Below are 55,042 nucleotides of genomic sequence, written 5' to 3'. Positions count from 1 at the left end.
TCGGGCGGCGCGCTGATCGACGTCAACGGCAACCTCGAAGGCATCAACACCGCGATCTATTCCCGCTCCGGCGGCAGCATGGGCATCGGCTTTGCCATTCCGGTCTCGACCGCCAAGCAAGTGCTAGAAGACATCGTGAAGGCAGGCAAGGTCACGCGAGGCTGGATCGGCGTGGAGCCCAACGACCTCTCCCCCGAACTCGCGGAAACCTTCGGCGTCAAGGCCGACGCTGGCGTGATCATCACGGGCGTGCTGCAGAACGGCCCGGCCGCCAAGGCCGGCGTCCGCCCCGGCGACGTGATCACCGGCGTGGGCGAAAAGAGCATCGGCAACGTGCAGGAACTCCTGACCGCCGTGGCCGGACTCAAGCCGGGCAGCGCGGCGCGCTTTGCGCTGCAGCGCGGCAGCGACAAGCTGGAACTCGACGTCACGCCGGGCCTGCGGCCCCGGTCACCGGTTCGGCGCGTGCCCAACCCGACTGAGTAGGCAGCGCCCCCGAGGGGGCGTTCAGGACTGGGCGGAATCCGCGCTTTCTTCCGGCACCTTGGTGTGCTTCGCGAAGTAGCGCGCACCGATAATGCCGACCTCGTACAGCAGGCACATCGGAATCGCCAGCGCGAGCTGCGAAACGACGTCCGGCGGCGTCAGCACCGCCGCCACGACGAATGCGACCACGATGAAATAGCCGCGGAAGGATTTCAGCTTCTCGATGGTGACCATCTCGAAACGCACGAGCAGCATCACCACGATCGGCACCTGGAAGGCCACGCCGAACGCGATGTAGAGCGACAGGATCGCCTCCACGTAGGACGAGATATCAGGCGTGGCATTCACCGACGGAGGTGTGAACTTCTGTATGAAGCCGAACATCTTGTCCAGCACGAAGAACTGCACGAAGGCGATGCCGCCATAGGCCAGCAGGCTACCGAAGAAGATCAACGGCAACGCGAATTTCTTTTCGTGGCTGTAGAGGCCTGGTGCCACGAACATCCAGCATTGGTACATGAGCCAGGGCAGCGCCAGCAGCACGGCCGTCATGCCCAGTACCTTCAGCGGCACGAAGAATGGCGAGAACACGCCGATGGCGATCAGCTTCGCATCGGGCGGCATGTGGGCCCGGATCGGCACCGCGATCATGTCGATCAGACCGGCGGGGCCCGGCCAGATGGCGAGCAGGATGCCGGCCACGACGAGGCCGTAGACGCAGTAGAGCAGGCGATCCCGCAGCTCCATCAGGTGCTGGACGAAAGGCTGCTCGGTACCGGCCAGTTCGTCTTCTTTGTTCTTGTCGGTGGGGTCGGCCATGTGGGGACGCTGCGGGCAGGAAATGGATGCGCGCTGGGCGCAACCGGATCGGCGTTGCGGCTAGTTGATTTTGTGAGGACGGTAACGGGCCACGCGCGCTGCGCCTGAGAGCGCCTTGGTGCGCACGCCGTTGCGCGCCTTGTACCACTGCGGGGTGGCGCCCTGCTTCAGGCGCCAGTTCTTGCGCGGGTGCTTGTATTCAGGATAGGCAGGCGTCGGCTCCGCCAGTTCGGAGAGCGTCTGGCCACTTTCGGAGAACTGCTTTTCGAAGTCGCTGGCGCCCGACTGGATGCTTTGCTCGACATCACGGGCAGCGTCCTGCACGGTGTCCTTCATCTTGCGCAGCTCGTCGAGGTCCATCGAGCGATTGACCTCGGCCTTGACGTCGTTCACGTACCGCTGCGCCTTGCCAAGCAAGGTGCCGACGGTGCGGGCCACGCGCGGCAGCTTTTCCGGCCCGATGACGATCAGCGCAACTGCGCCGATCAGCGCGAGTTTCGAGATGCCGAGGTCGATCACGGATGCCTAGCTCAGGACTTCTGACGCGCCTCGACGTCGATCGTCGATTTGTCAGCGGTGGTGTTGCCCGTGACCTGAGCGTTCGGACCGGCCGGCGTCTCGGGCGCCGCGCCGTCTTTCATGCCGTCCTTGAAACCCTTGACGGCGCCGCCGAGGTCGGAACCCATGTTGCGGAGCTTCTTGGTGCCGAAAATCATCACGACGACGAGCAGCACGATCAGCCAGTGCCAGATGGAAAGTGAACCCATGGATTACTCCTGAAGAATGTGAACGATTTTAGTCGGCGGAATTGACCGGCCGAAAACGATGGCTATCTGTTTTCCCGAACGTCCACAACCTGGGAACACCGTGGATCCGGCTGGGCCGGTCCATCGGTGTTGCCCCCGGCGGGGATCGGCGAAGCCACACGAAGTGCGCGAAGACTGGGGTCACCCCTTCAACCAGGGCCGCGGGCCACCCATGACGTGCACGTGGAGATGGTGGACTTCCTGCCCGCCCTCCGCGCCTGTATTCACGACGATGCGGAAGCCGCCGGCGGGATAGGGCCTGCAACCCTGCTCGACTGCCAGCTTGGGCGCCAGCGTCATGATCCTTCCCAGCAACGCCGCATCATCGGCAGTGACCTGCGCCATCGACGGAATGTGGCGCTTCGGCACGATCATGAAGTGGATCGGGGCCCAAGGCGCGATGTCATGGAACACGAACAGCTCGTCGTCCTCGTATACCTTGCGCGAGGGAATCTTCCCTTCGATGATCTTGCAGAAAACGCAGTTCGGGTCAGATGACATTGGAAGGCTCCATGGACCGGCCCGCATTCATGCGCACCATCCCCTTGACGATGCGGTAGAGGAACCAGAGGGAAATCAGCGCCCAGGCGATCCAGCCCGGCACGAGAAACAGCAACCACAGCCACGAGGTCAGCACGTATAGCACGCCTGCCCACAGCACCGACCGGATGCGCCAGCTGAAATGCGAGGCCTGCCAGGTGCCCGCCGCATCGTCGCGCTTGACCAGGTCGATCACCAGCGCGATCAGCAGCAGCCCGATGGACGCCTGCGCGCCCGGCAGCACGGCGCCCACGGCCACCACCAGATGCAGGATATAGCTGACCCAGCCCCAGGTCTTCAGCGAGTCGTCGGGTTCGACCGTCACGATGTCGTTGGGCATGGCGCGTCCTCTCAGTCGTTGGAAGCTTCGCGATCCTGCGCCTTGCGCAGGGCTTTTTCCTCGATACCGCTGGTGCCTTCGCGGCGCTCGAGTTCCGCCACCACGTCGCGAGGCGAAAAGCCGTAGTGGGCAAGCGCCACCATGCTGTGGAACCACAGATCGGCCACTTCGTTCACCAGCTTCGCGCGGTCGCCGCCGTGATCCGCATCCTTCGCGGCCATCACGACTTCGGTGGCTTCCTCGCCGATCTTCTTGAGAAAGGCATCCGGGCCGCGATGCAGCAGGCGCGCGACGTAACTCTTGTCGGGATCGCCGCCGTGCGCGGGCAGCCGGCTTTCGATCACGGCGGCCAGACGCGCCAGCGCGTCCTCCGCGTTGCGTTCGGGAGTACTCATCTTGGGGACGATGTGTAGATCGATGCGGGGTCTTTCAAGACCGGCTCGGTCACGGTCCATTGGCCGTTCTCGTACTTGCTGAAAAAGCAGCTGTGACGGCCCGTGTGACAGGCAATGCCCGGCTCATGGCCAAGCTGCGTGACCTTGAGAAGCACGACGTCGTTGTCGCAGTCGAGTCGGATTTCGTGCACGGTCTGGACGTGGCCGGACTCCTCGCCCTTGAACCACAGCTTGCCGCGCGACCTGCTGAAATACACGGCGCGGCCGATTTCAGCGGTCTTCGCGAGCGCTTCGCGGTTCATCCAGGCAAACATCAACACGTCGTTGCTGCCCTGTTCCTGCGCGATCACCGGCACCAGGCCGTTCGCGTCCCATTTCACTTCTTCCAGCCAGTTCATCGGGCTATTGTCGGTCACAGACGGACCGGAATGCCGCGGGCGGCCATGCGCTGCTTGGCTTCGCCGACGGTGAACTCGCCATAGTGGAAGATGCTGGCCGCCAGCACGGCATCGGCGCCGCCGGCCTGGATGCCATCCGCCAGATGCTCCAGGCTGCCGACGCCACCCGAGGCGATCACGGGCACGCTGACGGCGTCGCTCACGGCGCGCGTGAGTTCCAGGTCGAAGCCGCTCTTGGTGCCGTCGCGGTCCATGCTGGTCAAAAGGATCTCGCCAGCGCCGCGGCGCGCCATCTCGACGGCCCATTGCACAGCATCGAGGCCTGTGTTCTTTCTACCGCCGTGGCTGTAGACGTCCCAACCCGGGCCGCGCGTGGCCGCGTCCTCGACGCTGCGCCGCTTGGCGTCGATGGCCACCACGATGCACTGCGCGCCGTACTTGCGCGACGCATCCTCGATCACCTGGGGATCGGCGATCGCGGCGGAATTGAAGCTGGTCTTGTCCGCCCCGGCGTTGAGCAGGCGGCGCACGTCTGCGACCGTCCGCACGCCCCCGCCCACGGTCAGGGGAATGAACACCTGCGACGCCACCGCTTCGATGATGGGCAGGATCAGGTCGCGCCCGTCGCTGGTCGCGGTGATGTCCAGGAAGGTCAGTTCGTCGGCGCCTTGCGCGTTGTAGCGCGCCGCGATCTCGACCGGGTCGCCGGCATCGCGCAATTCGACGAAATTGACGCCCTTGACGACGCGGCCGCCGGTGACGTCAAGGCAGGGGATGATGCGTTTGGCAAGCATGGATTCGTTCAGACAGGGATTCAAAGGACGTGAAGTTGCTGCCAGCCTTGCCATTGGGCACCAGGCGCGAGCAGGACAGGCTCGTCGATGCGCGCAGCCTCGACGCAGAGCATTTGGCGCCAGCCGTCATCGGGCAGATCCTCGAGCTTGGCGCTCAGCGCAGGGCCCGGGTTCCACACGACGGTTTCGCTGCAGCTCGCGCTTTGCGAGATTTCGAGCGTGCCCGACGGCTGCACGAGCCGCAGCGGCTTGGCAGGCGCGGCGTAGACGCTGTCGAATTCGGTGCCGAAGCCCAGCGAGGGCGCCAGCTCGACATGGCGGTCGTCGCGCACCGCATCCCACCGGTTGGCTCCTTGCAGGCCTTCGAGTCGGGCTTGCGTGACGTCGTCCACCCGCAAGTAACTGTGCAGGGCGGCGGCGAACGACCAGGGTCCGCTGCCGGAGTTGTCGATCGTCAGGGCAATGCGCAGCATGTGCGGCGCCAGCGTGACGGCCAGCCGGGCATGGAATGCATGCGGCCAGATCGCCCGCGTGGCGTCGTTGGACTGGAGCGAGAGGACCGCGGTCCGGCGCTTGCCGTCGCCCTCCTCCGACTCGGCCTGCCAAGCCAGGTTGCGGACGAAACCGTGCTTGGGCAAGGGTCCGCGCATGTTGAACTGCGGCCAGCAGATCGGCACACCGCCGCGGATGGCGCTTTGGCCATCGAAGCGCGCATCGGGGCTCAGGTAGAGCCGCTCCACGCCGTCGGCCGTGGTCCAGGACAGCACGTGGGCGCCATGCAGGGCCACAGTGCAGCTATCGCCGCCGGGCAGGGCGAGACGCACTGCCGGCTGGCCGCGGTAGGCGAAGGCTTGGAGAGACATGACCCGATTCTAGGTTTGGCCCGCATGCTCCGGATCGGCGTCCGGAGATGCGGGCGCTCGTTGGCATTGCAGCCGGCGCCTATTTGGCTTGAAATCGCATCAGCAGACGGTTGCCGGATGCGGCTGTCGGCCAGAAAGACTCTCTCCAGAACTCACGCGCAAGGAGCTCCCATGAGAAGGAAACTGCCGCCAGCGGCCTGGATTCTGATCGCGATGGTGATCGGGATCATTCTGGGCTACATGGTCTTCGTCAACTTCCCGGACAAGAAATCCGCTGCGGAGATCGCGGGCTACATCTCGATCATGTCGGACGTGTTCCTGCGCCTGATCAAGATGCTGATCGGGCCGCTGGTCTTCTCCACCCTGGTCGTCGGCATCGCCCACATGGGCGACGCCTCCGCGGTCGGGCGGGTGTTCGGCAAGGCGCTGGGGTGGTTCATCACGGCATCGCTGGTCTCTCTCATCCTCGGCCTGATCATGGCCAACCTGCTGCAGCCCGGCCACAACCTGGGGCTGCCGTTGCCGGACATCGGGTCTTCGGCGAACCTCGCGACCTCGAAGTTCACCCTCAAGGATTTCGTCGGCCACGTGGTTCCCAAGTCCTTCGTCGAGGCCATGGCCAACAACGAGATCCTGCAGATCGTGGTGTTCTCGATGTTCTTCGGCGTCGCGCTCGCCTCACTCGGCGAAAAGGGCAAGACGCTGGTCGCTTCCATCGACGAACTCTCGCACGCGATGCTCAAGATCACGGGCTATGTGATGAAGCTCGCTCCGCTGGCGGTGATGGCCGCCATGGCTGCCACGGTGGCAACCAACGGCCTGCAGATCCTGCTCAAGTTCGCAGTCTTCATGGGCGGGTTCTACCTCAGTCTGTTCATCCTCTGGGCTGTGCTCGCATTTGCGGGCTTCGTCTTCCTGGGGCCGCGCATCGTGAAGCTGCTCAAGCTCATCCGGGAGCCCTTCCTGCTGTCCTTTGCCACGGCGAGCTCGGAGGCCGCCTACCCGAAGATCCTGATCGCGCTCGACCGTTTCGGCGTCAAGCGCAAGATTTCCAGCTTCGTGATGCCGATGGGTTATTCCTTCAACCTCGACGGCTCCATGATGTATTGCACCTTCGCCGTGCTGTTCATTGCCCAGGCCTACGACATCCCGCTGTCGATCGGCACCCAGATCACCATGCTGCTGATCCTCATGCTGACGTCGAAGGGCATGGCCGGCGTTCCCCGCGCCTCACTGGTGGTGATTGCCGCCACGCTGAACCAGTTCAACATCCCCGAGGCGGGCCTGCTGCTGATTCTGGGCGTGGACACCTTCCTGGACATGGGCCGCTCGGCGACCAACGCGGTGGGCAATTCCATCGCCACGGCGGTAGTCGCCAAGTGGGAAGGCGAGCTCCTCACCGAAAGCGAGGCCGAGGCGAACGCCCGGTCGATGGACGCCGAACTGGCGGCCACCCTCGCCCATCCTGCACACGCCTGAGGCTGACATGAAGCGCGCGCAGAAGCTGTCGATGGCCGCGGCGCTGCTTGGCGGCCTCCTGTGCCTGTCGCCGGAAGCAATGGCCCAGACAGAGCCGATCCCGGCCGCTCCGGCGGAGCTGACCGGCACGCTGGCCAAGGTGCGTGAGTCGGGGACGGTCACCATCGGCTACCGGGAATCCTCGGTGCCCTTCTCCTACCTGTCCGCACGCAACGAGCCCATCGGCTATTCGATCGAGCTGTGCAAGGCGGTGGTCGAGGCGATGAGCGACGCGGTGCACAAGTCGCTCACGACGAAATGGGTGCCGGTGACCTCCGAGTCGCGCATCGACGCAGTGGCGAACGGTCAGGTCGACCTCGAGTGCGGCTCGACCACGAACAACCTGGAACGCCAGAAGCGCGTCAGCTTCTCGCCGACGATGTTCGTGTCGGGCACGAAGTTGCTGGTCAAGAAGGGCTCGCCGATCCAGTCGTTTACCGATCTGGTGGGCAAGAACGTGGCTGTGACCAGCGGAACCACCAACGAGAAGACGATGCGCGACCTCTCGACCCGCTTCAAGCTTGGCCTGAACCTTCTGGTGTCGCGCGACCACGCCGAGTCATTTGCACTGGTGAAGTCCGGCAAGGCCGACGCCTTCGCGACCGATGACGTGCTGCTGTACGGTCTGATCGCACAGGACCGCGGCACGGCGCAGGGCCCGAGCGACTACTACGTGGTCGGCGACTTTCTTTCGTACGACCCCTACGGCGTGATGTTCCGGAAGAACGATCCGCAGATGGCGACGGTCGTCAACAACACCTTCCACGATCTGGCCGAGGATGGCGAGATCGAGCGCCAGTACAAGCGCTGGTTCTTGCGCAAGCTCCCGTCAGGGACCAGCATCAACCTGCCGATGAGCCCTCAACTGGAGACGATCATCCAGACGATGGCCGTCAAGTCTGAATGACCCCCGTTGCTTGCTCACTTCGTGTAGCCGCCTTCCCCCTGGAGGGGGCGACAACGGCGGCCCGGCAAAGCCGGCTCCGCGGTGTCTCTGGATTTGCGCTGCGGGGCCCGAGGCGTCAGGCGGCGTCGGCCAGTTCGTCGGCGCGGGCCTGTGCTGCGGCGAAGTCCAGGTCGCCCGAGTAGATCGCGCGGCCGCAGATCACGCCTTCCACGCCGTCGGGTTCGACGGCGCACAGCTTGTCGATGTCGGCCATGTTCGAAAGACCGCCCGATGCAATCACCGGAATGGTCAGCGCCTGGGCCAGCCTGACCGTGGCCTCGATATTGATGCCGGACAGCATGCCGTCGCGCCCGATATCGGTGTAGATGATCGACTCGACACCGTAGTCCTCGAACTTCTTGCCGAGGTCGGCGACTTCGTGACCGGTCAGTTTGCTCCAGCCGTCGGTCGCTACCTTGCCGTCCTTGGCATCCAGCCCCACGATGATGTGGCCGCCAAAGGCGCTGCAGGCGTCCTTCAGGAAGCCGGGATTCTTGACCGCGGCGGTGCCGATGATCACGTAGCGCAGGCCGTCATCGATATAGCGCTCGATGGTGTCCAGATCGCGGATGCCGCCGCCGAGCTGCACCGGAATGTCGTCGCCGACCTCCCTCAGGATCGCCTTGATCGCTGCATGGTTCTGCGGCTTCCCGGCGAAAGCGCCGTTGAGGTCGACCAGATGCAGCCGCCGCGCGCCGGCTTCGAGCCACTTGCGCGCCATCGCGGCCGGGTCTTCGCTGAAAGTGGTGGACTGGTCCATGTCGCCTTGCTTGAGGCGAACGCAGTGGCCATCCTTGAGGTCGATCGCAGGAATGAGGAGCATGGTGCGGGATTGCGTGGAACGAACGATGAAATCGCTGGGGGATCGTGCGGACGAGCGGAATTGGTGGCGAAACGCGCGATCGTACTCAGAATCCGGCCGGCGCCGCAGGCACGGGCGCGAGCCGCACGGTCGATGCGTTCAAGGTGTCAGGGATTCCAGTGGAGGAAATTTCGATAGAGCTGCAACCCGTGGTCCGCACTCTTCTCCGGGTGGAACTGGGTAGCAAAAATATTATCGCGTGCGACGGCGGCGGTAAAGCGCTCGCCGTACTCGGCTTCGCCCGCACTGTGGCTGGCGTCGGTCGGCCGGGCGTAGAAGCTATGGACGAAGTAGAAGTAGCTCTGGTCGGGAACGCTCGCCCAGACCGGGTGCGGCCGCACCTGCCGGACCTGGTTCCAGCCCATTTGCGGCACCTTGTAGCGGCTGCCGTCCGGCTGCGTGCGGCCCGCCAGTTCGAACTTGCGCACATTGCCGGGAATCAGGCCCAGGCCGTCGGTCGGCCCCTCGTCGCTGTGGGACAAGAGCATCTGCATGCCCACGCAGACGCCGAACAGGGGTTTGCTCGCAGCCGCCTCGAGCACGGTCTCCAGAAGCCCCGAATCGCGCAGTTCGCGCATGCAGTCGGGCATGGCGCCCTGCCCCGGCAGCACCACGCGGGTGGCCCGGCGCACGACGTCCGGGTCGGAGGTGACGAACACTTCCACCCCGACCTGGTCGGCCGCATGCTGCACGGCCTGCGAGACGGATCGCAGGTTGCCCATGCCGTAGTCGACGACGGCAACAGTATTGCTTGTCAGAGCGAACCCTTCGTGGACGGAATGACGCCCGCCGAGCGCGGATCCAGCTCCAGTGCCGCACGCAGCGCCCGGGCAAAGGCCTTGAAGACCGTCTCGCACTGGTGGTGCGCGTTGACGCCCTTGAGATTGTCGATATGGAGCGTCACGAACGCGTGGTTGACGAAGCCCTGGAAGAACTCATAGGTGAGCTGGCTGTCGAAGGTGCCGATCATGCCGCTCGTGAAGGGCACATCCATCACCAGGCCGGGACGGCCGGAAAAGTCGATCACGACGCGGCTCAGGGCCTCGTCCAGCGGCACGTAGGCATGGCCGTAGCGGCGGATGCCCTTCTTGTCGCCAACGGCCTTGGCGACCGCCTGCCCCAGCGTGATGCCGACGTCTTCCACCGTATGGTGGCCGTCGATGTGCAGGTCGCCCTTGCAATCGATGTCGAGGTCGATCAGCCCGTGGCGGGCGATCTGGTCGAGCATGTGGTCGAAAAAGCCGATGCCGGTCGACAGCTTCGAGCGGCCGGTGCCGTCGAGGTTGACCTCGACCGTGATCTGGGTCTCAGCCGTGTTGCGCGTGACCGCCGCCGTTCGAGCGGAGGCGACGACGACTGCTTCGGGTGCCGTGGGGGTATTCATAGTGAGGCTTCGAGTGCCGCGAGCATCCGCGTGTTCTCGTCGGCGGTTCCGACGGTCAGGCGCAGGCAATTCGCGAGCAGGGAATGCATTTTAGAAACGTTCTTGACCAGCACGCCGGCCGCCTTCATGCCCTCGAAGGTCTTTGTGGCATCGGGAACACGCACCAGGATCATGTTGGCTTCGCTGGGCCAGGCCTTAACGGCGGGCAGGCGCGCCAGCCCTTCGAAGATGCGGGCGCGCTGGCTCCGGATGTCGGCGGCCTGCCGCTCGAACACGTCCGCGTGCTCGAGCGCGAAGAGCGCGCACTCGCAGTTGAGAACGCTGATGTTGTAGGGCGGACGCACCTTGTCGACTTCGGCGATCAAGGCGGCCGGGCCCATCAGGTAGCCCAGCCGGACGCCGGCGAGGCCGAACTTGCTGAGCGTACGCATCAGGAGCACGTGTTCGCGGCGAGCGACGCGGTCGATGTAGCTCCTGCCGGCAAAGGGCTGGTAGGCCTCGTCGATGACGACCAGGCCGCCTTGTGCTCCCTGGGCATCGACGATCTTCTCGATCACGGCGTCGTCCCACAGGTTGGCGGTCGGGTTGTTCGGATAGGCCAGGTAGACGATGGCCGGCTTTTCCTGTGCGATGGCGTCGAGCATGGCGCCTTCGTCGAGCTCGAAGTCGGCCGTCAACGGCACGCCCACGAAGCGGAGGCCTTGCAGTTGCGCACTCATCGCGTACATCACGAAACCGGGGACGGGCGCCAAGATCGCCGCCCCGGGCAGGTCACAGGCCATCGCGAGCAGCGAGATCAGCTCGTCCGAGCCATTGCCAAGCATCAGCGCGAAGCCTTCCGGCATGGCGGCGTGCCGCGCCAGGGCGCGCTGCAGGTCGGCGCCGCGTTCGCCGGGATAGCGGTTCAACGCGAGCGCGCCCAGCCGCTGGCCGAGAACGGCCTGCAGCTCGGGCGGCAAGCCGTAGGGGTTCTCCATGGCGTCGAGCTTGAGCAGGCCGCGCGCATCCTGCACCGCATACGCATGCATGGATTGCACATCGGCGCGGATGCGGCCGAGCGCAACGGGGGTGGCGGTCTTGGAGGTCATTCGGTTCAGGGGTTGCAGCGGTAGCTGTTGCGCAGGGCGGCGGAGAGAACGAGCTGAACCGGCATGTCGGCTTCGTAGCTGTCGGCGTTGCGCGTCAGTTCGGATTGATAGAGGGATCGAGCCATCACCGGCTCGAACTTGCGGCCGTTGATGCAGAAAGGCGGCTTCTGGCCCGCGCGCTGCGCCGCATCGCTGGCTTCGCGCAGGCCTTCCATCACGCCGACCAGGTAGTAGTTGGCGTAGAGCTTGCCGTCTTTTTCATTGGTTTCCAGGGTGCGCAACTCGCGGATTGTCATGGCCTGGGCGCTCGCGGCGCCAGCCAGCGCGGCCAAGGCCAGCAGCCGTCCGAGCCGGTGGAAACGGATTCGCGTCACGGCACCCATCCCGCGCACCCTCAGCGCAATCTCATGCGGGCGGCCTCGGCGTGTGCGGAAAGCCCCTCGCCTTCCGCGAGGGTCACCGCTATGCGGCCGAGCACTTGCGCGCCCGCTTCGCTGACCTCGATGAGGCTCGACCGCTTCTGGAAGTCGTAGACGCCCAGCGGCGAGCTGAAGCGCGCCGTCCCGCTCGTGGGGAGCACGTGATTGGGGCCGGCGCAGTAGTCGCCCAGGCTCTCGCTGGTGTAGGCGCCCAGGAAGATCGCGCCGGCATGCCTCAGCAACGGCTCCCAGCGGCTTGGCTCGCGACTGCTGACTTCCAGATGCTCGGGCGCGATGCGGTTGCTGATCGCGCAGGCCTCTTCCATGCTGCGGGTATGGATGAGCGCGCCGCGTCCGTTGAGCGAGGCCGCGATGATCTCGGCGCGCGGCATCGAAGGCAGGAGCCGATCGATCTCCTGCTGGACACTCTGGATGTAGTCGGCATCAGGGCACAGCAGGATGCTCTGCGCCAGTTCGTCGTGCTCGGCCTGGCTGAACAGGTCCATCGCCACCCACTCCGGCGGCGTCGAGCCGTCGGCCAGCACCAGGATCTCGCTCGGGCCGGCGATCATGTCGATGCCGACGGTGCCGAACACACGGCGCTTGGCAGCGGCCACGTAGGCATTCCCGGGGCCGGTGATCTTGTCGACGGCCGGGATGGTCGCCGTGCCATAGGCCAGCGCCGCCACGGCCTGCGCGCCACCGATGGTGAAGGCGCGCGTGACGCCAGCAACGTGCGCGGCCGCCAGCACCAGCGGATTCTTCTCGCCGCCCGGCGTCGGCACGACCATGATGATTTCACCGACTCCCGCCACGTGCGCGGGGATCGCGTTCATGAGCACGCTGGACGGATAGGCCGCCTTGCCGCCCGGCACGTAGATGCCGACACGGTCGAGCGGCGTGACTTTCTGGCCCAGCAGGGTGCCGTCGTCGTCACGGTAGCTCCAGCTTTCGCCGCTCGCCTTCCTTTGCGCCTCGTGATAGGTGCGCACCCGGCGAGCAGCCGCTTCGAGCGCGTCGCGCTGCGCGGCGGGCAGCGACTCGAAGGCGGCGCGCAGTTCGACAGCCGTGAGTTCGAGCGCCTCCATGCCGGCCACGTCGAGCCGGTCGAAGCGGCGGGTGTACTCCAGCACCGCCTCGTCGCCGCGGCGCTGCACGTCCGCCAGGATGTCGGCCACCACCTGCTCGATCGCCGCATCTGCCTCGGCAGACCAATGCAGGCGCGCCTTGAAATCGGCCTCGAAACTGGCCGAAGTGGTCGAGAGAAGGACGGGAGCAGCTTTCTGTTTCATGGCAATGGCCGGATCACGTGGAAGGAATGGCCGAAGAGAAGGCGTCGACGATGTGCCGAATTGCCTCGCGCTTGAGCTTGAGCGCGGCCTGGTTGACCACCAGGCGCGCGCTGATGTCCATGATGCGTTCGACTTCGACGAGGTGGTTGGCCTTCAGGGTGTTGCCGGTCGAAACCAGGTCGACGATCGCATCCGCCAGGCCCGTGAGCGGCGCAAGTTCCATGCTGCCGTAGAGCTTGATCAAGTCGACGTGCACACCCTTGCTGGCGAAGAAATCGCGCGCCAGCCCGACGTACTTGGTCGCGACCTTGATTCGCGAACCCTGCTTGACAGCCGAGGCGTAGTCGTAGTCGGCACGCACCGCCACGCTGAGGCGGCAGGCCGCGATGCGAAGGTCGAGCGGCTGATAGAGGCCCTGGTTGCCATGCTCGAGCAGAACGTCGAGCCCGGTCACACCCAGGTCGGCACCGCCGTATTGCACGTAGGTGGGCACGTCCGAGGCGCGGACCAGCACCACGCGCACGTCGGGCTTGGTGGTCGCCAGGATCAGCTTGCGGGACTTGTCCGGATCCTCCGTGACCTCGATGCCCGCCGCGGCCAACAGGGGCAGCGTTTCCTCGAAAATGCGCCCCTTCGAGAGCGCCAGCGTGATCATGGCTGCACCTCGGCAGGGCCAGCCACGCGCTCGATGTCGGCGCCGAGGCCGCGCAACTTGGCTTCCATGCGGTCGTAGCCGCGGTCGAGGTGATAGATGCGGTCCACCAGCGTCTCGCCGTCGGCCACGAGGCCGGCGATCACGAGGCTCGCCGAGGCGCGCAGGTCCGTCGCCATCACGGTCGCACCCGAAAGCTGCGAAACGCCTTCGATCACTGCCACCTTGCCGTCGGTCTGGATGCGGGCGCCCAGCCGAAGCATCTCGTCGACATGCATGAAGCGGTTCTCGAAGATGGTCTCGGTCACGGTCGAGGTGCCTTCGGAGATCACGTTGAGCGCCATGAACTGCGCCTGCATATCCGTCGGAAAGCCTGGGTACTCCGTGGTGCGGAAGCCCTGCGCCTTGAGGCGGCCCTCGCTCTGGACACGGATGCCCCCATCCACCGTCGCCACGCTCGCGCCCGCGGCGCGCAGTTTCTCGATGACGGCGTCCAGATGGTCGGCCCGTCCGTGCTTCAGCACGACATCGCCGCCCGTAGCCGCCACGGCGCACAGGAAGGTGCCCGCCTCGATCCGATCGGCCACCACCTGGTGCGTGCAGCCGTTCAGCTTCTCCACGCCCTGGATGCGGATACGGCTGGTGCCGTGCCCCTCGATCTTCGCGCCCATGGCGATCAGCATTTCGGCCAGGTCGGCGATTTCGGGCTCCTGAGCGGCGTTTTCCAGCACCGTCTCGCCTTCTGCCAGCGCGGCGGCCATGAGGAAGTTCTCGGTGCCGGTGACGGTGACCATGTCGGTCGTGATGCGGGCGCCATGCAGCCGTTGGCGCCCCCCGGCAATGCTGGCCACCATGTAGCCGTGCTCGACCACGATATCGGCGCCCATGGCCTGCAGGCCCTTGATGTGCTGGTCGACCGGCCGCGAACCGATGGCACAGCCGCCCGGCAGGGAGACCTTGGCCTTGCCGAAACGGGCCAGCAGCGGGCCCAGCGCCAACACCGAAGCGCGCATCGTCTTGACCAGCTCATAGGGTGCCTCGGGCACCTCCAGCGTGCGCGCATTGATGCGCACGGTGCCGTTATCGTCGCGATCCGCGGTGACGCCCATGTTGTGGACCAGCTTGAGCATGGTTGCCACATCCTTCAGGCGCGGCACGTTGTGCAGCGTGACGGGTTGGTCGGTCAGCAGCGCCGCGCAAAGCTCGGGCAATGCGGCGTTCTTGGCGCCGGAAATGAGTACCTCGCCGCGAAGCTTGCGCCCGCCGCGAATCAGAAGTTTGTCCATGAGAAATCCAGCGGAGGTCTAGCGGGAGGGCGAAGAATTCTGGTCCGCCCATTCGGCGGGCGTGAAGGTTTTCATCGAGAGCGCGTGCACCTCGTCGGTGTGCATTTTGGCACCCAGGGTGGCGTAGACGCGCTGATGTCGCTGGATGGCGCGCTTGCCCTCGAACTCCGCGGAGACGATGGTGGCGTACCAGTGGCGGCCATCGCCCTCGAGTGCGATGTGCTCGCAGGGCATGCCCGCCTCGATGATGGATTTGAGTTCTTCAGCAGTCATAGCAAGGTTTATCCGCGGATTTTGTAGCCGATGCGGAGCAAATGAACCGCGATGGCGCTCACCACCAGCCAGGCGCTGCCGACGATCGCAAAGCTCGTCCACGGCGAGACGTCACTGACGCCGAAGAAGCCGTAACGGAAGCCGTCGATCATGTAGAAGAACGGGTTCAGGTGGCTGACCTTCTGCCAGAAAGGCGGCAGCGAGCCGATGGAATAGAACACGCCCGACAGGAAGGTCATCGGCATGATCAGGAAGTTCTGGAACACCGCCATCTGGTCGAACTTCTCGGCCCAGAGCCCTGCGATGAGCCCCAGCGTGCCAAGGATGGCCGCGCCCAGGAACGCAAAAACGATGATCCACAAGGGCGCCACGAAGCCCGGCATGGCGAACAGCGAGGTGACGACGAACACGCCCAGGCCGACGGCGAGTCCGCGCACGATGGACGAGCCAACATAGGCGAAGAACCAGCCCCAGTGCGACAGGGGCGTCAGCAGCACGAACACCAGGCTGCCCATGATCTTGCTCTGGATGATCGACGACGAGCTGTTGGCGAACGCGTTCTGCAGCACGCTCATCATCACGAGGCCGGGCACGAGGAAAGCGGTATAGCTGACTGTGCCGAAGACCTTGACGTGAGCTTCGAGCACGTGGCCGAACACCATCAGGTAGAGCAAGGCCGTCAGGACGGGAGCGCCCACGGTCTGGAAGCCGACCTTCCAGAAGCGCAGCGTTTCCTTGTAGAGCAGCGCACGCCAGCCCAATGCATTGATCATCATCGGGCAACCTCCAGCGGTGTTTGCTCACCCGCCATCAAGTCGATGAAGACATCCTCCAGATCGGCCTTGCGCATCTCGACGTCCTCGACGTCCAGGCCCGCTTCGCGGATGGCGGCAAGAAGCTGCTCGACCTCGTGCGCGTTCTGCGCGGGCAGTTGCACGATGCGGCCGGTGATGCGCGCATGCTGCGCGATCGCCCAGGGCAGCATGCCATCGGTCTTGAAGCGCAGTACGTTGCTGGCCGCAGAACGGAGCAATTCGCTCGTGCGGTCCAGCGCGATCACGCGCCCCTGCTTGAGCATCGCGATGCGGTGGCACAGCGCCTCGGCTTCTTCCAGGTAGTGCGTGGTCAGCAACACGGTGCTGCCTTGCTTGTTCAGCTTGGCCACGAACTGCCACAAGGTCTGGCGCAACTCGACGTCGACGCCGGCCGTCGGCTCGTCCAGCACGATGACGGGCGGCTTGTGCACCAGCGCCTGCGCGACGAGAACGCGGCGCTTCATGCCGCCGGAGAGCTGGCGCATATTGGCGCCGGCCTTGTCGGCGAGGCCCAGGCTGTGCAGCAATTCGTCGATCCAGGCGTCGTTGTTCTTGATGCCGAAGTAGCCCGACTGGATGCGCAACGCCTCGCGAACGTTGAAGAACGGATCGAAAACAAGCTCCTGGGGCACTACGCCAAGCTGTCTGCGCGCCTTGGCGTACTCTTTTTGAACGTCGAAGCCATGGACGCTGATCGAGCCCGCACTGGGGCGCGACAGGCCCGCAAGCATGCTGATCAGGGTGGTCTTGCCGGCGCCGTTGGGTCCGAGGAGACCGAAGAACTCGCCTTCCTCGATCTGGAAGCTCACCTCGTCGACCGCTCGCAGGCCCGGTTTTCCCTGGGCCCGTTGCTGGCGTGAGGCAGGATAGGTCTTGGAGACCGATTGGAAGGAGATCGCGGGCATGGGAACCCTCGATTTTACGGGGCTGGTGTTTTTGTCAGGGCGCGGCGGGCAAAAGGCCTGCCACGCCGTACAGCGAAGCAAGCTCCCGCAGGCGCGGCGGCAAGCCCTTCACGGCGAATCCTCGGCCCATCGCGCTCGACTCGCGCCGGCACTCGAGCAGCACCGCCAGCGCCGAGGAATCGAACTGAACCAGCGCGCTGGCGTCGACCACTGTGGAAGTGTCCGTCTGCCCGGCAAGCCCCTGCTGGAGCATGTAGACGCAGGCGGGCGCCTCGTCGTGCGTCAACTTCGGCGGCAGCACCAGCATCCGGTCAGCTCTTGCCGTTCGACTTGTTCCGGGCTGCCAGCGCTGCGATCAGGCCGTCGATGCCCTTGCTGTTGATCTGCTGTGCGAACTGCGTGCGGTAGGTGTCGACCAGCCAGACGCCCAGCACATTGATGTTGTAGATCTTCCAGCCGGCTGCTTCGCCCGGCGTTCTTTCGAGCCGGTAGTCGAGTTGCACCGGGTCGCCGCCGCCCCGGACTTCGGTACGGACGAGGACTTCCTTGTCGTCGAGCGAACCGCGGAACGGACGCACACTCACGGTCTGGTCGCTCACCTGGTCCAGCGCGCCCGCATAAGTGCGCACGAGCAAGGTCTTGAACTCTTCCTCCAGGCGCTTCTGTTGCTCGGGCGTGGCCTGGCGCCAGGCCGGGCCCACGGCGGATGCCGTCATGCGCTGGAAGTTCACGTTGGGCATGATCTTGGTGTTGACCAGCACCATGATCTTGTCGACGTCGCCGGCCTTGATCGACTTGTCCGACTTGATGGTTTCCAGCACATCGCTCGAGATGCGCTTGACCAGGGCATCGGGCGTTTCGTCAGCAGCGTGCGCAGGTCGAACGAACGCGACGGCGGCACCGGCGAGCAGGAGCCCGGCGAGCGCAAAGCGGCCCAAGGTGCGGCGTTGAAGAATCTGGTTCATCGAATAATTCCCTTGTATCTGTTCCCGCGTCGGGCAGCTGGAGGGTTGGAGGCTGCCCGATCCACAGGGTTCCACCATACCAAGGTCCGCTGCAACCGAATGCAAAAGCCCCGATGGCTAGTTTCCGTCGTCGGGCAGGTTGCCGTCGTGCACTTCGTTTCGCCTTCTCTGCAGGAAGGCATCGCGCGTGAACGAATATCTGTCGAGGGCGGCATCGTCCAGCAATTGGCTTGCACGCAGGAGGTTCGAGCGGAGGTCCACCAGGCGCAGCGCATACATCGAATTGCGCACCGGAATGTCGTTGACATGGTTCACGAGATCGCCGTTCACGTCCACGATGAGCGCTGCGGCATCGCGCACGGTCGAAGGCCCGAGCAGCGGAAGAACCAGGTACGGCCCGCTCGGCACGCCCCAGCGACCCAGGGTCTGGCCGAAGTCTTCGGAGTGACGGTCAATGCCCGCCTCGGTGGCAATGTCGAGGATGCCGCCGAGCCCGAAGACGGTGTTGACATTCACGCGCATGAAGGTCTGGGCGCTGTCCTGCAGCTTGAGCTGCGCCACGCTGTTGACGAAGCTCCAGACATCCGACAGGTTGCCGAAGAAGTTGTTGACGCCCGCGCGTATCGGCGAAGGCAGCGCACGCTGGTAGACGGTTGCGACCGGCCGCAGGACGGCATCGTCGACGGTGTCGTTGAAGCGTGCCACCTGGCGATTGAGCGGCTCGAAGGGGTCTGCCGGGTTGGCGTTGGGGCCGGTCGCGCACCCGGTCATCAGGATCAGGGTGCTCACGGCCAACGCCCAGCGCAGACCAGCAGCCCTGAACAGCAGGGCGAGAAGAGATCGTGGTTTCATTTCTTGTTGGAGTTACCTGAAGGCGCACTTCCCTCGCCCGCCTTGCTGTAGAGGAACTGACCGATCAGATTCTCCAGCACGACCGCGGACTGCGTTGCCGTGATGACATCGCCGGCCTGGAGGTTCTTGTCGTCGGCGCCCGCCTCGATGCCAATGTACTGCTCGCCGAGCAGGCCGCTGGTCAGGATCTTGAGCGAACTGTCCTTCGGGAAACTGTATCGGCTTTGCAGCGCAAGCGTGACGCTGGCCTGGAAGTTCTTGTCGTCGAATGTGATCGATTCGACACGTCCGACGACCACGCCGGCGCTCTTGACCGCGGTCTGCGGCTTCAACCCACCGATGTTGTCGAAGCGCGCGGTCACCGTGTAGGTCTTCTGGAAGTTCAGGCTCAAGAGGTTGGCCGACTGGAGTGCGAGAAAAAGCAGCGCCGCAGCGCCGATCAGCACGAACAGGCCGACCCAGATGTCATTGTTGGAACGTTGCATGTGTTGCACTCTCCTGATCGAATTTTTCTAGATGCTGAACATCATGGCCGTCAGCAGGAAGTCGAGCCCGAGCACCGCGAGCGAGGCCACGACGACCGTCCGGGTCGTGGCGCGCGACACGCCTTCAGGCGTCGGCTGCGACTCATAGCCTTGCAGCAGCGCGATGAAGGTGACTGTGATGCCGAAGACGATGCTCTTGACGACGCCGTTGCCGACGTCCCGCCAGACATCGACGCCGCCCTGCATTTGCCCCCAGAACGCGCCCGGATCGACGCCCAGCATCAAGACGCCAACCACATAGCCGCCGACCACGCCGACCGCGCTGAACACCGCCGCCAGCAGCGGCATGGTGATCACGCCGGCCCAGAAACGGGGCGCGAGGATGCGTTGTACGGGATCGACCGCCATCATCTCCATGGCGCTCAGCTGCTCGCCAGCCTTCATGAGACCGATCTCCGCCGTCAGCGAAGTGCCGGCACGCCCGGCGAACAGCAGCGCAGCCACCACCGGCCCCAGCTCGCGGACGAGGCTCAGGGCCACCAGCAGGCCGAGCGCTTCGGATGAGCCGTAGCGCTGCAATGTGTAGTAGCCCTGCAGGCCGAGGACGAAGCCCACGAAGAGACCCGACACCGCGATGATCGCGAGCGAGTAGTTGCCGAGGAAATGGATCTGGTCCCGCACCAGCCCGAAACGGCGCAGGCTGTGCGCGCCACGGAATACGAGACGCAGGAAAAGGCGCGCACCCAGGCCGAGATCGGCGAGCTTGCTGCGGACCGCAAAACCGACGTCCGAAGGCTTGTACCAACTCATGCGCGGCCCCCTTCGGCATTGCCGAAGTCGTCCTCGACTCCGACGGCGGGGTAGTGGAAATGCACCGGCCCGTCGGGCAGTGCATTGACAAACTGGTGGACCAGCGGATCCGAACTCTTGCGCACGTCGTCCGGCTTGCCCTGCGCAGCGATGCCGCCATTCGCGAGGATGATCACGTGATCGGCGATCCGGAACGTCTCTTCGAGATCGTGCGAAACGATGATGCTGGTGAGCCCCAGCGTGTCGTTGAGCTGCCGGATCAACCGGGCTGCAGTTCCGAGCGAAATCGGGTCGAGCCCGGCAAAGGGCTCGTCATACATGACGAGATCGGGGTCGAGGGCGATCGCGCGCGCCAGCGCGACGCGGCGCGCCATGCCTCCGGACACCTCGCTCGGCATCAGTTGCCGCGCACCGCGCAGTCCGACCGCATCGAGCTTCATGAGCACGATGTCGCGGATCAGGGCGTCGGGCAGCTGGGTGTGTTCCCGCAACGGGAAGGCGACGTTGTCGAACACGCTCATGTCGGTGAAGAGCGCCCCGAACTGGAACAGCATGCCCATGCGGCGCCTTGCGGCATAGAGCGCATCCGCGCCCAACCGACCGATGTCTTGACCGTCGACGAGCACTTCGCCACGCTGCGCACGCAACTGGCCGCCAATCAGGCGCAGGACCGTGGTCTTCCCGCCGCCTGAAGCCCCCATGAGCGCGGTCACCTTGCCACGCGGCACGGCGAAGGAGACGCCGTCGAGAATCGCGCGCTGGCCATACCCGAAGGTGACATTGCGGAATTCGACGAGGGAAGTGGCGGGAGATGCGTCCATGGAAATGAAAAAGCCGGGGCGCCCTCAGGCATCCCGGCTTGCGGTGACACACAATGATACGGGATGCCCGGCCCCCGCCCGCTTCGGACTGCTCCGAAACGGCGGGCATGCGGGCCGGTGCGCCCTTCCCGGCTTCAACGCGGCAGGTCGCTGAACCCCATCAGGAATTCATCCACCGAGCGCGCCGCCTGGCGTCCTTCGCGGATGGCCCAGACCACCAGCGACTGGCCGCGGCGGATGTCGCCTGCGGCGAACACCTTGGGCACGTTGGTCGCATACCCGCCCACGAATTCGACCGTGGCCTTGGCATTGCCGCGAGCATCCTTCTCGACGCCGAAGGCGTCCAGCACATTGCCGACCGGGCTGACGAAACCCATCGCCAGCAGCACGAGGTCCGCCTTGAGCACTTGCTCGCTGCCCGCGACCTCGACCATCTTGCCGTCCTTCCACTCGACGCGGACGGTCTTCAAGCCGGTGACCTTGCCCTTCTCGCCGATGAATTCCTTGGTCGAGATCGCGAACTCGCGCTCGCAGCCTTCTTCATGGCTGGAACTGGTGCGCAGCTTGTACGGCCAGTAGGGCCAGGTCAGCGGGCGGTTTTCCTCTTCGGGCGGCTGCGGCAGCAGTTCGAATTGCGTGACGCTGGCAGCGCCGTGGCGGTTGCTGGTGCCCACGCAGTCGGAGCCGGTGTCGCCGCCGCCGATCACGATCACGTGCTTGCCGTCGGCGCGCAACTGGCCCTTGACCTTGTCACCCGCGTTGATCTTGTTCTGCTGCGGCAGGAACTCCATCGCGAAATGAATGCCGTCGAGATCCCGGCCAGGAACAGGCAGGTCACGCGACTGCTCGGCGCCGCCGGTCAGCAGCACCGCGTCGAACTCCTTGTCGAGTTGCTCGGGCGTGACGATTTCCTTGGCCCAGTTCGTGACCTTGGAGCCCTTGCCCAGCGGATCCTTGGCCGCGCCGACCATCACGCCGGTGCGGAAGGTCACGCCTTCGGCCTTCATCTGCTCCACGCGGCGATCGATGTGCACCTTCTCCATCTTGAAGTCGGGGATGCCGTAGCGCAGCAGGCCACCGATGCGGTCGTTCTTCTCGAACAGCGTCACGTCGTGGCCGACGCGCGCGAGTTGCTGTGCAGCGGCCATGCCGGCCGGGCCGGAACCGACGACCGCGACCTTCTTGCCGGTCTTGTGCTTGGCCGGACGCGCCGCCACCCAGCCTTCGTCCCATGCGCGGTCGATGATCGCGTGTTCGATCGACTTGATGCCGACCGCATCGTCATTCACGTTTAGCACGCAGGCTGCCTCGCACGGCGCGGGGCAGATGCGGCCGGTGAACTCCGGGAAGTTGTTGGTCGAGTCGAGCACGACGAAGGCGCTCTGCCAGTCGCTGCGATAGACCAGGTCGTTGAAGTCCGGAATGATGTTGTTGACCGGGCAGCCGCTGTTGCAGAACGGCGTGCCGCAGTCCATGCAACGCGCACCCTGCACCTTGGCCTGCGCCTCGTCGAGACCGACGACGAATTCCTTGTAGTGCTTGACCCGCTCCTCGACGGGCTTATAGCCCTCCTCGACGCGCTCATGCTCCATGAAGCCGGTGATTTTTCCCATCGTGCTGTCCTCTGTTCTTTGTCGTTGCGGCTATCAGACGGCTGCCACCGGCTTGGCGGCCGTTGCGGCGTGCGGCTCCATGCCTGCATGTGCGTTGTTCCCGCTGCTGGCGAGCTCGACCTCGCGGTCGTGGATCTCGGCCAGCGCGCGCTTGTATTCGTTCGGGAAGACCTTGACGAACTTCGTGCGGGCCACGGCCCAGGTGTCGAGCAGTTCGCGCGCGCGCTTGCTGCCGGTCCAGCGGTGGTGATCCTCGAGCAACTTCCGGAGTTGCGCCTCGTCGGTCTCGCCGTCGTGCCACACCTTGCGATGCACGCTCGCGGTCTGCTCGGCGGATGTCAGCACCTTGTCGAGCGACACCATCGAGAGATTGCAGCGCGAAGCGAACTGGCCGTCCTCGTCGTAGACGAAGGCGACGCCGCCGCTCATGCCGGCCGCGAAGTTGCGGCCGGTCTTGCCGAGCACCGCCACCGTTCCGCCGGTCATGTATTCGCAGCCGTGGTCACCCGTGCCTTCGACCACTGCGGTGGCGCCCGAGAGACGCACAGCGAAGCGCTCGCCGGCCACGCCGCAAAGGTAGGCCTCGCCGGTGGTCGCACCGTAGAGAGCGGTGTTGCCGACGATGGTGTTGCGAATCGCCTCGCCCCGGAAATCGAGGCTCGGACGCACCACCACGCGGCCACCCGACAGGCCCTTGCCGGTGTAGTCGTTCGCATCGCCGATCAAGTACAGCGTGATGCCGCGCGCCAGGAAGGCGCCGAAGGACTGGCCGCCCGTGCCTTCCAGCTGGATGCGGATCGAGTCGTCAGGCAAGCCTTGCGGATGCACCTTGGTCAACGCGCCCGAGAGCATGGCGCCGACCGAGCGGTTCACATTGCGGGCGACCTCGATGAACTGGACCTTCTCGCCCTTGTCGATGGCCGGACGCGAACGCTCGATCAGCTTGTTGTCCAGGCTCTTCTGCAGGCCGTGGTCCTGGTTCTCGACGTGATAGCGCGGCACGTCGGCCGGAACGTTCGGCTGTGCGAACAGGCGGCTGAAATCAAGGCCGCGCGCCTTCCAGTGCTCGATGCCCTGCTTGGTGTCGAGCAGGTCGGCACGACCGATCAGGTCGTCGAACTTGCGCACGCCCAGCTGGGCCATGATCTGGCGGACTTCCTCGGCAACGAAGAAGAAGTAGTTCACCACGTGCTCGGGCTTGCCCGAGAACTTCTTGCGCAGCACCGGGTCTTGCGTCGCCACGCCCACCGGGCAGGTGTTGAGGTGGCACTTGCGCATCATGATGCAGCCTTCGACCACCAGCGGCGCGGTCGCGAATCCGAACTCGTCGGCGCCGAGCAGCGCGCCGATGGCAACGTCGCGGCCGGTCTTCATCTGGCCATCGGCCTGCACACGGATACGGCCGCGCAGGCGGTTCAGCACCAGGGTCTGCTGGGTTTCGGCCAGGCCGATTTCCCACGGGCTGCCCGCGTGCTTGATCGACGACCAGGGCGAAGCGCCCGTGCCGCCGTCATGGCCGGCGATCACGACGTGGTCGCTCTTGCACTTGGCCACGCCAGCCGCGATCGTGCCGACGCCGACTTCGCTCACCAGCTTCACGCTCACGCTCGCATGCGGCGCGACGTTCTTCAGGTCGTGGATCAGCTGGGCCAGATCCTCGATCGAGTAGATGTCGTGGTGCGGCGGGGGCGAGATCAGGCCCACGCCCGGCACCGAGTAGCGCAACTGGCCGATGTAGTTGGACACCTTGCCGCCGGGCAACTGACCGCCTTCGCCGGGCTTGGCGCCCTGAGCCATCTTGATCTGCAGCTGGTCTGCCGAGGAGAGGTACTCGGCGGTGACGCCGAACCGGCCCGAGGCGACCTGCTTGATCTTCGAGCGCAGCGAATCGCCGTCCTTCAGCGGAAGGTCGACTTCGACGTTGGCTTCGCCGATCACGCTCTTGAGCGTGTCGCCCATCTTGATCGGGATGCCCTTGAGCTCGTTGCGGTAACGGTTCGGATCCTCGCCGCCCTCGCCGGTGTTGCTCTTGCCGCCGATGCGGTTCATGGCGACGGCCAGCGTCGAATGCGCCTCGGTGCTGATGGAGCCGAGCGACATCGCGCCCGTGGCAAAACGCTTGACGATCTCGGTCGCAGGCTCGACCTCGTCCACCGGAATCGCCTTGGCAGGATCGATCTTGAACTCGAACAGGCCGCGCAGCGTGAGATGCCGGCGGTTCTGGTCGTTGATGATCTGCGCGTATTCCTTGTACGTGTTGAAGTTGTTGGCGCGCGTGCTGTGCTGCAGCTTGGCGATCGCATCGGGCGTCCACATGTGCTCTTCGCCACGGGTGCGCCAGGCGTATTCGCCGCCGGCGTCGAGCATGTGCGCGAGCACCGGGTCGTCGCTGAAGGCCGCCTTGTGCATGCGGATCGCTTCCTCGGCGATCTCGAACACGCCGATGCCTTCGACGCGGCTGGCCGTACCGGTGAAGTACTTGCCGACGGTTTCGCTGTTGAGGCCGATGGCCTCGAACAGCTGCGCGCCGCAGTAGCTCATATAAGTACTGACGCCCATCTTCGACATGATCTTGGACAGACCCTTGCCGACCGCCTTGACGTAGTTGTAGATGGCCTTTTCCGCGCTCAGGTCGCCGGACAGGTCCTCGTGCATCGCGGCCAGCGTTTCCATCGCCAGATAAGGATGCACGGCTTCCGCGCCGTAGCCGGCCAGCACGCCGAAGTGGTGGACTTCGCGGGCCGAACCCGTCTCGACGACCAGGCCGGCGGTGGTGCGCAAGCCTTCACGCACCAGGTACTGGTGGATGGCCGAAAGCGCCAGCAGCGCCGGAATCGCCACCTGGGTCGGGCCGACCGCGCGGTCGCTCACGATCAGGATGTTGTGGCCGCCCTTGATGGCATCGACCGCTTCGGCGCACAGCGACGCCAGCTTGGCCTCGACGCCCTCATCGCCCCAGGAGAGCGGATAGGTGATGTCGAGCGTGTAGCTCTTGAACTTGCCTTGCGTGTACTTTCCGATGTCGCGCAGCTTCGCCATGTCGGCGAAGTCGAGGATCGGCTGGCTCACTTCGAGCCGCATCGGCGGGTTGACCTGGTTGATGTCCAGCAGGTTCGGCTTCGGGCCGATGAAGGACACCAGCGACATCACGATCGCTTCGCGGATCGGGTCGATCGGCGGGTTCGTCACCTGCGCGAACAGCTGCTTGAAGTAGTTGTAGAGCGGCTTGTTCTTGTTGGACAGCACGGCCAGCGGGCTGTCGTTGCCCATGGAACCGATGCCCTCTTCGCCGGCGGCAGCCATCGGGCTCATCAGGAACTTGATGTCTTCCTGCGTGTAGCCGAAGGCCTGCTGGCGATCGAGCAGGCTGACCTGGCTCGGCGGCGCCTGCACCGTCTCGGCTTCGACGCTGTCGAGCTTGATGCGCAGGTTTTCGATCCACTGCTTGTAGGGCTTGCTGTTGGCGAGGGTGGCCTTGACCTCCTCGTCGTCGATCATGCGGCCCTGTTCGAGGTCGATCAGGAACATCTTGCCGGGCTGCAGGCGCCACTTGCGCACGATCTTCTGCTCGGGCACGGGCAGCACGCCGGATTCCGAACCCATGATGACGAGGTCGTCGTCCGTCACGCAGTAGCGCGAGGGGCGCAGGCCGTTGCGGTCGAGCGTGGCGCCGATCTGGCGGCCGTCGGTGAAGACGATCGACGCGGGGCCGTCCCACGGCTCCAGCATCGCGGCGTGGTATTCGTAGAAGGCGCGACGGCGAGGATCCATCGTGGCGTGCTGTTCCCACGGCTCGGGAATCATCATCATCACGGCCTGGCTGATCGGGTAGCCGGCCATGGTCAGCAACTCGAGGCAGTTGTCGAAGGTCGCGGTGTCGGACTGGCCCGCAAAGCTGATCGGATACAGCTTCTGCAGGTCGGCACCGAGCACGGGCGAAGACATGACGCCTTCGCGCGCCTTCATCCAGTTGTAGTTGCCCTTGACGGTGTTGATTTCACCGTTGTGCGCGACATAGCGGTACGGGTGGGCCAGCGGCCACTCGGGGAAGGTGTTGGTCGAAAAGCGCTGATGCACCAGGCCCAGAGCCGAAACGCAGCGCTTATCTTGCAAGTCCAGGTAGTAAGTACCAACTTGATCGGCGAGCAGCAGGCCCTTGTAGACGACCGTGCGGCTCGACATGCTCGGAACGTAGTATTCCTTGCTGTGCTTGAGCTTGAGGCGCTGGATGTTGGCGCTGGCGGTCTTGCGGATCACATACAGCTTGCGCTCGAGTGCGTCCTGCACGATCACGTCGTTGCCGCGGCCGATGAAGATCTGGCGAAGCAGAGGCTCCTTGGCGCGCACGTTCGGCGACATGGGCATCTCGCGGTTGACCGGCACGTCGCGCCAGCCCAGCAGGACCTGGCCCTCCGCCTTGATCGCGCGCTCCATCTCCTGCTCGCAGGCCTCGCGGGACGCGTGTTCCTTGGGCAGGAAGATCATGCCGACGCCGTATTCGCCAGGCGGCGGGAGGGTGACCCCCTGTTTCGCCATCTCTTCGCGGTACAGCAGGTCGGGCAGCTGGATCAGGATGCCGGCGCCGTCACCCATGAGCTTGTCAGCGCCCACTGCGCCGCGGTGGTCGAGATTCTCAAGAATCTTGAGGCCCTGCAACACGATGGCGTGGCTCTTTTCGCCCTTGATGTGGGCCACGAAGCCAACGCCGCAGGCGTCGTGCTCGTCGGCAGCAGAATAAAGACCGTGTTCTTGGAGATGCTGGATCTCGGCAGCCGTCGTCATGGGCGTGCTCCTTCAGTTTTCGCAGGGAAAAGGAGCATATTGCTTTGCACAAATAATGCCAAACGGTTTAATTGGGGTCAGATTCAAATTAAATTCCGAATGATTTAGTGGGAATTAATTTGGGGACATATCAAAAACTGTAGCAAGACTGCTTTAGAACACGCGGTATCCGGCGGTCTTTCTACTCGTCTCTTGAGATCGGAGGACGCCCTGGACGCGCCTTGAGCACGCGGCGCTCCGTCGTTTTTTGTAACGAATGGAGAAAATCTTGATCGCCAACGGCCCAGCCGCGAAGCGTGGCGTCGGTCAAGGCGGCATGAACTGCGCTCGATATGCCGCTGCGCACCAATTCGGCATATGCAGCCTCGCGAGCGAAGGGCGTGTTGCCCAGCGCCCAGTACAACGGATGAGGCGTGAGGAACCTGTCCTGCCGCAAGCCGGCGTAGTGCCCGTGGCTCGACCAGGGATAGTCGCGCGCGTCGGTCACCATGCCCGCGCGCACCGGATTGAGGTCGATGTACACCATGCAGGCCAGCAGATAGCGATCGGTCTGGATCAACGTGGACCTGTACCGCCCTTCCCACAAGGTGCCGCTGCGGCCGTGCCGGTCGTTGAAGTACCGCACATAGCGCCGCCCGACCGCCTGCATCCATTGCGGCAAGCCGTCGGCGGTCGATGGCGTGGCGAGCAGATGGAAATGGTTGTCCATCAGCACGTACGCATGAAGCGCGACGCCGAGGCGCGCGGCGTTCTCCCCGAGCAGGCTCAGGAAGAACTCGCGGTCGGCGCGATCGACGAAGACCAGCTGCCGGTTGTTCCCACGCTGGATGACGTGGTGCGGCTGATCGGCCAGGGTGAGGCGGGGCAGGCGTGCCATGGCGCGAGGCGGCGAAAGGCTCAGGGCAGCCGGAAGCGAGTCTCCATCAACGACTCCAGCCCGAACTGGGCCAGCAGCTCGCGAAGCCGCGCCGCCGCGCTGGCTTTGTGCTGCCCTGTGTGGCGCGCGATGATGAGTTCGTTCTTCATGCTGTGCTCCCAGCCCACCAGTTCCGTGACCGTGACCTGGTAGCCATTGGCTTCGAGGTAGAGGCAGCGCAGCACGTTGGTCAGCTGGCTTCCGATCTCGCGGGTGTGCAACGGATGGCGCCACAGTTCCGCCAATGGCGTGCGAGAGAGCGCCAGCGCCTTGGTCTGGCGCAAGCAGGCTGCAATCTCGGCCTGGCAGCAAGGCACCAGCACCATGAAGCGCGCTTTCTTTGCGAGCCCGAATGCGATCGCGTCGTCGGTCGCGGTGTCGCAGGCGTGCAGCGCGGTCACCACGTCGATCCGTGCCGGCAAGGCCGCCGCGCTGGCCGACTCAGCCACCGTGAGGTTGAGGAACGACATGCGGTCGAAACCCAGGCGCCTGGCAAGGTCGCGCGACCTGTCGACCAGATCCGCCCGCGTCTCGATCCCGTACACCTGCCCGCCGCCACGCTCACGGAAGAACAGGTCATAGATGATGAAGCCCAGGTACGACTTGCCTGCCCCATGGTCGGCCAGCGTCGCCTGCGCACCGTCGTCTGGCAACTCGCGCAGCAGCTTTTCGATGAACTGGAACAGGTGATAGACCTGCTTGAGCTTGCGGCGCGAATCCTGGTTGAGCCGGCCTTCGCGCGTGAGGATGTGCAGTTCCTTGAGCAGCTCGACGGACTGCCCCGGCCGCAGTTCACTCAGGACCTCGGCTTCGGCCTTCGCGGCCTTGGCGACCTTGCTCATCGCGCGGCGCCTCCGGGGCCGACGCCCAACGCAGCCCAGCCTTCAGCGCCGAGCGCTTCCAGGGTGTCGATATTGCGGCCGAAGATGGCTTCGGCGTCCGGGAAGGCGTCGACGGCGCGGCTCACGCTGTCCTCGCGCAGGAGGTGCAACGTGGGGTATGGCGCACGGTTGGTCGCATTCGTGATGTCGACGGCGTCCGTGCCGGCAAACTGAAAGTGCGGATGGAAACTGGCGAGTTGGAACTGGCCTTCGAAGCCCGCCTGCGCAAGGCGGCGCTCGGCACGCGCAGTGAAATCATTGAAGTCGAGGAAATCAGCCAAGGTGTTGGGCGCAATCAGAAGTGTGGTGTCGCGTTCGGTGGGTTCGCAGGCGGCGAGCGCGTGTGCCTCGGCGATCAGGGCATCGATCAGCCCACCCTCTTCGTTCGGCAGATACACAGCATAGTGAATCTGTCCCCGAATATGCACAGCTTTCGCAAATGGGCAGAGATTGAGCCCGATCACTGCGCGCTCAAGCCAACGTTGCGTGTCGACCTCGGCCTGCGAAGAAGAAATGGCTTGGTTGCTCATGTGGCGCCCCTGCGCGCGATCGCAGGCGACAGACGCGCTGCGAGCGCCAGGCCCGCCAGCGAGCACGCCAGCGTGAGAGTCCACGTCCATTGCCAGCCCCCCACACGATGCGCGATCCATGCAACGAACGGCGGCGAGATGAACTGGCCGAGCGACGACGCCTGCTGCATCATCCCGACGGTCGTCGACACCGTGGAAGGCCCCGGTGCGAGCCGCACCGCCAGCATGAACAGGGTGGCAGGCACCACGCCGCCGCCGAGGGAGAACATGCAGACCGCGAGGTAACGCAGCGCTGGCGGCAGGCCCAGCGGGTCGTGCGGGCCACCGAATTGCGCAAAAGCGGCCATGCTGCCGAGCGCCATGACGACGAAGCCCCAGCGCAGCAGGCGATCGGGCGCCACGCCGCGCTGGAGAAGCCGGCCGCCCGTCACGTTGCCGACGATGTTGGTCGCCGCCGCAAGAGCGGTCAGCCCTGCATTCCACGCACTTGGCACGCCGGCGTCGGCATAGATTGCAGGCAGGAAGCCGATCACGGCCATCCATTGCGAGGAGTAGACCGCGAAGGCGAGTGCCAGGGTCCAGGGCGCGCTCGCGCCGACGGTGCCGCGCAGCCGCACGGACCAACTCTCGGTTGACGATGAAGCCGTCGCCTGCCGGGCTTTGTCCGCCGGCACCACCACCGCCACCCAGATCGCCGCGGCCGCGGAGACCGAGGACAGGGCCCACCACCATCCAGACCAGCCCGCCCAAGCGATCAGCGCCGGCCCCAGCAAGAGCGCCAATGCCACCCCGAGCGGCATGTAGGCGCCCCACAGGCCGAGCGCCGCCTTCTCCGAATGGGGCGGCGCCAACGCACGGACCAGGCCCGGACCCGGCATCACCGCCAGGAGAAATCCAACCCCTTCGAGCGCACGCAGCGCCAGCAGCCAAGGCAAGGCTTGTGGACCGTCGCTGGACCAGACTCCCACCAGTCCGCCCAGCACGCTCGCGATGGTGACCACCGTCAATCCGGCAAGCATGCTGCGCCGAAGCCCGATGGTGTCCGCTGCCAATCCGACGAAGATGCCGAGCGTCATGCCCGCCACCTGGACCAGCGACAGGAGGAAGCCTGCCTCCACCAGACCGATGCCCAGGCTCGATTGCAAGGCAGGCACCGCGGGCGGCAACTTGCCCAGATGCAACGCTGCGGCAACGCCCGCGGCCACGACGGCCAGCGCCGCAGCGGGGATCCTCGACACGCCGCTCATTCGACCCACCGCTGCCCCGTCAGGCGTTCATATTCACGGATCGCGAATCGATCAGTCATCCCGGCAATATAGTCCGCCACCGCGCGATGTCGGTCCTCGCGCTGGCCGTACCCCTCGGGCATTTCGACCGGCTTGTCGAGGTACGCGGCGAACAGTGCGCGCACCACTCCTTGCGCCCGATCTGCGGTCTGCATCACTCGCTCGTGCCGATACAGATTGTGAAAAAGGAAGCGCTTCAGCTCCGTGGATTCGGCCCGCATGGACCGGCTGAAAAGCACCAGCGGCGTCGCGCGGCGCACGGCATCCGCGTCGGGCGGCGCCGTCGCTTCGAGTGCGCCGCGCGTCGCGTCGATCACGTCATAGACCTGCGCGCTGAGCATCCGGCGAATCGTTTCGTAGAGCACGCGTCGCCCGTGAAGTTGAGGGAACTCGGCCAGCGCTTCGCGGCGGTATCGATCGAACAGCGCCACCTCGCCGAGCCGCTCGATGCTGATCAGCCCTGATCTCACGCCATCGTCGATGTCGTGCGCGTTGTAGGCAATTTCGTCTGCAAGGTTGCACAGTTGCGCCTCGAGCCCTGGCTGCGTGCGGTCGCAGAAACGTCGCGCCACGCCGCCCGGCTCCGTGGCCTCTATGCGCTCCGCGTTGGCCCGCGAACAGTGCTTGAGAATGCCTTCGCGCGTCTCGAAGCTCAGGTTGAGGCCGTCGTACTGCGGGTAGCGATGTTCGAGTTCGTCGACGACGCGCAAGCTCTGCAGGTTGTGCTCGAAGCCGCCGTGATCCCGCATGCATTCGTCGAGCGCGTCCTGGCCAGCGTGCCCGAAGGGTGTGTGCCCGAGGTCATGCGCCAGAGCGATCGCTTCGACCAGATCCTCGTTGAGTTGGAGCGCGCGCGCGATCGAGCGGCCGAGCTGCGCGACTTCCAACGAATGAGTGAGCCGTGTGCGGAACAGATCGCCTTCGTGGTTCAGGAAAACCTGCGTCTTGTAGACCAGGCGCCGGAACGCCGTCGAATGCACGATGCGGTCGCGATCGCGCTGGAACGCATCGCGCGTGGGCGCCGGCAGTTCGGGATGCCTGCGCCCGCGCGATAGAGCCGGATCGGAGGCGTAAGGTGCGAGGCTCACGTCCCTGCTCCACTTGTCGAACTTCCGTTGACCGCTGCGCAGGTCGGCGGGCAATTCAGGCGGCGCAGCATTGCGCAAGCACCTCGCGCACCATCGCATCGGGAGCGCCGCGCATGATGGCCGAACCGGGCTTGTCGAGCACGACAAAGCGGATCTCGCCCGCCTCCGACTTCTTGTCGATTCGCATCAGCTCCAGATACCGCTCCGCGCCAAGCGCGGGCGCCACGACGGGAAGGCCAGCGCGGCGGATCAGCGCCGTGAGTCGCTGGACGAAGGCTGCGTCGATGCCGCCCAGGCGCTCCGACAAATGGGCCGCCATGACCATGCCGCAACCGACGGCCTCGCCGTGGAGCCACTCACCATAGCCAAGCCCCGATTCGATCGCGTGGCCGAAGGTGTGGCCGAAGTTGAGAATCGCGCGCAAGCCGGTTTCCCGCTCGTCCTGCCCCACCACGGCAGCCTTGATCTCGCAGCTGCGCTTGACGGCGTGAGCCAGCGCAACAGGCTCCCGGGCCACGAGGGCATCGATGTGGCTCTCGATCCACGCCAGGAAATCCATGTCGTAGATCGGACCGTACTTGATGATTTCGGCCAATCCCGCGCTGAGCTCCCGCGGCGGCAAGGTGGCCAGCGTTGCCAGGTCGCACAGCACGAGTTGCGGCTGATAGAACGCGCCGATCATGTTCTTGCCCAGCGGGTGGTTGATGGCGGTCTTCCCGCCCACCGACGAATCGACCTGCGCCAGCAAGGTGGTCGGCACCTGGACGAAGGGCACGCCTCGCATATAGCTGGCGGCCGCAAAGCCGGTCATGTCGCCCACGACGCCGCCGCCCAGCGCGAAAAGCACTGTCTTGCGATCACTGCCGTGACTCAGCAGCGCGTCGAAGATCAGGTTGAGTGTCTGCCAGTCCTTGTGCGCTTCGCCATCGGGCAGTTCGAGCACATGCACCTCGCGGAAGCGACCGGCCAACGCCGCGCGCAGGGTGGCGGCATAAAGAGGCGCAACGGTGGTGTTGGTGACGATCAGCGCCGTGGCTGCTGCAGGCAAGGCCAGGTAATTGCTCGGGTCGCCGAGCAGGCCGCTGCCGATCCATATCGGATAGCTGCGCTCGCCAAGCTGGATCTCGACGTGTTCAGGAGGGACGGACAATCGCATGCCCCCGAGTTTAGGTGCATGCCGTCCGCGCCCTCCTCAGTCGAGTTGATCCCCCTCTGGGGCGGGTGAAGCAATGCCCGCCAGTTCCAGTTGCATCACGATGATGTTCACCAGCATGGCAACCGTGGGCCGGCCCGTCTCGACCACGTCATGGGCAGTTTCGCGGTAGAGCGGATCGCGGGCGCCATAGAGTTCGCGCAAGCGGCCCAGAGGGTCGGCGACTTGCAGGAGTGGCCGTTTCACGTCATGCCGAAGTCGTCGGAACAGATCCTCTGGCGCCGAACGCAGATAGATCACATGAAAGCGTGAGCGCAACTGGGTGCGGTTGGCCTCTCGGAGTACGGAGCCGCCGCCGGTAGCGACCACGCCATGGGGCACCGCCGCGAGCTCGGCGATGACCGTTTGCTCCAGATCGCGGAAGCTGGCCTCGCCCTCCCGCTCGAAATAGTCCCGGATCGAGCAGCCGATCCGGTCCTCGATCACATGATCGCTGTCAATGAAAGGAAGCTGCAGGCGCTGCGCCAAGCGCCGGCCTACAGCGGATTTTCCGGCGCCGGGCAAGCCGACGAGTGCGACCGCCATGCGGTGCTACGAACGCCGCGCATCAACGCGCAGCGTTGCGATCGGTAATCATCTTCGGGGTGATAAAGACGAGCATTTCAGTTTTGTTGGCAGTGCGAGTGCGCGTACGGAACAGTGCACCGACATAGGGCACTTCACCGAGCACCGGTATGCGCGACTCGTCATTGGCTTCGACAAGTTCGAAGATACCACCAATGACGACCGTGCCGCCGTTCTCGACCAGCACCTCGGTCTGCACGTGCTTGGTGTTGATCGCGAAACCGGCCGTGGTCGCCTGACCCACCGTGTCCTTGTTGACGTCGAGCGTCAGGATGATGTTGCCTTCGGGCGTGATCTGCGGGGTCACCTCGAGCTTGAGGTTGGCCTTGCGGAACGCGATCGAGGTGGCGCCGCTGGACGTGGCGACCTGGTAGGGCAGTTCCGTACCCTGCTCGATCAACGCCTTGGTCTGGTCTGCCGTCACGACACGGGGGCTCGACACCACCTTGCCCTTGCCATCGGCTTCCAGGGCGGAGATTTCGAGGTTCAGCATCCGCGAGAAGCTGGAATTGAACAGCGAGATCGCGAACGTGCCGGGTGCATTTCCGTTGCCGGCGACACCAGTGGACGGAAGGTTCACGAAGTTGGAGTTCGTGAAGGTCGTCAGTGCGGTCGGGGGAGCGCCGTTGACGCCAGGCGTCACGACCGGCATCACACCGGCGTTGCCGAAAACCTGGCTGCCATTCAACGAACCCACCGAGCCGCCGGCGATACCACCGCCGAGCCGCACGCCAAGGGACTTGCCGAAGGTGTCCGAGGCTTCGACGATACGGGCCTCGATCAGGACCTGGCGCACCGGGATATCCAGTTTCTGGATCAGTTCAGCCACCTGGGTCAGACGCGACGGGATGTCCGAAACGAACAGCTGATTGGTCCGCGATTCGGCGATCACGCTGCCGCGAGGGCTCAGGATGCGCGAAGTCGTGCCTGCGCCGCCACCGCTGCCCGCGGCAGCGCCGGTACCGGTCAGGCCCTGTGCAATCGCAATCGCCTTGGTGTAGTTGAGCTGGAACGACTGGGTGCGAAGCGGCTCCAGGTTCTGGATGGCGGCCTGTGCCTCGAACTCCAGCTTTTCCTTGGCGTTGATTTCGTCCTTGGGTGCGATCCACAGCACGCTGCCGTTCTTGCGCATGCCCAGGTTCTTCGCCTGCATGATGATGTCCAGCGCCTGGTCCCAAGGAACGTCCTTCAGACGAAGCGTGAGGGCACCGGTCACCGAATCGGACGTCACGATGTTGAAGTTCGTGAAGTCGGCGATCACCTGGAGCAGCGAGCGGATCTCGATGTTCTGGAAGTTCAACGAGAGCTTTTCGCCCGTGTAGCCGACGCCTTGCGTCAGCTTGGTCGGATCGACCTTGCGAGGACGCACTTCAACCACGAACTGGTTCTCGCTCTGATAAGCGCTGTGCTCCCAATCTCCCTTGGGCTCGATGACCATCCGCACGCGGTCGCCCGCTTGCTGCGTCGTCACGAGTTGGACCGGCGTGCCGAAATCCGAGACGTCGAGCCGGCGGCGCAGGCCTTCCGGCAAGGTCGACTTGGTGAACTCGACCACGAGGTTCTTGCCTTGCTGGCGAATGTCGACGCCCACCTGGTTGTTGGCCAGGTCGACGATCACCCGGCCGGTGTTGTCCGAGCCCAGGCGGAAGTCGACGTCACGCAAAGGCAGGGTGTCGCGATTCCGGTTCTCCGCGAATGCCGACGGCGTCGAGGCGACGAGGGCCGCACCAGGCACAGGCTCCAGCGAGACGAGGAGCGACTTGCCCTGAATCTCGGTCTTGTACGCAGTTGCCTGCTTGAGGTTCAGCACCAGGCGCGTCCGTTCGCCGGCCTGCACCACATTCACCGAGCGCAGGTTGCCCTGGTTGACCTCGATCGCCGAGCGGCCGATCGCGTTGGTCACGCCCGGGAAGTCCAGCGCAACGCGTGCCGGCGATTGAATCGCAAAGCCCGCCGGCGGCGCCGCCAGCGGCTGGGTGAAATCGATCCGGATGACCTCGGCGCCCGATTGCATCGAACTCGTGACCGATTCGATGGCATTCTGGGCGTGAACGACAGCCGCCGCGCTCAAGGCGAGGACAGCCGCACCGGCAACGCGCAGCCAGTGTGCGAACATTGATTTTTGTTGATTCATTTCGTCCTCTCTTGCAACTGCAGCGTCGCCACGCGTTCAATCCATTCACCGGCGGCGTCCTGCACGATTTCACGCAAGGCGAGTTCGGTTTCACTGATACGGGTGATGCGCCCGTAGTTGAGTCCCAGATAGTTGCCTACCCGAACCTGATAGAGCAGCTTGTCGACGCTGACGAGTGCGACCGGCTGTCCATTGCGGTTCAGGCTGCCGACCATCGCCATCGAATCGAGCGGGAAGGCCTCCAGGGCCTCCTTGCGACGGGTGAGCTCCGGTGCAATCAGGCCCGAGGTGCTGGGCTGGCTCGAGTCGCGGCGCAATGCCTGCGTCAACTTCTGCATGTTGAAAGGCTCGATGACCGCGCCCTCCGTGTAGGCCTGAGGAGTGAATTTCTTCGGCTCCGTGATGGGCGGCACCGTCGGGCGAACCTGCGCCCGCTGTTCTGCCATCCAGCGCTGGAGATCCTCCTGTTCGGAGCCGAAGCAGCCGCTCAGGCTGACTGCGGCCACGCCGAGCCAGAGAAAACGGAGCGATCTCATTTCTTCTTTGCCCCCGCGGCAGCACGTTTCTGCATGGCTTGCTCTTCCTCATCCAGATAACGATAGGTCCGGGCCGTGGCATCCATGACCAGGTTTCCATCCTTCTGCGGCGTGACGGACAGGTTGTTCAGGGTCACGATCCGGGAGAGGTTGGCAACGTCGGCGGCAAAGGCGCCCATGTCGTGGTAGCGGCCCGTCACGCGCACGGCGATCGGCAACTCGGCGTAGTAGTCCTTGACGGAAATCTGGCCCGGCCGGAACAGCTCGAACTGCAGGCTGCGCCCGAGGCCGGCCTGGTTGATATCCGACAGCAGGGCATCCATTTCAGCCTTGCTCGGCAGCTGCTTTTCAAGCAGCGTGACGTATTGCTGCACTTGCTCGCGCTGCTTCTTCAGCAACTCGAGATTGGCGGCCTGCGCAACCTTCTTCTGGTAGTCCGCCCTGAGCGTGACTTCCTTGGCGCGTTCGGCTTCGAGCTCGTCGTTGGAATTGGTGAGCCACACGAACCACAGGGCCACCAGCACCAGCGCCGCTACTGCAACGCACAAGGCGTACCGCGGAACGGCCGGCCAGACCGACGGATCGTTCGGATTGAGGCCCTGGAACTGCTGACCAAAGCGCCGCATGGCGGTCGCGAGGTCGATCTTCTGGGATGAGCGTTTGGTTGCCATGATGAACGCCTATCCTTTGGCTGCAGGCGCCGCGGCCTTGCCCGCGGGCGTGGCGGCTTTCTGTGCATCGGTGGGTCGCTTGAGGCCGATGCGCATCGTGAAGTTCGCGACGCGACGCTGATCGCGCGGGCTCAGGCTGACGGTGCCGGACGTGATTTCAATGAGTTCCGGCTTGACCAGCCACGGGCTGTTGTTGCCGAGATTGCGGAGCAGTTCGGACACCCGCTCATTGGATTGAGCCATGCCCTGCAGCGTGACGGCCTGATTGTCCTGCTTCATGCTCGTCAGGTAGACGCCGTCTGGCAGCTGCCGAACGAGTTCATTGAGCAAATGCACAGGCATGTTGCGATCGCCCTGCAAGTCTTCGACAGCTTGTTGCCTGGCCCGCAAGGCCGCGATTTCAGCCTGCAGGGTCGAGATTTCCTTGATCTCCCCTTCGAGCTTGGTGATCGCGGACTGCAGCAGGCTGTTCTTCGACTGCTGGCTGGAAATCTGTGCCTGGTACCAGAGGAATGCCATGCCGGCGATCACGCCGCCAAGCACTGCGAAGAGTCCCAGCGTGGCGTAGAAGGTCTCGCGCCGGCGCTTGCGCGCAGCCTCCCGGTGGGGGAGCAGGTTGATCAGGATCACTGCAGGAACCTCCGCATCGCGAGGCCGCACGATGTCAGATAGGACGGCGCTTCGCGTCGCACCTTCTTCTCACGGATTCCGCTGCCGATTTCCATTCCATCGAACGGATTCACGAGCGAGCAGGCAAAGGAGGTCTGGCGCGTGACGGCACTGGTCAGGCCCGGCAGCGCTGCGGAGCCCCCTGCCAGCAAGACATAGTCGACGCGGTTGTGCGGCGTACTGGTAAAGAAGAATTGCAGCGCCCGGGCGATCTCCTGCGCGATGCTGGCCACGAAAGGCTTGAGCACGCCCGATCCGTAGTCATCGGGCAATTCCCCGCTCCGTTTCTTGGCTTCGGCCTCCTCCGCGGAAAAGCCGTACTGCCGGACGATGAGTTGCGTCAGCTGCGCACCGCCGAAAGCCTGATCGCGGTCGTAAAGCACTTCCTGGTTGCGCAAGACCTGCATGCTGGTCGTGAACGCGCCGACCTCGAACAGCGCGACCACCGCATCGCGGCCTTGGCCGGGAAGCTGCTCGATCAGGCGCGCCGTGGCAAGGCGCGAAGCATAGGACTCCACATCCAGAATCACGGCCTTCAGGCCGGACGCCTCGGCGAGGCCTTGGCGGTCCTGGACCTTTTCCTTGCGGGACGCTGCAATCAGCACTTCGACGTCGCCTGCCGAATTGGCGCTCTGGCCAATCACGCAGAAATCGAGGCTGACTTCATCCAGCGAAAAGGGAATGTATTGATTGGCTTCGGACTCGACCTGAATTTCGAGCTCCTGCTCGCTCATGCCGCCCGGCAGGACAATCTTCTTGGTAATGACGGCAGATGGCGGCAATGCCAAAGCGACGTTCTTGGTACGCGTGCCGCTCTTGCGCACGACGCGGCGAACAGCTTCGGCGACTTCGTCGAACTTTTCCACGTTGCCGTCCGTGATCCAGCCACGCTCGAGCGGCTCGATTGCACAGCGCTCAAGTACCAACTTGCCGCTCGCGTCACGGCCAAGCTCGACCAGTTTGACACTGGACGAACTGACGTCTAACCCGAGCAGTGGCGCGGGCTGACGGCGAAACAAGGATCCCAGAGCAGTCAAGTTCGATCCCATCCGTTTGTAACGATTGGAAAAAATTGCGAGTGGTTGCATGCTAGCAGCAAGGTACAACGCCAACCAAGCGGCGAATCCCCAGTGCGGTGCCAATCGTTGTCAAAAGTCGACGTAACGGTTCCGATCTGCAACTTACGTCACAAATAAGAGTACTTGGGGCTTAACTGCTTCAGACCGACCGTCTTGAAGAGCCACGTTTTTATAATGCTCGCTGACTCCAACAGCCTCAATGCCCGAAACATCTCGACCCAAAGGGCCATCCAAGGCCCCCTCTTCCAAACCCAAACGCGCAGCCTGGCTGACCTGGCTGATGCGGATCGTATTGTGGGGTCTGGGGATCGCAGCCGCGGGCGTTGTTGCCGTGATTTGCGTGATTGCCGTCGCACTGGCGGTCGCCTACCCGAACCTGCCCGATATATCCGAACTTTCGGATTACCGCCCCAAGCTGCCGCTGCGTGTCTTTTCTTCCGAGGGCATCCTGATTGGTGAATTCGGAGAGGAGCGCCGCAATCTCACACCGATCTCGACCATCCCGAAAGTGATGAAGGACGCCGTCCTGGCGGCCGAGGACGCCCGCTTCTACGACCACGGCGGCGTCGACTACAAAGGCATGCTGCGCGCCGGTCTCGCGAACATGAACCGGGTCAAGAGCCAGGGGGCTTCCACCATCACGATGCAGGTGGCCCGGAATGTCTACCTGAGCTCCGAAAAGACGCTGACCCGCAAGATCTATGAAGTTCTGCTGACCTTCAAGCTGGAGCATCTGCTCACCAAGGACCAGATTCTCGAGATCTACCTGAACCAGATCTACCTGGGCAACCGCGCCTACGGATTCGCGGCGGCATCGGAAGCCTATTTCGGCAAGCCGCTGTCGGACATCACGATCGCGCAGGCAGCGATGCTGGCCGGACTGCCGAAAGCGCCCGGCGCCAACAACCCGGTCAACAACCCGGCCCGCGCGCGCGGTCGTCAGCTGTACGTGATCGACCGCATGCAGGAAGCCGGCTTCATCAATGCCGACCAGGCAGCCGAAGCCAAGAAGGAAGAACTGCACCTGCGCGACGCCGCGGACCCGACCCGCCTGCATGCCGAATACGTCGCTGAAACCGTGCGGCAGCTGATGTATGCCCAGTACGGCGACAGCACCTACACGCGCGGACTCAAGGTCTACACCACCCTCGTCGCCGCCGACCAGGCTGCAGCGTATCGGGCCCTGCGCAAGGGGATCATGGATTACGAGCGCCGCCAGATCTATCGCGGCCCCGAGAAGTTCGTCGACCTGCCCAACAATCCGAAAGAACTCGACGAGGCAGTTGACGACGCGCTGGCGGAACATCCGGACAACGGCGACGTGATGTCGGCGGTGGTGCTGAAGGCCAACGCCAAGGAGATCACCGCGGTGCGCGGCAATGGCGACACCCTGCAGATCGTCGGCGACGGCCTCAAGCCCGCTCAATCGGGGCTGTCGGACAAGGCACCGCCCAACATCAGGATTCGCCGCGGCGCGGTGATCCGGGTCGCCAAGACGCCCAAGGGCGCATGGGAAATCACGCAACTTCCCGAGGTCGAGGGCGCCTTCGTCGCCATGGACCCGCGCGACGGCGCCGTGAAGGCCATGATCGGCGGCTTCGACTTCGACAAGAACAAGTTCAACCACGTCACGCAGGCGTGGCGCCAGCCTGGTTCGAGCTTCAAGCCCTTCATCTATTCGGCTGCACTCGAAAAGGGCTTCACCCCTGGAACGGTGATCAACGACGCGCCGTTGTTCTTCGACGCGGGCACGACCGGCGGCCAACCCTGGGAGCCCAAGAACTACGACGGCAACTTCGAGGGACCGATGTCCATGCGTCGCGCGCTGATGAAGTCGAAGAACATGGTGTCGATCCGGATCCTGCAGTCGATCGGCACACGCTACGCACAGGACTGGATCACCAACTTCGGCTTCGAGCGCGAAAAGCATCCCGCCTATCTGCCGATGGCACTGGGTGCCGGTTCCGTCACGCCGATGCAGATGGCCACGGCCTATTCGGTGTTCGCCAACGGCGGCTACCGCGTGAACCCCTACCTCGTGACGCGCGTGACCGACCACAAGGACAAGGTGCTGGTCGACAAGCAGCCCCCGCTGCTCAACGAAACCCTGCGCGCCATCCCGCAACGCAACGCCTACATCATGGACAGCCTGCTGCAATCGGTGGCGAGCGGCGGCACCGCGGCAAAGGCCCAGGCCACCCTCAAGCGCACCGACATCTACGGCAAGACCGGCACCACCAACGATTCGCTGGACGCCTGGTTCGCCGGCTTCCAGCCGACCATGACCGCAGTGGCCTGGATGGGCTACGACACGCCACGCAAGCTCGGCGATCGCGAAACGGGCGGCGGCCTGAGCCTGCCGATCTGGATCACCTACATGGAAACGGCCATCAAGGGCGTTCCTGTCGCCGAAGTGCCGGCGCCCTCGGGTGTGGTCAACGTCGGCGGCGAGTGGTACTACGACGACTACGCGCCGGGCCGCGGCGTCGCGACGCTGGGCGTCGAAAGCGGACCGACGCCACCGGCCGAGGCCGTCTCGGGCGCGCCGATCGGCGCTGCACCGGCACCGGAAGAGCGCAACCGGATCCTCGACCTGTTCCGCAACTGACGAATCAGTCGGCCGCGAATTCCAGCGGCTGGCCGGCTTGCAGCGTCGCTTCGCGCGACAGGTTGCCGAACAATTCCTCGCTCGTCTTGGTGTCGACCCAGGCATTGCCGTCGTGGCGGTAGTGATAGCCGCCTGAACGGGCGGCCAGCCAGATTTCCTGCAACGGTTTCTGGAGGTTGACGATCAACTGGCTGCCATTGCCGAAGGTGATCGTGATCATGCCGCCCACGCGCTGGTTGTCGATGTCGACGTCGGTCGCGTCATTGATGCGATCGCAGCTTCGTTCGATCGCTGCAAGCGCTGCTTCCGCGCGGTCCATGTACTCAGGGTCGGTCATTACAATTTCGCCATGTTGAATGTTCGTCAAATTCTAGTGAGCGCCGTTGGCCTCGCGCTCGTTGGGGTCGGCCTGACCGCCTGCGGCCAGAGGGGTGCGCTTTACCTGCCGACGGAAGCTGCCGCGAAGAACCGCGCAACCCTTCCGGAACTCTTGCTGCCGGGCTCGTCCGCTCCGGATGCGGCAGCCAAGCCGGCCCAGTCGCCCTCGCCTGCCAGCAACACCCCCGCCAAGAAGGGGGACGCCGAATGAACACCACTGCACGCCTGCCAGGCCACCCGCACATCGCACGCAAGGACGGCATCCTTCACGTCGAAGGCCAACCGCTCTCCGCGTTGGCACGCGAGTACGGCACGCCTCTCTTCGTCTATTCAAGGCAATGGATGCTCGACGCCCTGGCCGCTTACCAGCGCGGGTTCGAGGGTCGCGACGCCATGGTTTGCTATGCGATCAAGGCCAACTCGTCGCTCGGCGTCCTGCGCGTCTTCGCCGAAGCCGGCTGCGGATTCGACATTGTCTCTGGCGGCGAACTTGCCCGCGTGCTTGCTGCGGGCGCGGATCCGGCCAAGGTGATCTTTTCCGGCGTCGGCAAGACGCGCGGCGAAATGCGCCAGGCGCTCGCCGCAGGCATCGGATGCTTCAACGTGGAAAGCGAAGCCGAAATCGACGTGCTCAACGAAGTTGCGCTCGAGGAAGGCCGCGTCGCGTCGATCAGCGTGCGCATCAACCCCAACGTCGATCCGAAGACGCACCCCTACATCTCGACCGGCCTGAAGGGCAACAAGTTCGGCATTGCCCATGACCGCGCTGTCGCGATCTACCAGCACGCCGCCTCTCTGAAGGGCCTGAAGGTGGTCGGCATCGACTGCCATATCGGCTCGCAGATCACCGACGCCTCGCCCTACCTGGAGGCGCTGGAGCGCGTGCTCGACCTCGTCGAAGCCATCGAGAAGACCGGCGTGGCTCTGCACCACCTGGACTTCGGCGGCGGCCTCGGCATCGACTACAACGGCGACACACCGCCCGCGGCCGATGCGCTCTGGCACCAGCTTCTGGCGCGCCTGGACGCGCGAGGTTTCGGCCAGCGCCGCTTGATCGTCGAACCCGGCCGCTCGCTGGTCGGCAACGCAGGCGTGTGCGTCACCGAGGTGCTCTATACCAAGCCCGGAGAGGACAAGAATTTCTGCATCGTCGATGCGGCGATGAACGACCTGCCCCGGCCGGCGATGTACCAAGCCTTCCACCAGATCGTCCCCGTGGAGGCGGAACGAGGCGACACCGACGCGCTCACCTACGACGTCGTGGGCCCCGTTTGCGAGAGCGGCGACTGGATCGGCCGCGACCGCGCACTCAAGGTGCAATCGGGCGACCTCCTCGCGGTGCTTTCCGCGGGTGCCTACTGCATGGCGATGGCCAGCAACTACAACACGCGCGGGCGTGCCCCCGAAGTGCTGGTGAGTGGTGGGCGCGCCACGCTGATTCGCCGACGCGAAACCATCGACGACCAGTTGCTCAGCGAGCGGCTGGCCGGCTGAGCGCGGCGCCGCCCGGGCGCGGTTTCTTGCTGGCGTAGTTCCACACTCGCCAGCCGAGCAGCACCGCGACGATCGCTGCGTAGACGAACACTTCGGCGAAGTTGTTCTTCCCCGCGCGCATCCAGAAGAAGTGCAGCAGGCCCAGGCCGGCAATGGCGTAGACCAGCTTGTGCAGCGTCTGCCAGCGCTTCGCGCCCAATGCCTTGATGGCCCGGTTGAACGAAGTCGCAGCCAGCGGCGTCAGCAGCACAAAGGCCGAGAAGCCCACCAGGATGAACGGTCGCTTGGCGATGTCCTTGGCGATCTCCGGCACGTCGAAACCCATGTCGAACCAGCTGTAGCTCAGCAGGTGCACGACGACGTAGAAGTACGCGAACAGGCCCAGCATCCGGCGGAAGCGCGCCAGCGCATTCGTCTTGGTCATCACCCGCAGCGGCGTGACCGCCAGCACGATGCAGACGAAGCGAAGTGTCCAGTCGCCGGTCGAGCGGATCAGGTGCTCCGCCGGATTGGCGCCCAGCCCGTTGGTGAGTGCACCGTAGAACAGCCACGCAAACGGCAGCAAACACAACACGAACACCAGCGGCTTGGCCGCCGGGTGCATCAGGAGCTTGTTCACGGCAGGCCCGGCTTCAGTAGAACTTCTTCAGGTCCATGCCCGCGTAGAGCTGGCCGACCTGCGCTTCGTAGCCGTTGAACATCTGCGTCTTGGTGCGCTTGGCGAACAGCCCGCCGCCATCGCCGATGCGGCGCTCGGTCGCCTGGCTCCAGCGCGGATGGTCGACGTTCGGATTCACGTTGGAGTAGAAGCCGTATTCCTGCGCCGCCGCCTTGTTCCAGGCCGTGCCGGGCTCCTTCTCGACGAAGCGGATCTTGACGATCGACTTGCCGCTCTTGAAGCCATATTTCCACGGCACCACGATGCGCACCGGCGCGCCGTTCTGGTTGGGCAGTACCTCGCCATACATGCCGAAGGTCAGCAGGGTGAGCGGATGCATCGCCTCGTCCATGCGCAGTCCCTCGGCGTACGGCCAATCCAGAACGCGCGAGCCCACGAAGGGCATGGTCTTGGGATCGGCCAACGTGATGAACTCGACGTACTTGGCATTGCCCTGCGGCTCGACCTTCTTGATGAGCTCGGCCAGCGAATAGCCCACCCACGGAATGACCATCGACCAGCCCTCGACGCAGCGAAGCCTGTAGATGCGCTCTTCCTGCGCGCTGAGCTTGATCAGATCCTCGATGCCGTACTTGCCGGGTTTCTTGACGAGACCTTCGACCTCGACGGTCCACGGCTTCGTCTTGAGCGTGCCGGCGTTCTTGACCGGATCGCCCTTGTCGGTGCCGAACTCGTAGTAGTTGTTGTAGCTGGTCGCGTCCTTGTAGTCGCTGACCTTCTCCATGGTCTGCGCGCCCGGAACCGTCGACTTCACGCCAGGCAATGGCGCCAGCTTGCCCGGCGCCGCCGCCTGCGCCAGCGCATCGCGTGCCGCCCATGACGCCATGGCCGCACCGGCCGCGCCGCTGGCCAGCCACTTGAGCATGTCGCGCCGGCCTTCATAGACGCCCCGCGGCGTGATCTCGCTCGAAAGCGGATGAATGAAGCCGTTCTCACGGGATTGAATCAACATGGTTGCCTTTCGCCTGAATTGCTGTGCCCAGATGAGTTCGTTGCCAACGATGATCCGGTTACGCGAAAAACGCGCCGTCGGTTCAGTTCATGGCGAAATTTCGGCGCGACGACGCCTACAGGGTGCCGTAGCTGTGCAGGCCGCTCAGGAACATGTTGACGCCGAGGAAGGCAAAGGTCGTCACCGCCAGACCGCCCAGGGCCCACCACGCGGCCACGGTGCCGCGCAGCCCCTTCACCAGACGCATGTGCAGCCAGGCCGCGTAATTGAGCCAGACGATCAGCGCCCAGGTTTCCTTGGGATCCCAGCTCCAGTAGCCGCCCCATGCGTCGGCCGCCCACAGCGCGCCGAGGACCGTGGCAATCGTGAAGAAGGCAAAGCCGACCGTGATGGACTTGTACATCACGTCGTCCAGCACCTCGTTCGCGGGCAGGCGTGCAGCGATGCGCTTGCGGCCCAGCAGGATGCCTGCGGCGATCAGGGCCGAAAGGGCCGCGTAACCCACCCAGTAGCTCCCGCCGGCCTCCTGCACGCGCTGGCGGAACGCCACCGGCACGAAACACAGCGCCACGCCCAGCAGCCAAATCGGCGTGAGCTTGTACCAGCGCGTCTCGCTCGCCTGCTCCTTGATCAGATAGGCGAACGCGACCATCGCCGCCAGCGAAAAAGTACCGTAGCCAATGAAATTGGCCGGCACGTGCAGCTTCATCCACCAGCTCTGCAGCGCCGGGACGAGCGGCTGGATTTCATGGGCTTCGCGCACCAGCGTGTACCAGAGCAGGAACCCGACCGCGGCGCTCACCACCAGCATCACGAACGCGCCCAGGGCACGCGTGCCGTAGCGCGATTCGAAGTACAGATAGAAGGTCGCCGTCAGCCAGCAGAACAGGACGAACACCTCGTAGAGGTTGCTGACGGGAATGTGGCCGATGTCCGGGCCCAACTGATGACTTTCGTACCAGCGCACCATCGTGCCGATCAGGGCCATGGTGACGGCGGCCCATGCAAGGCGCGAGCCGATCAGGTCCATCGTGTCGCCCTGCTTGCCGCCGAAGAAGCCGATCCAATAGAACAGCGTGCTCATGAAGAAGAGCACGCTCATCCAGAGGATGGCGGACTGGCTCGACAGGAAGTACTTGAGCCAGAAAACGGAATCGGCGCGCGCCAGGTCGCCCTGGTAGGACGCGATGGCCAGCAGCGCCGCGCCCGCAACGACGATCGCCAGCACGCGCAGCGGACGCCAGAACCAGCCGAGCCAGATCGCCGCAGGCATGGCTGCCACGAGGATGGTCTTTTCGTAGTAGTCCATCGAGCCGGCATAGCGCGCGAATGCAAAGAGCCCGCCCGCCACCACCAGGACCGCGAATACCCAGTCGAAGGCGTTGCGGCGCGAAAGCCAGCTGTCGTTGAGCGTGAGGGTGGTGGTGGTCATGACGCCGAGTCTTTCCTGATGGCGAGCAGCTTGTCTTTGAGGTGCTCGAATTCGCGATCGCTGTCGATGGTCTTGCGATTGACCGAAAAGGCCATGGTGGCCGCCGTGCCGCGCGGGTGAGTGTCGTCCTTCGCCAGCCAGACCCACAGCCTGCGCTCACGCACGTACAGCATCGCAAAAATGCCGATGATCAGCAACAGGCAGCCCAGGTAGACGATGTTCTTGCCAGGGGCACGGGCGACCTGGAACACGCTGGCCTGCACCTGCTTGAAGTCCGTCATCATCAGTGCCACCGGGGCCGGGTAGAAATGGGCATCGCTGATGGCCAGCACCGCCTGGGTAAGGAAGGTCTGCGTCTTCTCGTCCGGCGGCATCGCCGCGAGGCCGGCCTTCTCGCGGCTCACGTTGAGCACCTCGAACAGGACATCGTTGAGGATGCGCACCAGCACCGCGCCCGCGCGTTCCCGCTCGCCCTCGGGAATGTTGGCTTCCATGAACTCGGCGATGGCCTGCCAGCCGCCGGTGCTCACGGCGTCTGTCTTGGCGCGCTCGGCGCCCGCGAACAACGCCAGGGCGCGCGCGGCGGAAGTGCGAAGCTGATTGGCGAGTTCGGGACGCTTCGGATCGGTCGCGCGCGCGATGTAGCGGTCGATGGCACGCGCACGCGCATCGGCATCCGCCAGCGTCGCGCGCATGTGCACGAAGGTCTCCATCGACCCCTTGTCGTCGGCCGGCACGCGCAGGTAGCGGAAAGGCTCCTCGGGCCGCTCCCGCATGCCGAGCAGAAAGACCGGCTGGCCATCGCCGGTATCGACCGGGACCATGTAGTTCTGGTATTCGCGGGCCTGCCCCGCGGCATCGCGCAGCTTGTAGCCGACGCTCGGCCCGATGTTGCGCAACACCTTGGGCTTGTTGGTCTTGTTGGCCGCACCCAGGCGCGATTCGAGGCTGTTGTGCAGATCGACCTTGCGCACGTCGGCACCGCTCGTCATGGCGCCACCGTTGCTCTCAGCGAAGTTCTCGACGTTGATCACGCGCAGCGCCGTGTACTCCAGCGTGAGGCGGTCGGTGCCATTGGTGATCTCGGAGCTGCCGCCGATCGTGCCTTCGATCTCGAAAGGCTTGGCCGCGGCGGCCATCGGCACCGCCTTGAGCTTCACGGTCGAGCCGCCGTCGTCGAAGCTCGACTGGTAGATCTCGATGCCCTTGTAGCTCGCCGGGTGATTCACTTCGATGCGCGCCGGAATCTGCTTGCCGGTCTCGCGATCGTGCAGCACCACCTCGCTCGCGAACAGCTTGGGCATGCCGGTCGAGTAGTAGTCGACGATGAATTTCTTGAGCTCGATGGAGAAAGGCAGATCCTGCAGCAGCACCCCGTCCGACTGGTTGAGGATGGCAACGCTCGACTGCGCGCCCTCGGGCACCAGGATGTTTCCGCGGAAAGTCGGGTTGCGAGGCGACAGGCGATGCTGCGGCGGCACATCGGCGATGAGGCCGCCGCCGGTGTAGACGCTCTTGCCGTTGAACCAGGTCTGAGCCCGCACGATCAGGTCGCCGTCGAGCAAGCCGCCGATGCACACCAGCACGATCGCGCTGTGCGCTGCGATGTAGCCGAGCTTGTGCGCCCCGCCCGCACGCGCGGCCACCATCCAGCCGTCGCCATCGCGATGCTGCAGCTTGACCTTCCAGCCCCCGGTGGCCAGCAATTGCCCGATGCGGTTGGCCGCCGTGTCCGGCGTTTCGTCGAGCACCGTCTCGGCCCGCTGGCCGAAGGCCTTGAGGCTTTGGACCCTGATGCCTTCCTTGTAGGTCTTCAGGTCCGACAGGATGCGCGGCGTGTTGCGGGCGATGCACAGCGAGGTGCTGATCACCAGAAACGCGAGGATCAGCAGGAACCACCAGGCGCTATAGATCGAATCGAGCCTCGCCGCGCGAAACACCTCGGCCCAGAAAGGCCCGAACTGGTTGATGTAGTTGTTGATGGGCTCGTGCTGCTTGAGCACGGTGCCGATGATCGATGCGATGCAGATGATCGTCAGCAGCGCAATAGCGAAGCGCATCGACGACAACAGCTCCACCGCCGCGCGGACCACCTGGGGGCCGCGACGGACTCGAAGGCCGTGGGTGGAAACTGACATGTGGAGCGAACCGTAGGAAGCAAAAAAGGCGGGCCATCCTTGCTGGATCGGCCCGCCTTGTTTGGGGTTTGTTATCGGCGGTTAGTTCAAGCTGAACCGCTGGGAATCAGCGCAGCCCGGCAATGTAGTCGGCCACGGCCTTGATTTCGCGGTCGTTGAGCTTGGCGGCAACACCGTTCATCGGCGCCGAGTTCAGGCGGACGTTGTCGCGGAACTGGACGAGTTGCGCCACCGTGTAGTCGGCGTGCTGGCCGCCGAGGCGCGGGTATTGGGCCGGGATGCCGGCGCCGTCGGGGCTGTGGCAGCCTGCGCAGGCAGGAATCTGGCGATCCGCAATGCCGCCGCGGAAGATGCGCTCGCCCAGCGCGACCAGGTCCTTCTCCTTAGAGAAGCCGGTCTTGATCTTCTTGGAGCCCACGAACCAGGCGATGTTGCGCATGTCTTCGTCAGACAGGGCGGAAGCCATCGGCTTCATGATCGCGCTCTTGCGCTTGCCGGACTTGAAGTCCTGCAGCTGCTTGAGGATGTATTCGGGATGCTGCTGCGCCAGCTTGGGGTTTGCCGCGATGGCCGAGTTGCCGTCAGCGTTATGGCACGAGGCGCAGCTTTGGCTGTTGGCCGGCGTGGCATTGAAGATCGTGTCCCCCTTGGCAGGATCGGGCTTGGCCGCCTTGGGAGGCGCCTCGGCTGCCGGCTTGGCGGCATGCTCGCCGGCGGCGAAGCTGGCACTGGCGGCGATGCCCAACAGGGCTGCAAGCAGAAATTTGGCAAACAACTTCATATCGGGGGCTTAGATTTAGGGCGCAAAACCCGGCGATTCTACAATGGCGCCCCGTTCCGAAAGCTCATTGATGACCACCCCGCCGCGCAAGCCGGCCGCACCCTACTCCCGCACGGCCCCGGCCGTGGACGCCGCGGCCGCCGAACGCGCCCGCGTCGCCCGAGGCTGGTTGCACACCGCCCACTTCCTCACCAGCGCGCCCCAGCTGGAGCATCTGCCCGCCTTCGACCTGCCCGAGATCGCCTTCGTCGGCCGCTCCAACGCCGGCAAGTCGACCGCGATCAACACGCTCACGCAGCAGACGCGCCTGGCCTTCGCATCGAAGACGCCCGGCCGGACGCAGCACATCAACCTGTTCGGCGTCGGCAAGCAGAAGATCGACGACGCCGTTCTGGCCGACCTCCCGGGCTACGGGTATGCCGCCGTGCCCCGCGAGGCCAAGCTGCGCTGGCAGCGCGTGATGGGCAACTACCTGATGACGCGCGAGAACCTGAGGGGCGTCGTGCTGATGTGCGACCCGCGCCACGGACTCACCGAACTGGACGAGATCCTGCTGGATGTCATCCGCCCCAGGGTCGAACAGGGGCTGAAGTTCCTGGTGCTGCTGACCAAGGCAGACAAGCTCACCCGCTCGGACGGCGCCAAGGCACTGTCGATTGCGCGACTGCAGGCCGGCGGCGGCGAGGTCAAACTCTTCTCGGCACTGAAACTTCAAGGGGTGGACGAGGCGGCCGAGCTGCTCTGGCGCTGGGCGCACCCGGAGGGCGAGAAGCCCGCGGAGCCGGCTCCCCAGGTCGACGAACAGGGCTGAGGGACCGGCCACGGCGGCTCTCCCCTCTCTGGCTGAATTCGAGACATCCAACCGAGAGCAACAAGGAGACAACCCGTGATCGAGACTTTCGCCCGCACGCTGCCGAACGGCACCACCCTCAGTTGCCGCGCGACCGGTACGCCGGGACGGCCGCTGATGGTGTTCCTGCACGGCTTTCCCGAAGCCGCCTTCATCTGGGACGAGTTGCTCGAGTACTTCGCGCAGCCCGAGCACGGCGGATTTCGCTGCATCGCGCCCAACCTGCGCGGCTTTGAGAAGTCCAGCTCCCCCACCGAGGTGTCGGCCTACCGTGCCCACCTCCTGGTGCAGGACGTCGCCGAACTCGCGGCGAGCGAGAACCCCGATGGCAGGATCGAGGTCCTGGTGGCGCATGACTGGGGCGGCGCCTTCGGCTGGGGCTACGCGAACCAGCACGGCGACAAGCTCGGCAGGCTGGTCATCATCAATTCGCCGCACCCCGGCACCTTCACGCGCGAGTTGCTGAACAACCCGGCGCAGCAGGCCGCGAGCGCCTACATGAACTTCCTGGCCCGGCCCGATGCCGAAGCGCTGCTGTCGGCCGACGACTATCGGCGCATGTGGCCCTTCTTCACCCTGATGAAGGCCGGGCCGGACGGCTTCGGCTGGCTCACGGAAGACGTGAAGAATCAGTACCGGGAGGTCTGGAATGCGGGCCTGACCGGCGCCTGCAATCTCTATCGCGTCACGCCGATGAAGCCGGCGGCCCCCGGCCAGCCGGCCCCCCAGATCCCCACGCTGCCGCGCGAACGGCTCACGGTCGCGGCGCCGACCTTCGTGCTGTGGGCCCTCGACGATTCGGCCCTGCTGCCGGGCCTGCTCGAAGGGCTGGAAGACTACGTCCCGAAGCTCGATCTCAAGAAGATGCCGGGTGCGACGCACTGGCTGATCCACGAACAGCCGCAGTTCGTCGCCAGCGAGATCGAAGCCTTCATACGGCGAACCTCCTAGGAGACCCGGCCGCCCTAGTAGATCGGAGGGTCGCCCTCGGGGCGGGTCTTGAAGCGGCGGTGAACCCAGTAGTACTGCGACGGCATCGTGTCGATGTAGCCCTGCAGGCGCTGGTTCATCAACGCGGTGTCGGCCATCACGTCGTCGGTCGGAAAGTTCTTCCAGGCCTCCAGCACCTCGATCTCATACCCATCCTTGGTGAGTTTCGAGACGATCGGAACCACCTTGGCCCGTCCCAGCCGCGCGAAGCGCGACAGCGACGGCACCGTGGCAGCCTGCACGCCGTAGAAGGGCACGAAGACCGTCTGATCCCGTCCGAAATCCATGTCGGGCAGGAGGTACAGCAAGCCGCCCTTGCGCAGCCCCGCAATGATCGGCTTGATGCCGTCGACACGGTTCAGGGTGATCACGTTGCCGAAGCGCTTGCGGCCTTCGCGGATCCATTCGTCCACCATCGGATCCCGCTGCGTGGTGTAGATGGTGGTCGATGGCCGTGCCGTGTGCATCGTCAGCGCAGTAGCCGCCGCATCCAGGCCGTAGAAATGCGGTGCGAACAGGATCGTCGGCTCGTGGCCGTTGGCGATCTCGTCGATTTCCCTGGCAGCGCCATGCACCTTGAGCCGCCGCGCGACGACCTCTTCCGGCGCGTGCCAGAGCCAGCTGCGGTCGAGCCAGGATTGCGCCACGTAGACGAAGGTCTCGCGCGCCATGCGGCGGCGTTCGGCGGGCGACTTGTCCGGAAAACACACGGCCAGGTTGGCATCCACCACCCGCCGGCGAGGCACCGCGGCGACGTGGAGCACGGGCCCGAGCAGCGCGCCGAAACCTCGCACCAGGGGAAAAGGCACATGCGCCAGCGTTCGCATGAAGGCGATGCCGAGTCTCGACGTCAGGCTCACGAAGCCACCTCGGCTTCCGCTTCTGCGCGCGGCTGCTTGTAGCGCGCGTAGTCCCACACGTACTGGCCCGGCAATCGGCGAATCAGCCGTGCAATGCCTTCGTTCATCGCCGTTGCGGCGGCCTCGGGCGTCGCCTTGGGGTCGCTCATGGCGGTGCCGTCGAAGGGCTCGAACCGGATGGCGTAGCCCGCGCCACGCGGCAACCGCTCGCACACGCCGAGGAACACGCGGGCGCCCGTCTGTTGCGCGAGGCGCGGCAACAGCGTCATGGTGTAGGCCGGCCGGCCGAAGAACGGGGCCCAGACCCCCTGTCCCAGCGGCGGCACCTGATCCGGCAACAGGCCGGTATAGCCGCCGTTGCGCAGCGTACGGATGAGGCCGCGCACGCCGGCCACGGTCGTGGGCAAGGTCTGCAGGCCGGGGCGGTCCCGCGAGCCGGCGATCAGTTCCGCCATGAATTTCTTGCGAGCGGGCCTGAACAGCGCCGTGATCGGCCCGTAGGCTTCGAAGAAGCGCTCGCCAACCGCCTGCCCGAGGGTCTCCCAACTGCCGAGGTGCGGGGAAACGAGGATCACGCCCTTGCGCGCGGCCAGCGCGGCCTCGAACGCCTCGACGCCTTCCCAGCGCACGATCTTCGGCAGCAGGCTTTCGCCCTGCGGACGCGCCCAGACCCAGGGAAGCTCGCCAACCATGGCGCCGGCGGCGGTGATCGCGGGACGGTACTGCGCCGGCGTGAATCCGGCGGCTTCGGCGTTTTCCCGGAAGCGCCTGCGGTAGTCCGGCGCCAGCCACCAGACCAGCCAGCCCAACCCTCCGCCGATCGCGTGCATCACGGGCAGCGGCACTCGGGCGAGCAAACGGAAGAGAGAAATCATCGACAAATGGGAGGGTGAAACAGGACGCGCGCGCAGCCTACAGCGCGGCTCGAATAGAATGCAAATTGTCGCTGAGTTATGGAACTACTTGCAGGGCGACGTTAAACACCACTGCTAAAGCGTTCGCCAAGGCTCCATCTGGGTTGGCAACGCGCCAATCGAACCTTCATGGAGTTTCATCAAAATGGCGAACGACTTCCTCTTCACTTCCGAATCCGTTTCCGAAGGCCATCCCGACAAGGTGGCGGACCAGATCTCCGACGCGATTCTCGACGCGATCTTTGCCCAGGACCCGCGCTCGCGCGTTGCGGCCGAGACCCTGACCAACACCGGCCTGGTCGTGCTGGCCGGCGAGATCACGACCAACGCGCATGTCGACTACATCCAGGTCGCGCGCGACACCATCAAGCGCATCGGCTACGACAACACCGACTACGGCATCGACTACAAGGGCTGCGCCGTCATGGTCTGCTACGACAAGCAGTCCAACGACATCGCGCAGGGCGTGGACCACGCGAGCGACGACCACCTGAACACCGGCGCCGGCGACCAGGGCCTGATGTTCGGCTATGCCTGCGACGAGACGCCCGAGCTCATGCCCGCGCCGATCTACTACGCGCACCGCCTCGTCGAGCGCCAGGCGCAGCTGCGCAAGGACGGCCGCCTGCCTTTCCTGCGTCCTGACGCCAAGAGCCAGGTCACGATGCGCTACGTGGACGGCAAGCCGCACAGCATCGACACCGTCGTGCTCTCCACGCAGCACCACCCCGACCAGAGCGAAACGCCGACCAAGATGAAGGCATCGTTCAACGAAGCCATCATCGAAGAGATCATCAAGCCCGTGCTGCCCAAGGAGTGGCTCAAGGACACGCGCTACCTGATCAACCCGACCGGCCGCTTCGTCATCGGCGGTCCGCAAGGCGATTGCGGCCTCACAGGCCGCAAGATCATCGTCGACACCTACGGCGGCGCCTGCCCGCACGGCGGTGGCGCCTTCTCGGGCAAGGACCCCAGCAAGGTCGACCGCTCGGCCGCCTACGCCGCACGCTACGTGGCCAAGAACATCGTGGCCGCTGGTCTTGCACGCCAGTGCCAGATCCAGGTCGCCTACGCGATCGGCGTGGCCAAGCCGATGAACGTGACGGTCTACACCGAAGGCACGGGCGTCATCTCCGACGAGAAGATCGCAGCGCTGGTGCAGGAACATTTCGACCTGCGCCCGAAGGGCATCATCCAGATGCTCGACCTGCTGCGCCCGATCTACGGCAAGACGGCAGCGTACGGCCACTTCGGCCGCGAAGAGCCCGAGTTCACGTGGGAAAGCACGGCCAACGCAGCCGCCCTGCGCGCCGCGGCCGGTCTCTGAAGACCATCCGCCGCTGAATCAGGAAGGTCTGCGCAGCAACTCGCAGACCTCCTCGTCGCTGGTCTGGCCGAAGTCCTCGTACCAGAGACCCACGGCACGGAAGTGCTCGGGCGTGGAAACACAGACGACCTCGTCCGCCAGCGCACCCACGCTCTGGACCGCCTCTCGGGAAGCCACCGGCACGGCCACGACGATGCGCTGGGGCTGGCCCATCCGGGCGGCCTTCACGGCGGCGCACATGGTGGCCCCGGTCGCCAGGCCGTCGTCGATCAGCAGCACGACCTTTCCAGCCAGCGCGAGCGGCGCGCGCTCGCCGCGATAGAGGCGCTCGCGCCGAGCCAACTCGGCTTGCTCACGCGTCACCACGGCCTCGACTGCCCGTTCCGACACCGGCCAGGCGCCGTCGATATCGCCCATCACGCGCACGCCTCCGGACGCGATCGCGCCCATGGCGAATTCCTCCTGCCCGGGAAAGCCGAGCTTGCGCACGACCAGCACGTCGAGCGGTGCCCGCAGGGACTGTGCGACTTCCCACGCCACCGGTACGCCACCGCGCGGCAACCCCAGCACCAGGAGATCCGAGCGCCCGCGCCAGGCGCCGAGCGCATTCGCGAGCAAGCGTCCCGCATCGCGTCGATCCTTGAATTCCATTTGCACTCCTTGCAGCCGGAATTCAGAAACGATACGCGCCTCCCATGCCGACCGTCCAGTTGCGCCCCGGGGCCGGCTCGAAGTAGCGGGCATTGCCTTCGTTGACGATCACCGAGCCGACATAGCGCTTGTCCAGCAGGTTGTCGATGCGCGCAAAGGCATTGAGCTCCCAGCGCTGCCACTTCTTGACGTAGCCCGCGAACAGCGCGACC

General features: G+C 64.9%; 59 protein-coding genes (1 of these 59 cut by a window edge). 9 read left to right on the top strand and 50 right to left on the bottom strand.

The genetic code is table 11. The features are described 5' to 3' along the window. Positions 1-486 carry the 3' portion of a S1C family serine protease gene (locus QTH90_RS20125; RefSeq protein ID WP_286666347.1) on the top strand. The gene continues 675 nt to the left of window position 1, outside the view, so only the last 486 of its 1,161 coding nucleotides appear in the window; its start codon lies off the left edge, out of view; the stop codon is at positions 484-486. A gap of 21 nt (positions 487-507) precedes the next feature. Here the strand turns inward: QTH90_RS20125 and tatC are convergent, their stop codons facing one another. From tatC to QTH90_RS20080, 9 genes are all read right to left on the bottom strand, one after another. Then, positions 508-1,305, bottom strand: a complete 798-nt coding sequence (gene tatC / locus QTH90_RS20120; RefSeq protein WP_286666346.1) for a twin-arginine translocase subunit TatC — start codon at positions 1,303-1,305, stop codon at positions 508-510. Between the two features lie 60 nt (positions 1,306-1,365). Then, positions 1,366-1,824 (bottom strand): Sec-independent protein translocase protein TatB, encoded by a 459-nt coding sequence (gene tatB / locus QTH90_RS20115; RefSeq protein WP_286666344.1) that lies wholly within the window; start codon positions 1,822-1,824, stop codon positions 1,366-1,368. Between the two features lie 11 nt (positions 1,825-1,835). After that, positions 1,836-2,072 (bottom strand): Sec-independent protein translocase subunit TatA, encoded by a 237-nt coding sequence (tatA, locus tag QTH90_RS20110; RefSeq protein WP_286567607.1) that lies wholly within the window; start codon positions 2,070-2,072, stop codon positions 1,836-1,838. A gap of 180 nt (positions 2,073-2,252) precedes the next feature. After that, positions 2,253-2,612 (bottom strand): histidine triad nucleotide-binding protein, encoded by a 360-nt coding sequence (locus QTH90_RS20105; protein ID WP_286666343.1) that lies wholly within the window; start codon positions 2,610-2,612, stop codon positions 2,253-2,255. After that, complete coding sequence (locus tag QTH90_RS20100; protein ID WP_286666342.1) at positions 2,602-2,991, bottom strand: DUF4870 family protein; 390 nt, start codon at positions 2,989-2,991, stop codon at positions 2,602-2,604. Before QTH90_RS20100 ends, QTH90_RS20105 begins: the two co-directional genes overlap by 11 nt. 11 nt (positions 2,992-3,002) lie before the next feature. Next, positions 3,003-3,386, bottom strand: coding sequence for a phosphoribosyl-ATP diphosphatase (locus QTH90_RS20095; RefSeq protein WP_286666341.1), 384 nt, complete (start codon positions 3,384-3,386; stop codon positions 3,003-3,005). Beyond that, on the bottom strand, positions 3,383-3,784 hold the full coding sequence (gene hisI, locus QTH90_RS20090; RefSeq protein WP_286666340.1) for a phosphoribosyl-AMP cyclohydrolase: 402 nt from the start codon (positions 3,782-3,784) through the stop codon (positions 3,383-3,385). Before hisI ends, QTH90_RS20095 begins: the two co-directional genes overlap by 4 nt. A gap of 14 nt (positions 3,785-3,798) precedes the next feature. Then, the gene (gene hisF / locus QTH90_RS20085; RefSeq protein ID WP_286666339.1) at positions 3,799-4,578 is read right to left on the bottom strand and encodes an imidazole glycerol phosphate synthase subunit HisF; all 780 of its coding nucleotides are present in this window, start codon (positions 4,576-4,578) and stop codon (positions 3,799-3,801) included. 20 nt (positions 4,579-4,598) lie between these two features. Beyond that, positions 4,599-5,441, bottom strand: a complete 843-nt coding sequence (locus tag QTH90_RS20080) for a D-hexose-6-phosphate mutarotase (RefSeq protein WP_286666338.1) — start codon at positions 5,439-5,441, stop codon at positions 4,599-4,601. Between the two features lie 171 nt (positions 5,442-5,612). Between QTH90_RS20080 and QTH90_RS20075 the strand changes: the two genes are divergently transcribed. Next, positions 5,613-6,920: a dicarboxylate/amino acid:cation symporter gene (locus QTH90_RS20075; protein WP_286666337.1), complete on the top strand. Its 1,308-nt coding sequence runs from the start codon at positions 5,613-5,615 to the stop codon at positions 6,918-6,920. A 7-nt stretch (positions 6,921-6,927) separates the two neighbouring features. Next, a complete protein-coding gene (locus tag QTH90_RS20070) occupies positions 6,928-7,866 on the top strand; it encodes an amino acid ABC transporter substrate-binding protein (RefSeq protein WP_444814748.1) in 939 nt (312 codons plus the stop codon). Positions 7,867-7,981: 115 nt separating this feature from the next. On the opposite strand, the gene hisA is transcribed toward QTH90_RS20070, so the two are convergent. From hisA to QTH90_RS19915, 31 genes are all read right to left on the bottom strand, one after another. Further along, on the bottom strand, positions 7,982-8,728 hold the full coding sequence (gene hisA / locus QTH90_RS20065) for a 1-(5-phosphoribosyl)-5-[(5-phosphoribosylamino)methylideneamino]imidazole-4-carboxamide isomerase (RefSeq protein WP_286602172.1): 747 nt from the start codon (positions 8,726-8,728) through the stop codon (positions 7,982-7,984). Between the two features lie 146 nt (positions 8,729-8,874). Next, on the bottom strand, positions 8,875-9,525 hold the full coding sequence (gene hisH, locus QTH90_RS20060; protein ID WP_286666641.1) for an imidazole glycerol phosphate synthase subunit HisH: 651 nt from the start codon (positions 9,523-9,525) through the stop codon (positions 8,875-8,877). After that, positions 9,522-10,151, bottom strand: coding sequence for an imidazoleglycerol-phosphate dehydratase HisB (hisB, locus tag QTH90_RS20055; protein ID WP_286666336.1), 630 nt, complete (start codon positions 10,149-10,151; stop codon positions 9,522-9,524). Before hisB ends, hisH begins: the two co-directional genes overlap by 4 nt. Further along, a complete protein-coding gene (gene hisC, locus QTH90_RS20050; RefSeq protein WP_286666335.1) occupies positions 10,148-11,239 on the bottom strand; it encodes a histidinol-phosphate transaminase in 1,092 nt (363 codons plus the stop codon). The genes hisB and hisC overlap by 4 nt, the downstream gene beginning before the upstream one ends. A 5-nt stretch (positions 11,240-11,244) precedes the next feature. Then, complete coding sequence (locus tag QTH90_RS20045) at positions 11,245-11,613, bottom strand: hypothetical protein (protein WP_286666334.1); 369 nt, start codon at positions 11,611-11,613, stop codon at positions 11,245-11,247. Between the two features lie 20 nt (positions 11,614-11,633). Then, positions 11,634-12,950, bottom strand: a complete 1,317-nt coding sequence (gene hisD, locus QTH90_RS20040; RefSeq protein WP_286666333.1) for a histidinol dehydrogenase — start codon at positions 12,948-12,950, stop codon at positions 11,634-11,636. A 13-nt stretch (positions 12,951-12,963) separates the two neighbouring features. After that, positions 12,964-13,605 (bottom strand): ATP phosphoribosyltransferase, encoded by a 642-nt coding sequence (gene hisG / locus QTH90_RS20035; protein WP_286567622.1) that lies wholly within the window; start codon positions 13,603-13,605, stop codon positions 12,964-12,966. Continuing rightward, entirely contained in the window at positions 13,602-14,888 is a 1,287-nt protein-coding gene (gene murA / locus QTH90_RS20030) for a UDP-N-acetylglucosamine 1-carboxyvinyltransferase (RefSeq protein ID WP_286666332.1), read from the bottom strand. Before murA ends, hisG begins: the two co-directional genes overlap by 4 nt. A gap of 18 nt (positions 14,889-14,906) precedes the next feature. Continuing rightward, on the bottom strand, positions 14,907-15,161 hold the full coding sequence (locus QTH90_RS20025; RefSeq protein WP_286666331.1) for a BolA family protein: 255 nt from the start codon (positions 15,159-15,161) through the stop codon (positions 14,907-14,909). Positions 15,162-15,169: 8 nt separating this feature from the next. After that, positions 15,170-15,934, bottom strand: a complete 765-nt coding sequence (locus tag QTH90_RS20020) for an ABC transporter permease (RefSeq protein WP_286666640.1) — start codon at positions 15,932-15,934, stop codon at positions 15,170-15,172. Next, positions 15,934-16,881, bottom strand: coding sequence for an ABC transporter ATP-binding protein (locus QTH90_RS20015; RefSeq protein ID WP_286666330.1), 948 nt, complete (start codon positions 16,879-16,881; stop codon positions 15,934-15,936). The genes QTH90_RS20020 and QTH90_RS20015 overlap by 1 nt, the downstream gene beginning before the upstream one ends. Positions 16,882-16,915: 34 nt before the next feature. Then, complete coding sequence (locus tag QTH90_RS20010; protein ID WP_286666329.1) at positions 16,916-17,188, bottom strand: STAS domain-containing protein; 273 nt, start codon at positions 17,186-17,188, stop codon at positions 16,916-16,918. Positions 17,189-17,192: 4 nt separating this feature from the next. After that, complete coding sequence (locus QTH90_RS20005; RefSeq protein ID WP_286666328.1) at positions 17,193-17,846, bottom strand: MlaC/ttg2D family ABC transporter substrate-binding protein; 654 nt, start codon at positions 17,844-17,846, stop codon at positions 17,193-17,195. Positions 17,847-17,963: 117 nt separating this feature from the next. Continuing rightward, the gene (locus QTH90_RS20000) at positions 17,964-18,698 is read right to left on the bottom strand and encodes an MlaA family lipoprotein (protein WP_444814747.1); all 735 of its coding nucleotides are present in this window, start codon (positions 18,696-18,698) and stop codon (positions 17,964-17,966) included. After that, a complete protein-coding gene (gene mlaD / locus QTH90_RS19995) occupies positions 18,695-19,183 on the bottom strand; it encodes an outer membrane lipid asymmetry maintenance protein MlaD (protein ID WP_286666327.1) in 489 nt (162 codons plus the stop codon). The genes QTH90_RS20000 and mlaD overlap by 4 nt, the downstream gene beginning before the upstream one ends. Before the next feature lie 27 nt (positions 19,184-19,210). Further along, entirely contained in the window at positions 19,211-19,993 is a 783-nt protein-coding gene (gene mlaE / locus QTH90_RS19990) for a lipid asymmetry maintenance ABC transporter permease subunit MlaE (RefSeq protein WP_286666326.1), read from the bottom strand. Beyond that, complete coding sequence (locus tag QTH90_RS19985; RefSeq protein WP_286666325.1) at positions 19,990-20,814, bottom strand: ABC transporter ATP-binding protein; 825 nt, start codon at positions 20,812-20,814, stop codon at positions 19,990-19,992. The genes mlaE and QTH90_RS19985 overlap by 4 nt, the downstream gene beginning before the upstream one ends. Positions 20,815-20,948: 134 nt before the next feature. Continuing rightward, positions 20,949-22,427 (bottom strand): glutamate synthase subunit beta, encoded by a 1,479-nt coding sequence (locus QTH90_RS19980; protein WP_286666324.1) that lies wholly within the window; start codon positions 22,425-22,427, stop codon positions 20,949-20,951. A gap of 33 nt (positions 22,428-22,460) precedes the next feature. Next, positions 22,461-27,209 carry a glutamate synthase-related protein gene (locus tag QTH90_RS19975; RefSeq protein WP_286666323.1) on the bottom strand — a complete coding sequence of 1,583 codons (4,749 nt, stop codon included), beginning with the start codon at positions 27,207-27,209 and terminating at the stop codon, positions 22,461-22,463. A 181-nt stretch (positions 27,210-27,390) separates the two neighbouring features. Next, on the bottom strand, positions 27,391-28,086 hold the full coding sequence (locus tag QTH90_RS19970; RefSeq protein WP_286666322.1) for a transposase: 696 nt from the start codon (positions 28,084-28,086) through the stop codon (positions 27,391-27,393). Between the two features lie 20 nt (positions 28,087-28,106). Continuing rightward, positions 28,107-28,967, bottom strand: coding sequence for a class I SAM-dependent methyltransferase (locus QTH90_RS19965; RefSeq protein WP_286666321.1), 861 nt, complete (start codon positions 28,965-28,967; stop codon positions 28,107-28,109). Then, positions 28,964-29,536, bottom strand: coding sequence for a DUF1415 domain-containing protein (locus tag QTH90_RS19960; protein ID WP_286666320.1), 573 nt, complete (start codon positions 29,534-29,536; stop codon positions 28,964-28,966). Before QTH90_RS19960 ends, QTH90_RS19965 begins: the two co-directional genes overlap by 4 nt. Next, positions 29,533-30,783, bottom strand: coding sequence for an MFS transporter (locus QTH90_RS19955; protein WP_286666319.1), 1,251 nt, complete (start codon positions 30,781-30,783; stop codon positions 29,533-29,535). The genes QTH90_RS19960 and QTH90_RS19955 overlap by 4 nt, the downstream gene beginning before the upstream one ends. Beyond that, on the bottom strand, positions 30,780-31,910 hold the full coding sequence (locus QTH90_RS19950; protein WP_286666318.1) for a deoxyguanosinetriphosphate triphosphohydrolase: 1,131 nt from the start codon (positions 31,908-31,910) through the stop codon (positions 30,780-30,782). Before QTH90_RS19950 ends, QTH90_RS19955 begins: the two co-directional genes overlap by 4 nt. 55 nt (positions 31,911-31,965) lie before the next feature. Then, positions 31,966-33,066, bottom strand: a complete 1,101-nt coding sequence (aroB, locus tag QTH90_RS19945; RefSeq protein ID WP_286666317.1) for a 3-dehydroquinate synthase — start codon at positions 33,064-33,066, stop codon at positions 31,966-31,968. Between the two features lie 36 nt (positions 33,067-33,102). Continuing rightward, positions 33,103-33,648, bottom strand: a complete 546-nt coding sequence (locus QTH90_RS19940; protein WP_286666316.1) for a shikimate kinase — start codon at positions 33,646-33,648, stop codon at positions 33,103-33,105. A gap of 22 nt (positions 33,649-33,670) precedes the next feature. Next, positions 33,671-35,821, bottom strand: coding sequence for a type IV pilus secretin PilQ (locus tag QTH90_RS19935; protein ID WP_286666315.1), 2,151 nt, complete (start codon positions 35,819-35,821; stop codon positions 33,671-33,673). Then, positions 35,818-36,357, bottom strand: a complete 540-nt coding sequence (locus QTH90_RS19930) for a pilus assembly protein PilP (protein WP_286666314.1) — start codon at positions 36,355-36,357, stop codon at positions 35,818-35,820. Before QTH90_RS19930 ends, QTH90_RS19935 begins: the two co-directional genes overlap by 4 nt. Next, entirely contained in the window at positions 36,354-37,028 is a 675-nt protein-coding gene (locus tag QTH90_RS19925; RefSeq protein WP_286666313.1) for a type IV pilus inner membrane component PilO, read from the bottom strand. Before QTH90_RS19925 ends, QTH90_RS19930 begins: the two co-directional genes overlap by 4 nt. A 9-nt stretch (positions 37,029-37,037) precedes the next feature. Next, positions 37,038-37,658 carry a PilN domain-containing protein gene (locus QTH90_RS19920; RefSeq protein ID WP_286666312.1) on the bottom strand — a complete coding sequence of 207 codons (621 nt, stop codon included), beginning with the start codon at positions 37,656-37,658 and terminating at the stop codon, positions 37,038-37,040. Next, the gene (locus QTH90_RS19915; protein WP_028249285.1) at positions 37,655-38,734 is read right to left on the bottom strand and encodes a pilus assembly protein PilM; all 1,080 of its coding nucleotides are present in this window, start codon (positions 38,732-38,734) and stop codon (positions 37,655-37,657) included. The genes QTH90_RS19920 and QTH90_RS19915 overlap by 4 nt, the downstream gene beginning before the upstream one ends. Before the next feature lie 241 nt (positions 38,735-38,975). Between QTH90_RS19915 and QTH90_RS19910 the strand changes: the two genes are divergently transcribed. Further along, entirely contained in the window at positions 38,976-41,384 is a 2,409-nt protein-coding gene (locus QTH90_RS19910; RefSeq protein WP_286666311.1) for a penicillin-binding protein 1A, read from the top strand. Positions 41,385-41,388: 4 nt separating this feature from the next. Here the strand turns inward: QTH90_RS19910 and cyaY are convergent, their stop codons facing one another. After that, a complete protein-coding gene (gene cyaY, locus QTH90_RS19905; protein ID WP_286666310.1) occupies positions 41,389-41,721 on the bottom strand; it encodes an iron donor protein CyaY in 333 nt (110 codons plus the stop codon). A 36-nt stretch (positions 41,722-41,757) separates the two neighbouring features. Here cyaY and lptM point away from each other — a divergent pair, with 36 nt between their 5' ends. Together lptM and lysA are read left to right on the top strand one after the other, a co-directional pair. Then, positions 41,758-41,973, top strand: a complete 216-nt coding sequence (gene lptM / locus QTH90_RS19900) for an LPS translocon maturation chaperone LptM (protein WP_353506623.1) — start codon at positions 41,758-41,760, stop codon at positions 41,971-41,973. Next, positions 41,970-43,256 (top strand): diaminopimelate decarboxylase, encoded by a 1,287-nt coding sequence (gene lysA / locus QTH90_RS19895; RefSeq protein WP_286666308.1) that lies wholly within the window; start codon positions 41,970-41,972, stop codon positions 43,254-43,256. The genes lptM and lysA overlap by 4 nt, the downstream gene beginning before the upstream one ends. Here lysA and msrQ read toward each other — a convergent pair. From msrQ to QTH90_RS19870, 5 genes are all read right to left on the bottom strand, one after another. After that, the gene (msrQ, locus tag QTH90_RS19890; RefSeq protein WP_286666307.1) at positions 43,234-43,875 is read right to left on the bottom strand and encodes a protein-methionine-sulfoxide reductase heme-binding subunit MsrQ; all 642 of its coding nucleotides are present in this window, start codon (positions 43,873-43,875) and stop codon (positions 43,234-43,236) included. The genes lysA and msrQ overlap by 23 nt on opposite strands. A gap of 13 nt (positions 43,876-43,888) precedes the next feature. Further along, positions 43,889-44,887 (bottom strand): protein-methionine-sulfoxide reductase catalytic subunit MsrP, encoded by a 999-nt coding sequence (gene msrP, locus QTH90_RS19885; protein WP_286666306.1) that lies wholly within the window; start codon positions 44,885-44,887, stop codon positions 43,889-43,891. A gap of 115 nt (positions 44,888-45,002) precedes the next feature. Beyond that, complete coding sequence (ccsB, locus tag QTH90_RS19880; protein ID WP_286666305.1) at positions 45,003-46,319, bottom strand: c-type cytochrome biogenesis protein CcsB; 1,317 nt, start codon at positions 46,317-46,319, stop codon at positions 45,003-45,005. Beyond that, positions 46,316-48,457, bottom strand: a complete 2,142-nt coding sequence (locus tag QTH90_RS19875) for a cytochrome c biogenesis protein ResB (protein ID WP_286666304.1) — start codon at positions 48,455-48,457, stop codon at positions 46,316-46,318. Before QTH90_RS19875 ends, ccsB begins: the two co-directional genes overlap by 4 nt. Before the next feature lie 106 nt (positions 48,458-48,563). Then, a complete protein-coding gene (locus QTH90_RS19870) occupies positions 48,564-49,238 on the bottom strand; it encodes a c-type cytochrome (protein WP_286666303.1) in 675 nt (224 codons plus the stop codon). Positions 49,239-49,308: 70 nt separating this feature from the next. Here QTH90_RS19870 and yihA point away from each other — a divergent pair, with 70 nt between their 5' ends. Together yihA and QTH90_RS19860 are read left to right on the top strand one after the other, a co-directional pair. Then, complete coding sequence (gene yihA, locus QTH90_RS19865; protein ID WP_286666302.1) at positions 49,309-50,049, top strand: ribosome biogenesis GTP-binding protein YihA/YsxC; 741 nt, start codon at positions 49,309-49,311, stop codon at positions 50,047-50,049. Between the two features lie 75 nt (positions 50,050-50,124). Continuing rightward, positions 50,125-51,039, top strand: coding sequence for an alpha/beta fold hydrolase (locus QTH90_RS19860; RefSeq protein ID WP_286666301.1), 915 nt, complete (start codon positions 50,125-50,127; stop codon positions 51,037-51,039). A gap of 14 nt (positions 51,040-51,053) precedes the next feature. Here the strand turns inward: QTH90_RS19860 and QTH90_RS19855 are convergent, their stop codons facing one another. Next, on the bottom strand, positions 51,054-51,938 hold the full coding sequence (locus QTH90_RS19855) for an LpxL/LpxP family acyltransferase (RefSeq protein ID WP_286666300.1): 885 nt from the start codon (positions 51,936-51,938) through the stop codon (positions 51,054-51,056). After that, on the bottom strand, positions 51,935-52,813 hold the full coding sequence (locus QTH90_RS19850) for a lysophospholipid acyltransferase family protein (protein WP_286666299.1): 879 nt from the start codon (positions 52,811-52,813) through the stop codon (positions 51,935-51,937). Before QTH90_RS19850 ends, QTH90_RS19855 begins: the two co-directional genes overlap by 4 nt. Before the next feature lie 184 nt (positions 52,814-52,997). Here QTH90_RS19850 and metK point away from each other — a divergent pair, with 184 nt between their 5' ends. Beyond that, on the top strand, positions 52,998-54,179 hold the full coding sequence (gene metK / locus QTH90_RS19845; protein ID WP_286666298.1) for a methionine adenosyltransferase: 1,182 nt from the start codon (positions 52,998-53,000) through the stop codon (positions 54,177-54,179). An 18-nt stretch (positions 54,180-54,197) separates the two neighbouring features. On the opposite strand, the gene QTH90_RS19840 is transcribed toward metK, so the two are convergent. Further along, positions 54,198-54,830 (bottom strand): phosphoribosyltransferase, encoded by a 633-nt coding sequence (locus tag QTH90_RS19840; protein ID WP_286666297.1) that lies wholly within the window; start codon positions 54,828-54,830, stop codon positions 54,198-54,200. 22 nt (positions 54,831-54,852) lie between these two features. Beyond that, positions 54,853-55,042: TonB-dependent receptor (locus QTH90_RS19835; protein ID WP_286666296.1), on the bottom strand; the 190-nt coding region annotated here is incomplete at its 5' end.

It is taken from the genome of Variovorax flavidus, assembly GCF_030317145.1.
GTDB lineage: Bacteria > Pseudomonadota > Gammaproteobacteria > Burkholderiales > Burkholderiaceae_C > Variovorax > Variovorax flavidus.
The sequence above is the reverse complement of the archived record's forward strand: the minus strand, read 5'-3'. Positions and strand labels throughout refer to the sequence as shown.

What these genes read in the sequence shown, in the direction of transcription:
- tatC (WP_286666346.1), bottom strand. Translation starts at nt 1,305, where the DNA reads ATGGCCGACCCCACCGACAAGAACAAAGAAGACGAACTGGCCGGTACC.
- tatA (WP_286567607.1), bottom strand. Translation starts at nt 2,072, where the DNA reads ATGGGTTCACTTTCCATCTGGCACTGGCTGATCGTGCTGCTCGTCGTC.
- QTH90_RS20105 (WP_286666343.1), bottom strand. Translation starts at nt 2,612, where the DNA reads ATGTCATCTGACCCGAACTGCGTTTTCTGCAAGATCATCGAAGGGAAG.
- QTH90_RS20100 (WP_286666342.1), bottom strand. Translation starts at nt 2,991, where the DNA reads ATGCCCAACGACATCGTGACGGTCGAACCCGACGACTCGCTGAAGACC.
- QTH90_RS20095 (WP_286666341.1), bottom strand. Translation starts at nt 3,386, where the DNA reads ATGAGTACTCCCGAACGCAACGCGGAGGACGCGCTGGCGCGTCTGGCC.
- hisI (WP_286666340.1), bottom strand. Translation starts at nt 3,784, where the DNA reads ATGAACTGGCTGGAAGAAGTGAAATGGGACGCGAACGGCCTGGTGCCG.
- hisF (WP_286666339.1), bottom strand. Translation starts at nt 4,578, where the DNA reads ATGCTTGCCAAACGCATCATCCCCTGCCTTGACGTCACCGGCGGCCGC.
- QTH90_RS20080 (WP_286666338.1), bottom strand. Translation starts at nt 5,441, where the DNA reads ATGTCTCTCCAAGCCTTCGCCTACCGCGGCCAGCCGGCAGTGCGTCTC.
- QTH90_RS20075 (WP_286666337.1), top strand. Translation starts at nt 5,613, where the DNA reads ATGAGAAGGAAACTGCCGCCAGCGGCCTGGATTCTGATCGCGATGGTG.
- QTH90_RS20070 (WP_444814748.1), top strand. Translation starts at nt 6,928, where the DNA reads ATGAAGCGCGCGCAGAAGCTGTCGATGGCCGCGGCGCTGCTTGGCGGC.
- hisA (WP_286602172.1), bottom strand. Translation starts at nt 8,728, where the DNA reads ATGCTCCTCATTCCTGCGATCGACCTCAAGGATGGCCACTGCGTTCGC.
- hisB (WP_286666336.1), bottom strand. Translation starts at nt 10,151, where the DNA reads ATGAATACCCCCACGGCACCCGAAGCAGTCGTCGTCGCCTCCGCTCGA.
- hisC (WP_286666335.1), bottom strand. Translation starts at nt 11,239, where the DNA reads ATGACCTCCAAGACCGCCACCCCCGTTGCGCTCGGCCGCATCCGCGCC.
- hisD (WP_286666333.1), bottom strand. Translation starts at nt 12,950, where the DNA reads ATGAAACAGAAAGCTGCTCCCGTCCTTCTCTCGACCACTTCGGCCAGT.
- hisG (WP_286567622.1), bottom strand. Translation starts at nt 13,605, where the DNA reads ATGATCACGCTGGCGCTCTCGAAGGGGCGCATTTTCGAGGAAACGCTG.
- murA (WP_286666332.1), bottom strand. Translation starts at nt 14,888, where the DNA reads ATGGACAAACTTCTGATTCGCGGCGGGCGCAAGCTTCGCGGCGAGGTA.
- QTH90_RS20025 (WP_286666331.1), bottom strand. Translation starts at nt 15,161, where the DNA reads ATGACTGCTGAAGAACTCAAATCCATCATCGAGGCGGGCATGCCCTGC.
- QTH90_RS20020 (WP_286666640.1), bottom strand. Translation starts at nt 15,934, where the DNA reads ATGATCAATGCATTGGGCTGGCGTGCGCTGCTCTACAAGGAAACGCTG.
- QTH90_RS20015 (WP_286666330.1), bottom strand. Translation starts at nt 16,881, where the DNA reads ATGCCCGCGATCTCCTTCCAATCGGTCTCCAAGACCTATCCTGCCTCA.
- QTH90_RS20010 (WP_286666329.1), bottom strand. Translation starts at nt 17,188, where the DNA reads ATGCTGGTGCTGCCGCCGAAGTTGACGCACGACGAGGCGCCCGCCTGC.
- QTH90_RS20005 (WP_286666328.1), bottom strand. Translation starts at nt 17,846, where the DNA reads ATGAACCAGATTCTTCAACGCCGCACCTTGGGCCGCTTTGCGCTCGCC.
- QTH90_RS20000 (WP_444814747.1), bottom strand. Translation starts at nt 18,698, where the DNA reads ATGAAACCACGATCTCTTCTCGCCCTGCTGTTCAGGGCTGCTGGTCTG.
- mlaD (WP_286666327.1), bottom strand. Translation starts at nt 19,183, where the DNA reads ATGCAACGTTCCAACAATGACATCTGGGTCGGCCTGTTCGTGCTGATC.
- mlaE (WP_286666326.1), bottom strand. Translation starts at nt 19,993, where the DNA reads ATGAGTTGGTACAAGCCTTCGGACGTCGGTTTTGCGGTCCGCAGCAAG.
- QTH90_RS19985 (WP_286666325.1), bottom strand. Translation starts at nt 20,814, where the DNA reads ATGGACGCATCTCCCGCCACTTCCCTCGTCGAATTCCGCAATGTCACC.
- QTH90_RS19980 (WP_286666324.1), bottom strand. Translation starts at nt 22,427, where the DNA reads ATGGGAAAAATCACCGGCTTCATGGAGCATGAGCGCGTCGAGGAGGGC.
- QTH90_RS19975 (WP_286666323.1), bottom strand. Translation starts at nt 27,209, where the DNA reads ATGACGACGGCTGCCGAGATCCAGCATCTCCAAGAACACGGTCTTTAT.
- QTH90_RS19970 (WP_286666322.1), bottom strand. Translation starts at nt 28,086, where the DNA reads ATGGCACGCCTGCCCCGCCTCACCCTGGCCGATCAGCCGCACCACGTC.
- QTH90_RS19965 (WP_286666321.1), bottom strand. Translation starts at nt 28,967, where the DNA reads ATGAGCAAGGTCGCCAAGGCCGCGAAGGCCGAAGCCGAGGTCCTGAGT.
- QTH90_RS19960 (WP_286666320.1), bottom strand. Translation starts at nt 29,536, where the DNA reads ATGAGCAACCAAGCCATTTCTTCTTCGCAGGCCGAGGTCGACACGCAA.
- QTH90_RS19955 (WP_286666319.1), bottom strand. Translation starts at nt 30,783, where the DNA reads ATGAGCGGCGTGTCGAGGATCCCCGCTGCGGCGCTGGCCGTCGTGGCC.
- aroB (WP_286666317.1), bottom strand. Translation starts at nt 33,066, where the DNA reads ATGCGATTGTCCGTCCCTCCTGAACACGTCGAGATCCAGCTTGGCGAG.
- QTH90_RS19940 (WP_286666316.1), bottom strand. Translation starts at nt 33,648, where the DNA reads ATGGCGGTCGCACTCGTCGGCTTGCCCGGCGCCGGAAAATCCGCTGTA.
- QTH90_RS19935 (WP_286666315.1), bottom strand. Translation starts at nt 35,821, where the DNA reads ATGAATCAACAAAAATCAATGTTCGCACACTGGCTGCGCGTTGCCGGT.
- QTH90_RS19930 (WP_286666314.1), bottom strand. Translation starts at nt 36,357, where the DNA reads ATGAGATCGCTCCGTTTTCTCTGGCTCGGCGTGGCCGCAGTCAGCCTG.
- QTH90_RS19925 (WP_286666313.1), bottom strand. Translation starts at nt 37,028, where the DNA reads ATGGCAACCAAACGCTCATCCCAGAAGATCGACCTCGCGACCGCCATG.
- QTH90_RS19910 (WP_286666311.1), top strand. Translation starts at nt 38,976, where the DNA reads ATGCCCGAAACATCTCGACCCAAAGGGCCATCCAAGGCCCCCTCTTCC.
- cyaY (WP_286666310.1), bottom strand. Translation starts at nt 41,721, where the DNA reads ATGACCGACCCTGAGTACATGGACCGCGCGGAAGCAGCGCTTGCAGCG.
- lysA (WP_286666308.1), top strand. Translation starts at nt 41,970, where the DNA reads ATGAACACCACTGCACGCCTGCCAGGCCACCCGCACATCGCACGCAAG.
- msrP (WP_286666306.1), bottom strand. Translation starts at nt 44,887, where the DNA reads ATGTTGATTCAATCCCGTGAGAACGGCTTCATTCATCCGCTTTCGAGC.
- ccsB (WP_286666305.1), bottom strand. Translation starts at nt 46,319, where the DNA reads ATGACCACCACCACCCTCACGCTCAACGACAGCTGGCTTTCGCGCCGC.
- QTH90_RS19875 (WP_286666304.1), bottom strand. Translation starts at nt 48,457, where the DNA reads ATGTCAGTTTCCACCCACGGCCTTCGAGTCCGTCGCGGCCCCCAGGTG.
- QTH90_RS19870 (WP_286666303.1), bottom strand. Translation starts at nt 49,238, where the DNA reads ATGAAGTTGTTTGCCAAATTTCTGCTTGCAGCCCTGTTGGGCATCGCC.
- yihA (WP_286666302.1), top strand. Translation starts at nt 49,309, where the DNA reads ATGACCACCCCGCCGCGCAAGCCGGCCGCACCCTACTCCCGCACGGCC.
- QTH90_RS19850 (WP_286666299.1), bottom strand. Translation starts at nt 52,813, where the DNA reads ATGATTTCTCTCTTCCGTTTGCTCGCCCGAGTGCCGCTGCCCGTGATG.
- metK (WP_286666298.1), top strand. Translation starts at nt 52,998, where the DNA reads ATGGCGAACGACTTCCTCTTCACTTCCGAATCCGTTTCCGAAGGCCAT.
- QTH90_RS19840 (WP_286666297.1), bottom strand. Translation starts at nt 54,830, where the DNA reads ATGGAATTCAAGGATCGACGCGATGCGGGACGCTTGCTCGCGAATGCG.